The 51,692-nt window shown below is 50.7% G+C and carries 51 protein-coding genes, 2 tRNA genes and 1 pseudogene; 14 read left to right on the top strand and 40 right to left on the bottom strand.

What is annotated here, in order from left to right; all coding sequences use genetic code 11:
- Nucleotides 1–4: 4 nt before the first annotated feature.
- The 9 genes and pseudogenes from DWX59_RS26705 to DWX59_RS26745 form a co-directional block, all read right to left on the bottom strand.
- A complete protein-coding gene (locus tag DWX59_RS26705; RefSeq protein WP_117563195.1) occupies nt 5–505 on the bottom strand; it encodes a DUF4860 domain-containing protein in 501 nt (166 codons plus the stop codon).
- The gene (locus DWX59_RS26710) at nt 502–846 is read right to left on the bottom strand and encodes a hypothetical protein (RefSeq protein WP_117563196.1); all 345 of its coding nucleotides are present in this window, start codon (nt 844–846) and stop codon (nt 502–504) included. Before DWX59_RS26710 ends, DWX59_RS26705 begins: the two co-directional genes overlap by 4 nt.
- A 12-nt stretch (nt 847–858) precedes the next feature.
- Nucleotides 859–1,917 carry a type II secretion system F family protein gene (locus DWX59_RS26715; protein ID WP_117563197.1) on the bottom strand — a complete coding sequence of 353 codons (1,059 nt, stop codon included), beginning with the start codon at nt 1,915–1,917 and terminating at the stop codon, nt 859–861.
- 15 nt (nt 1,918–1,932) lie between these two features.
- Nucleotides 1,933–2,901 carry a transglutaminase-like domain-containing protein gene (locus DWX59_RS26720; protein ID WP_117563239.1) on the bottom strand — a complete coding sequence of 323 codons (969 nt, stop codon included), beginning with the start codon at nt 2,899–2,901 and terminating at the stop codon, nt 1,933–1,935.
- Between the two features lie 34 nt (nt 2,902–2,935).
- The gene (gene rlmB, locus DWX59_RS26725; protein WP_117563198.1) at nt 2,936–3,679 is read right to left on the bottom strand and encodes a 23S rRNA (guanosine(2251)-2'-O)-methyltransferase RlmB; all 744 of its coding nucleotides are present in this window, start codon (nt 3,677–3,679) and stop codon (nt 2,936–2,938) included.
- Nucleotides 3,680–3,819: 140 nt separating this feature from the next.
- Nucleotides 3,820–4,275: pseudogene (locus tag DWX59_RS26730) on the bottom strand (Mini-ribonuclease 3); the annotation flags it as partial.
- A complete protein-coding gene (gene cysS, locus DWX59_RS26735) occupies nt 4,260–5,669 on the bottom strand; it encodes a cysteine--tRNA ligase (protein ID WP_117563200.1) in 1,410 nt (469 codons plus the stop codon). The gene cysS and the pseudogene DWX59_RS26730, both read right to left, overlap by 16 nt.
- Nucleotides 5,670–5,741: 72 nt before the next feature.
- On the bottom strand, nt 5,742–6,284 hold the full coding sequence (gene ispF / locus DWX59_RS26740) for a 2-C-methyl-D-erythritol 2,4-cyclodiphosphate synthase (protein WP_117563201.1): 543 nt from the start codon (nt 6,282–6,284) through the stop codon (nt 5,742–5,744).
- A gap of 165 nt (nt 6,285–6,449) precedes the next feature.
- Complete coding sequence (locus DWX59_RS26745; protein WP_117563202.1) at nt 6,450–7,376, bottom strand: diacylglycerol/lipid kinase family protein; 927 nt, start codon at nt 7,374–7,376, stop codon at nt 6,450–6,452.
- A gap of 191 nt (nt 7,377–7,567) precedes the next feature.
- Here DWX59_RS26745 and DWX59_RS26750 point away from each other — a divergent pair.
- From DWX59_RS26750 to DWX59_RS26760, 3 genes are all read left to right on the top strand, one after another.
- Nucleotides 7,568–7,640 (top strand) — tRNA-Val (locus DWX59_RS26750).
- A gap of 21 nt (nt 7,641–7,661) precedes the next feature.
- Nucleotides 7,662–7,735: transfer RNA gene (locus DWX59_RS26755), tRNA-Met, on the top strand.
- Between the two features lie 144 nt (nt 7,736–7,879).
- Nucleotides 7,880–8,293, top strand: a complete 414-nt coding sequence (locus DWX59_RS26760) for an EamA family transporter (protein WP_166460312.1) — start codon at nt 7,880–7,882, stop codon at nt 8,291–8,293.
- Between the two features lie 62 nt (nt 8,294–8,355).
- Here DWX59_RS26760 and DWX59_RS26765 read toward each other — a convergent pair whose 3' ends face one another.
- From DWX59_RS26765 to DWX59_RS26795, 7 genes are all read right to left on the bottom strand, one after another.
- Nucleotides 8,356–8,898: a hypothetical protein gene (locus DWX59_RS26765; protein ID WP_117563203.1), complete on the bottom strand. Its 543-nt coding sequence runs from the start codon at nt 8,896–8,898 to the stop codon at nt 8,356–8,358.
- Between the two features lie 99 nt (nt 8,899–8,997).
- Complete coding sequence (locus DWX59_RS26770) at nt 8,998–9,348, bottom strand: hypothetical protein (protein ID WP_117563204.1); 351 nt, start codon at nt 9,346–9,348, stop codon at nt 8,998–9,000.
- A 178-nt stretch (nt 9,349–9,526) separates the two neighbouring features.
- Complete coding sequence (locus tag DWX59_RS26775; RefSeq protein ID WP_117563205.1) at nt 9,527–9,709, bottom strand: hypothetical protein; 183 nt, start codon at nt 9,707–9,709, stop codon at nt 9,527–9,529.
- Between the two features lie 206 nt (nt 9,710–9,915).
- Entirely contained in the window at nt 9,916–10,389 is a 474-nt protein-coding gene (gene bcp, locus DWX59_RS26780; protein WP_117563206.1) for a thioredoxin-dependent thiol peroxidase, read from the bottom strand.
- Between the two features lie 159 nt (nt 10,390–10,548).
- Nucleotides 10,549–12,558, bottom strand: coding sequence for a PTS fructose transporter subunit IIABC (locus tag DWX59_RS26785; RefSeq protein WP_117563207.1), 2,010 nt, complete (start codon nt 12,556–12,558; stop codon nt 10,549–10,551).
- A gap of 22 nt (nt 12,559–12,580) precedes the next feature.
- Nucleotides 12,581–13,483: a 1-phosphofructokinase gene (gene pfkB / locus DWX59_RS26790; protein WP_117563208.1), complete on the bottom strand. Its 903-nt coding sequence runs from the start codon at nt 13,481–13,483 to the stop codon at nt 12,581–12,583.
- Between the two features lie 215 nt (nt 13,484–13,698).
- On the bottom strand, nt 13,699–14,553 hold the full coding sequence (locus tag DWX59_RS26795) for a MurR/RpiR family transcriptional regulator (RefSeq protein ID WP_117563209.1): 855 nt from the start codon (nt 14,551–14,553) through the stop codon (nt 13,699–13,701).
- Between the two features lie 243 nt (nt 14,554–14,796).
- Between DWX59_RS26795 and DWX59_RS26800 the strand changes: the two genes are divergently transcribed.
- Nucleotides 14,797–15,462, top strand: coding sequence for a phosphatase PAP2 family protein (locus DWX59_RS26800; RefSeq protein ID WP_117563210.1), 666 nt, complete (start codon nt 14,797–14,799; stop codon nt 15,460–15,462).
- Nucleotides 15,463–15,564: 102 nt separating this feature from the next.
- Here DWX59_RS26800 and DWX59_RS26805 read toward each other — a convergent pair whose 3' ends face one another.
- Both DWX59_RS26805 and DWX59_RS26810 read right to left on the bottom strand, forming a co-directional pair.
- Nucleotides 15,565–16,584 (bottom strand): glycosyltransferase family 2 protein, encoded by a 1,020-nt coding sequence (locus DWX59_RS26805; RefSeq protein ID WP_117563211.1) that lies wholly within the window; start codon nt 16,582–16,584, stop codon nt 15,565–15,567.
- A 52-nt stretch (nt 16,585–16,636) separates the two neighbouring features.
- On the bottom strand, nt 16,637–17,089 hold the full coding sequence (locus DWX59_RS26810; protein WP_117563212.1) for a CPBP family intramembrane glutamic endopeptidase: 453 nt from the start codon (nt 17,087–17,089) through the stop codon (nt 16,637–16,639).
- Nucleotides 17,090–17,247: 158 nt separating this feature from the next.
- Between DWX59_RS26810 and arcC the strand changes: the two genes are divergently transcribed.
- Nucleotides 17,248–18,177, top strand: coding sequence for a carbamate kinase (arcC, locus tag DWX59_RS26815; protein ID WP_117563213.1), 930 nt, complete (start codon nt 17,248–17,250; stop codon nt 18,175–18,177).
- Nucleotides 18,178–18,218: 41 nt separating this feature from the next.
- Here the strand turns inward: arcC and DWX59_RS26820 are convergent, their stop codons facing one another.
- On the bottom strand, nt 18,219–18,749 hold the full coding sequence (locus tag DWX59_RS26820; RefSeq protein ID WP_117563214.1) for a CarD family transcriptional regulator: 531 nt from the start codon (nt 18,747–18,749) through the stop codon (nt 18,219–18,221).
- A 265-nt stretch (nt 18,750–19,014) separates the two neighbouring features.
- Between DWX59_RS26820 and DWX59_RS26825 the strand changes: the two genes are divergently transcribed.
- Nucleotides 19,015–19,347, top strand: a complete 333-nt coding sequence (locus DWX59_RS26825) for a PadR family transcriptional regulator (RefSeq protein ID WP_117563215.1) — start codon at nt 19,015–19,017, stop codon at nt 19,345–19,347.
- A complete protein-coding gene (locus tag DWX59_RS26830) occupies nt 19,340–20,839 on the top strand; it encodes a permease prefix domain 1-containing protein (RefSeq protein ID WP_264469799.1) in 1,500 nt (499 codons plus the stop codon). Before DWX59_RS26825 ends, DWX59_RS26830 begins: the two co-directional genes overlap by 8 nt.
- Nucleotides 20,840–20,974: 135 nt before the next feature.
- Here DWX59_RS26830 and DWX59_RS26835 read toward each other — a convergent pair whose 3' ends face one another.
- From DWX59_RS26835 to DWX59_RS26850, 3 genes are all read right to left on the bottom strand, one after another.
- A complete protein-coding gene (locus DWX59_RS26835; protein ID WP_166460313.1) occupies nt 20,975–21,718 on the bottom strand; it encodes a hypothetical protein in 744 nt (247 codons plus the stop codon).
- Between the two features lie 39 nt (nt 21,719–21,757).
- Nucleotides 21,758–22,984: a tyrosine--tRNA ligase gene (gene tyrS / locus DWX59_RS26840; RefSeq protein ID WP_117563217.1), complete on the bottom strand. Its 1,227-nt coding sequence runs from the start codon at nt 22,982–22,984 to the stop codon at nt 21,758–21,760.
- A 525-nt stretch (nt 22,985–23,509) separates the two neighbouring features.
- Complete coding sequence (locus tag DWX59_RS26850) at nt 23,510–24,427, bottom strand: EamA family transporter (RefSeq protein WP_173906110.1); 918 nt, start codon at nt 24,425–24,427, stop codon at nt 23,510–23,512.
- A gap of 203 nt (nt 24,428–24,630) precedes the next feature.
- On the opposite strand from DWX59_RS26850, the gene DWX59_RS26855 reads away from it, so the two are divergent.
- The gene (locus tag DWX59_RS26855; RefSeq protein WP_117563218.1) at nt 24,631–25,662 is read left to right on the top strand and encodes a 3-deoxy-7-phosphoheptulonate synthase; all 1,032 of its coding nucleotides are present in this window, start codon (nt 24,631–24,633) and stop codon (nt 25,660–25,662) included.
- A 104-nt stretch (nt 25,663–25,766) separates the two neighbouring features.
- Here the strand turns inward: DWX59_RS26855 and DWX59_RS26860 are convergent, their stop codons facing one another.
- The 15 genes from DWX59_RS26860 to DWX59_RS26930 all read right to left on the bottom strand — a co-directional run bounded on the left by DWX59_RS26860 (nt 25,767) and on the right by DWX59_RS26930 (nt 44,046).
- On the bottom strand, nt 25,767–26,972 hold the full coding sequence (locus DWX59_RS26860) for an ROK family transcriptional regulator (RefSeq protein WP_117563219.1): 1,206 nt from the start codon (nt 26,970–26,972) through the stop codon (nt 25,767–25,769).
- Between the two features lie 206 nt (nt 26,973–27,178).
- Entirely contained in the window at nt 27,179–28,516 is a 1,338-nt protein-coding gene (locus DWX59_RS26865) for a fucose isomerase (protein WP_117563220.1), read from the bottom strand.
- Nucleotides 28,517–28,531: 15 nt separating this feature from the next.
- Nucleotides 28,532–29,398 (bottom strand): TSUP family transporter, encoded by an 867-nt coding sequence (locus tag DWX59_RS26870; protein ID WP_434800813.1) that lies wholly within the window; start codon nt 29,396–29,398, stop codon nt 28,532–28,534.
- A gap of 101 nt (nt 29,399–29,499) precedes the next feature.
- Nucleotides 29,500–31,521: an alpha-glucosidase gene (locus DWX59_RS26875; protein WP_117563222.1), complete on the bottom strand. Its 2,022-nt coding sequence runs from the start codon at nt 31,519–31,521 to the stop codon at nt 29,500–29,502.
- A 33-nt stretch (nt 31,522–31,554) separates the two neighbouring features.
- Nucleotides 31,555–33,333, bottom strand: coding sequence for a solute:sodium symporter family transporter (locus DWX59_RS26880; RefSeq protein ID WP_117563223.1), 1,779 nt, complete (start codon nt 33,331–33,333; stop codon nt 31,555–31,557).
- Nucleotides 33,334–33,516: 183 nt separating this feature from the next.
- Nucleotides 33,517–34,182 carry a DUF4867 family protein gene (locus DWX59_RS26885; protein ID WP_117563243.1) on the bottom strand — a complete coding sequence of 222 codons (666 nt, stop codon included), beginning with the start codon at nt 34,180–34,182 and terminating at the stop codon, nt 33,517–33,519.
- Between the two features lie 38 nt (nt 34,183–34,220).
- Nucleotides 34,221–35,075 carry an NAD(P)-dependent oxidoreductase gene (locus DWX59_RS26890; protein WP_117563224.1) on the bottom strand — a complete coding sequence of 285 codons (855 nt, stop codon included), beginning with the start codon at nt 35,073–35,075 and terminating at the stop codon, nt 34,221–34,223.
- A 16-nt stretch (nt 35,076–35,091) separates the two neighbouring features.
- Nucleotides 35,092–35,778 (bottom strand): transaldolase family protein, encoded by a 687-nt coding sequence (locus DWX59_RS26895; RefSeq protein ID WP_117563225.1) that lies wholly within the window; start codon nt 35,776–35,778, stop codon nt 35,092–35,094.
- A gap of 327 nt (nt 35,779–36,105) precedes the next feature.
- A complete protein-coding gene (locus tag DWX59_RS26900) occupies nt 36,106–37,002 on the bottom strand; it encodes an HNH endonuclease family protein (protein WP_147325873.1) in 897 nt (298 codons plus the stop codon).
- A gap of 67 nt (nt 37,003–37,069) precedes the next feature.
- The gene (locus DWX59_RS26905) at nt 37,070–39,595 is read right to left on the bottom strand and encodes an AAA family ATPase (protein WP_207660469.1); all 2,526 of its coding nucleotides are present in this window, start codon (nt 39,593–39,595) and stop codon (nt 37,070–37,072) included.
- A gap of 445 nt (nt 39,596–40,040) precedes the next feature.
- Nucleotides 40,041–40,883, bottom strand: coding sequence for an undecaprenyl-diphosphate phosphatase (locus DWX59_RS26910; RefSeq protein WP_117563228.1), 843 nt, complete (start codon nt 40,881–40,883; stop codon nt 40,041–40,043).
- 111 nt (nt 40,884–40,994) lie between these two features.
- A complete protein-coding gene (locus tag DWX59_RS26915; protein ID WP_117563244.1) occupies nt 40,995–41,669 on the bottom strand; it encodes a uracil-DNA glycosylase in 675 nt (224 codons plus the stop codon).
- 252 nt (nt 41,670–41,921) lie between these two features.
- Nucleotides 41,922–42,683 (bottom strand): imidazole glycerol phosphate synthase subunit HisF, encoded by a 762-nt coding sequence (gene hisF / locus DWX59_RS26920; RefSeq protein WP_117563229.1) that lies wholly within the window; start codon nt 42,681–42,683, stop codon nt 41,922–41,924.
- A 9-nt stretch (nt 42,684–42,692) separates the two neighbouring features.
- Nucleotides 42,693–43,298, bottom strand: a complete 606-nt coding sequence (gene hisH / locus DWX59_RS26925; protein ID WP_117563230.1) for an imidazole glycerol phosphate synthase subunit HisH — start codon at nt 43,296–43,298, stop codon at nt 42,693–42,695.
- A 76-nt stretch (nt 43,299–43,374) separates the two neighbouring features.
- On the bottom strand, nt 43,375–44,046 hold the full coding sequence (locus DWX59_RS26930; protein ID WP_117563245.1) for a hypothetical protein: 672 nt from the start codon (nt 44,044–44,046) through the stop codon (nt 43,375–43,377).
- A 274-nt stretch (nt 44,047–44,320) separates the two neighbouring features.
- On the opposite strand from DWX59_RS26930, the gene DWX59_RS26935 reads away from it, so the two are divergent.
- A complete protein-coding gene (locus tag DWX59_RS26935) occupies nt 44,321–46,177 on the top strand; it encodes an ABC-ATPase domain-containing protein (protein WP_117563231.1) in 1,857 nt (618 codons plus the stop codon).
- Nucleotides 46,178–46,266: 89 nt separating this feature from the next.
- On the opposite strand, the gene DWX59_RS26940 is transcribed toward DWX59_RS26935, so the two are convergent.
- The 3 genes from DWX59_RS26940 to DWX59_RS30195 all read right to left on the bottom strand — a co-directional run bounded on the left by DWX59_RS26940 (nt 46,267) and on the right by DWX59_RS30195 (nt 47,811).
- Nucleotides 46,267–47,289: an aldo/keto reductase gene (locus DWX59_RS26940; protein ID WP_117563232.1), complete on the bottom strand. Its 1,023-nt coding sequence runs from the start codon at nt 47,287–47,289 to the stop codon at nt 46,267–46,269.
- A gap of 65 nt (nt 47,290–47,354) precedes the next feature.
- Nucleotides 47,355–47,600 carry a hypothetical protein gene (locus DWX59_RS26945; RefSeq protein WP_117563233.1) on the bottom strand — a complete coding sequence of 82 codons (246 nt, stop codon included), beginning with the start codon at nt 47,598–47,600 and terminating at the stop codon, nt 47,355–47,357.
- Nucleotides 47,601–47,727: 127 nt separating this feature from the next.
- Complete coding sequence (locus DWX59_RS30195; RefSeq protein ID WP_353626642.1) at nt 47,728–47,811, bottom strand: DUF6783 domain-containing protein; 84 nt, start codon at nt 47,809–47,811, stop codon at nt 47,728–47,730.
- A gap of 111 nt (nt 47,812–47,922) precedes the next feature.
- On the opposite strand from DWX59_RS30195, the gene DWX59_RS26950 reads away from it, so the two are divergent.
- The 5 genes from DWX59_RS26950 (at nt 47,923) to DWX59_RS26970 (ending at nt 51,585) form a co-directional block, all read left to right on the top strand.
- On the top strand, nt 47,923–48,345 hold the full coding sequence (locus DWX59_RS26950; protein ID WP_117563234.1) for an acyl-CoA thioesterase: 423 nt from the start codon (nt 47,923–47,925) through the stop codon (nt 48,343–48,345).
- Nucleotides 48,346–48,371: 26 nt separating this feature from the next.
- Complete coding sequence (locus DWX59_RS26955) at nt 48,372–49,448, top strand: ComEC/Rec2 family competence protein (protein WP_117563235.1); 1,077 nt, start codon at nt 48,372–48,374, stop codon at nt 49,446–49,448.
- 125 nt (nt 49,449–49,573) lie between these two features.
- The gene (locus DWX59_RS26960; protein ID WP_117563236.1) at nt 49,574–49,786 is read left to right on the top strand and encodes a DUF3006 domain-containing protein; all 213 of its coding nucleotides are present in this window, start codon (nt 49,574–49,576) and stop codon (nt 49,784–49,786) included.
- Nucleotides 49,787–49,871: 85 nt separating this feature from the next.
- Nucleotides 49,872–50,879 (top strand): aspartate--ammonia ligase, encoded by a 1,008-nt coding sequence (asnA, locus tag DWX59_RS26965; protein ID WP_117563237.1) that lies wholly within the window; start codon nt 49,872–49,874, stop codon nt 50,877–50,879.
- Nucleotides 50,880–50,928: 49 nt separating this feature from the next.
- Complete coding sequence (locus DWX59_RS26970; protein ID WP_117563238.1) at nt 50,929–51,585, top strand: trimeric intracellular cation channel family protein; 657 nt, start codon at nt 50,929–50,931, stop codon at nt 51,583–51,585.
- Nucleotides 51,586–51,692: the final 107 nt, after the last annotated feature.

Here is a 51,692-nt window from a genome sequence, read left to right on the forward strand (position 1 = left end):
GATTTTAACAAATCCCACCCCAACTATTGACAAAGAGCCTTAAGGATAAGCTCACAGCGCCTCCGCCTTCCCCAAGTGTTTCTATGCAAAGCAGCTGCCCGTCCTTTGACAGGTCAAGCCCTCCGCACTCCAGTATGGTCAGGCCGTCCTCCAGTCCCAACCCGCTGGATGTATCTGTAAATAACTCCCGGATGGTCCCATCCTTCCAGTAAATCCAGGTGACATACTCTGAATCCCCGATTTCCTGCTTCATCTCAAGGACAGGGATACCGTCTATGTCCACCACGTCCACAAGGCCTGCCCGGTCTCCCTGGCGCACCTTGTTGGCAATATAGCTGAGGGCCGTATTGCCTGTATAGCTTACATCGCTGCGCACCGTAATGTTCTCATATACCCGGCTTCCAATCAGCACGGTAAAGAGGGCACTCAAAACAAATACCAGAAACAGCAGCATGGTAAAAAGCACACTTGTCATATGGCCTTTTTTCTCTGTCTTCTGAATCATTCTGATGCCCCCTGCTCTTCTATGGGTATGATGTTAATCTCCGGCATTACATTGGATGCAAAGCCATCATAAAACACATTGTATTTTTTGCGGTTAATCTGTACCCCGTAATTCTCTTCCAGATATTCCACGCTGGGCGGATAACGCCCCTCAATGGCATAACACTGGACCGAAGCCCGGGTAACCGCTTTTTTCAGGGTTTCCTCCTCCCTGCTTCCGGTCCTGCCTGCAAAACTGATCATGGCTCCTGCAGATATTGCAATAACAGCAGCCATGGCTGCCGCTGACAGCAGGTAGCCATAGATGCTGCTCTTTTCCTTTTTCCTGTTCTGAACCTTCATAATCCGGCCTCCCTATCCGATTGCGGATAATACTCCCACCAGAGGAAGCATGACAGACAGAAGCACCAGGCCCACGGACACTGCCAGTACCGCCACAATGGTGGGCTCGAACCTGGCTATCATATTGTCAATGGATGCATCGGCGGCTTCCTCATAATCACCCGATATTTCCTCCATGACACGATCCAGATGGCCGCTCCTGCTTCCCACCTTAATCATCTGTATATAAAAGCCGGAGAACAGCCCGGTATCCTTCATGGACTGGTAATACCCCTCCCCGGCCTGAAGCTGCTCCGAACATCTGCTGATGCGCTCAGCCACCTTTTCATTATCCACCAGTTCCCTGGCCAGCTCCATGCCCTTTTCCAGCTCCATCCCGCTTTTAAGGGTCAGGGAAAGGACCGCGGTAAAACGCCGGTTGGCCACTGCCAGCGCAATCCTGCTGCGGCATTTGACGTAATTATTGAACCGCTCCACAAACCTGAACTTCCTGCCGAACCTGGATGCAGCCCAGATACCGCCTGCCAGCAGTCCCAAAAGGGCCGCCGCAATCAGGGCCGCGCCGCTGAACAGGCCGCCCAGACGGATGGCGGACAGGGCCGCCGGCGACATCTGCGCCCCCAGCTGTTCATATACCTTGTTGAACACCGGCATGACCCGTGTGAACAGGACAAACAGCACCACCAGAAGCATGACCACCATCATGACAGGGTAGGTCACTGCATTCTTAACAGCCTGTATCAGCCGGTATTCCTTTTCATAATACACGGACAGGGATTTCATCATCTGGTCCATGGTTCCCGTGCTCTGGCCCAGCTTGGCCATCTTAACCACATAATCCGGAAATACCTTTGTGTCCTCCAGGACCTTGAAAAACGGGTCCCCCAGTTCCACGCCCTCTGCCATGTACAGCAGCATGTCCTTTTCCTTTTTATCAGCCGCATCCTCTGCCATGATGGCAAGCCCCTCGTCCAGGGGTACCGCTGATTCCAGAAGAAGGGAAATCTGCAGGCAGAAAGCCGACAGCTCCCGGTAGGAATAGCGGTAATAGGCCCCGCCTTGCTTTTCCATCTCTTTGCCTCCCCATTAATAACTGTATTTTGCCTTATAGTTGGATCCATTGCCGATATACTGCATGATTTCCTGGCTCTGGCCGCCGGAGGATGCAAACGTGGGATCCATCAGCTTCCAGCTGTTGCCGTCAAAATAAATCACATTATCCACCCAGCCCTGGCCTTCCAGATAAACATTAATCCAGGCATGATACAGGTTGCCGGTATAACCAACCACCAGCTTGGTGGGGATGTCCTGGGAACGCAGCATGGCTGTCATCAGGGCAGCATAATCAAAACAGATGCCCTTTTTCTGTGCCAGCACCACGTCCACGTTGGGAAGGTAACCCGACTGCACGGATGAGGCCTTGGCCGTATCATAGGTAACATTGCTGATGACATAATTGTAAATATCCGTTACCACGCCAATCTGGTCCGCCGCGCCTGCTGCCACGGCAGCGCCAGTCTGCACGGCAGCGCTGGCTGAGTTAAAATTCACATACTGGTTCGGATATAAGAAGGGACCGAACTGGTTGGTTATATTGGCGTCAATGGACTGGCTGAAGGCCTGGGAATACTGGTTGCCCTGGATATTCTCAAATACCTTTACCTGATAGGAGCCGCTGCCCTCGGACAGCGGGAATACCTCGTACACGCCGCTATTATTCAAATCATATGTATAGGTCTCAGAGCCGCTTTTTGTAATCTGGATTTTAATCTTTCCCACGCTGCCAGTGTACTTGACCATGATGTAGCCCTCTGATACATTGGAAGCATCCAGGGTGGCTTTTTCGTTCTTATACGTGGTCACTCCGGAGGCAATGGGCGTGCGCACATAACTGCCCGCAGGCTTATTATATAAAGGCACCCGGGCGTCCTCTATCTCCACCGTGTCCCTGCCGGTCAGGGCCCATGCCGCGGTGGCCGGGAAACCGCCTGCTGCAATCATCCCGGCTGTGACGGCGGCCATTAACTTCATAACTGGTTTACGTATCAATCTCATCATAAATTCACCTCTTGCCTGCCTATGGGGAATCTTATGGCGTCATGCGCTGTCTCACAATCTCATACGCCAGCACCCCGGCTGCCACAGATGCATTCAGGGAGTCAATATCACCCTTCATGGGAATGGAGGCCGTCATATCACAGTGCTCCCTGACCAGCTTGCCCACGCCTTCCCCCTCATTGCCAACCACAAGCCCGATAGGGCCTTTCAGGTTCACCTTATACATTATATCGCCGCCCATGTCCGCACAGACAAACCACATTCCCTTTTTCTTCAGGTCCTCCATGGTGGCTGTCAGGTTGGTAACCTTTGCCACCGGGGTATAGTTAAGGGCTCCTGCGGATGTCTTGGCAACCGTGGCCGTAAGCCCTGCCGCCCTCCGCTTGGGGATGATGACCCCGTGTGCGCCTGCCAGATTGGCTGTCCTAATAATGGCGCCCAGGTTATGGGGATCTTCTATGCCGTCCAGCAGGATGAGGAATGGCGGTTCCCCTTTCTCCTCTGCCGCTTTCAGCATATCCTCCACCTCTGCGTACTCATAGGCCGCCGCATATGCAATCACGCCCTGGTGCTTACCGGTCTCTGAAATCTGGTCCAGACGCTCCCTGGACACATAATTCAGAATGGTATCGTGTTTCTTGGCTTCCCTCACAATGGTGCGCACCGGTCCGTCCTGACAGCCGTCCAGCACGAACAGCTTATCAATGGTCTTGCCGGAACGGAATGCCTCCAGCACCGCATTGCGCCCCTCTATGGTCAGTTCTTCATATCTCATGTCATGTCTCCTGTCTCTTTTCCGGCCATGGTGTCTGCGGCGGTTTCATCCTCTGCGGCCGGTTTATCTTCCCCGCCCGGTTTATCCTCTGCGGCTGGTTTATCTTCCCCACCCGGTTTATCTTCCCCGTCGCGCCCATCTTCTCCGCCCGGCAGTTCCCCCAGCCTTATCAGGCCCTGGCTCACCAGATATACCAGCCTGTCATAGCGTTCCTTAAGGAACAGCCAGCCGGCCAGGGCTTCCAGACCAGTGGCGGTCCGGTAATCAATCACCGATGCGTTCTTGGCCGTTGTCACGGATTTGGCATTGCGCCCCCGTTTGTACACGGCGTGTTCTTCCGCTGTCAGCAGGTCTTCAATGGCCCTTATAAGGGCTGCCTGGGTGCCTGCCTTGACCAGTCCGGCGCTTCGCTTATGCATCTTATTCACCTGCATGCTGCCCTGGTTCACAACCCTGAATCGGATAATGAGTTCATATACCGCATCCCCAATATAGGCCAGAACCAGTGGCGAGTACATATTCACGTCCACTGGTTCAAGCTTCATACACTGTTTATAATATGTCAGGAAATCAACTGAAGTCACACTCTCTTCCACTTTACGCCCTCTCTGGTATCTTCCAGTACAATGCCCATATCAAGAAGCTTTCCGCGGATTTCATCTGCCAGTGCAAAATTCTTATCTTTTCTGGCCTGCTGTCTGGCCGCAATCATTTCCTCAATGTCGCTGTCCAGTACTTCTTCCTTTTTCTCAGTTATGATGCCCAGCACATCGCACAGCTTTTCGATGTTTTTCTTAAGGAAAGACACATACGCCTTGGTACTTGAAGCATCAGCCGTGGTATTAGCCAGCTTCACCAGTTCAAAGACAACCGATATGGCGTCCGCGGTATTGAAGTCATCGTCCATGGCTTCCTCAAACCTGCCCAGAAGCCTGCCCGCCTCTTCCATGCTGTCCTGTTCCCCACAGGTTTCAACCGCTCCCTCTGCCTTTGCTTCCAGGTCCCTCAGCTTATCCACACAGGTCAGGATACGCTCCAGGCCGTTCTTAGACGCCTCCATCAGGTCGGCGCTGAAGTTAAGGGGGCTGCGGTAATGGGCGCTGAGCATGAAGAAACGCAGCACCTGCAAATCATACTTTTCACTGATTTCACGGACCGTAAAGAAATTGCCCAGGGATTTAGACATTTTCCTGTTGTCAATGTTAAGGAACGCATTGTGCATCCAGTAGGTTGCAAAGGGCTTGTCGTTGGCGCACTCGCTCTGTGCGATTTCATTCTCATGGTGGGGAAAGATTAAGTCCTCGCCTCCTGCATGGATGTCAATCTGCTCGCCCAGATAGCGTTTGGACATGACGGAGCACTCAATATGCCAGCCCGGACGTCCGTTGCACCATGGTGACTCCCAGAAAGGCTCCCCTTCCTTTTTCGGCTTCCACAGCACGAAATCACTTGGGTCTTCCTTCCCTTCCTCGCCGGTCACCTTAATCTCGCGGAAACCAGACTGCAGTTCATCCAGATTCTTATGGGACAGCTTGCCGTACTCCTTAAAGGAATTGGTCCTGAAATAAACCGTGCCGTCCTTTGCCACATATGCGTGCCCCTTATCAATCAGGGTCTGGATCATCTCCAGCATCCCGCAGATTTCCTGGGTTGCCTGGGGATGTACCGTGGCGGGCTTGACATTCATGGCCGCCATGTCCTTTTTGCACTCCTCAATATAGCGCTTTGAGACAGTATCCGCGTCCACGCCCTCTTCAATGGCTTTCTTTATGATCTTATCATCCACATCCGTAAAATTGGATACATACTTCACATCATAGCCCTTATACTCAAAATACCTGCGCACCGTATCAAATACGATCATGGGTCTCGCGTTGCCGATGTGAATCAGATTATACACCGTGGGTCCGCATACATACATCTTGACCTCGCCTGGCGTCAATGGCACAAACTCCTCTTTTCTTCTGCTCAGTGTGTTAAATATCTTCATACTCTTATTCTCCTCGTGGATAAATTCTCTCTTATCTACCTGATTTCCCTAAACCTTTATATGTCTTTTTCCTTATCCCCGGCCACAGCCAGGACAGCTTTTACAGCCCTCAGACATCATTTTATTATCATAACAGTAGTCTGCCGGTTCCGTCAATAAGGTAATTGCCTGAGAAGAAATCCCTTCCCCTGTTCCTGTAAAACCAAGCCCCTCCTCCGTGGTGGCCTTGACGCTGACCCTGCCCGCATCCAGGTGGAGGGCCTCTGCCATATTGGCCGCCATCTGCGGCCTGTACGGTGCAAGCTTTGGCTTCTGGGCAATAATGGTGGCATCGATATTCTCTATCACATACCCCTTCTCATCCAGAAGTTCCCCTACCCTTCTTAACAGTTCTATGCTGGAAATCCCTTTATATGCAGGGTCCGTATCCGGGAAATGCTGTCCGATGTCCCCCAGCGCGGCCGCCCCCAAAAGAGCATCCATCACCGCGTGGACCAGCACATCCGCATCTGAATGGCCCAGCAATCCCTTTTCATAGGGAATGGTCACGCCTCCCAGAATCAGGCTGCGGTCCTCCGCCAGCCTATGAACATCATATCCTTGTCCGATTCTCATAGATTCTCCTTAATTATATGCTTGTTAATATCATACGCTTCTTAAACTATATGCCTGTTTCCATACTTGCTGTCCCCTGATCCGTTACCGATAAAGCTTTTATTTTCTTCGTTCAGGGGCCTGTCTTGATATGCCATACCTGATACAAAGCCTTACCGCAACCCACTATACCATCATCCTTACCTTCCTGGCAATACATCCCGCCTGGATATCCGTCTGAAGGCCGCAGCACTCGCCGTCCGCGTGGACCGGAAGGGCTGCCTCTGTGTGGATGGCAATCTCCCTGCACTCAAAACTGCGCACCCCCTTCTGTTTTCCCTTACGCCTTGTGAGCGCTGAAAGCAGGACCGGAATCATCCTTGCCTTGGCAGCATGGCTGACCACGCATATATTCATCTTTCCATCACTGCCGTCCGCTCCCGGCGCAAACAGGAAGCCTCCGCCTTCTGAAGGCTGTATGTGGCATGAGATGAAAAGGATATTGTTAAACTCCACCTTCTTCACTCCGTCCAGTATGATGTAGCCCTTGGAGGACTTACATCGGAAAAACTGGCGTATCCCGAAGATGATATAGGAAAGTCTTCCCAATCCCATACAGCTTAAACGCCGGCTGCACCCGCTCGTCAATACATCCTGGCACACGGACGCATCGTAACCGATGCCCGCGCTTACAAGGAAACGCCGGTGTGACACTTCCCTATCCCCGTAAGAAAGCACGCCATAATCTATCATGGTAAAATGCCTGGGCGTCAGCTGCTTCTTCAGGCACTTAAACACCCTCCTTGGCATATGAAGGCTTCGGGCCAGGTCATTGCCCGTCCCGGCAGGTATATATCCAAGGCTTAAAGGCGCATGGAAAGAAACGCCGTCCAGGACTTCATTCATGGTCCCATCGCCGCCAACCGCAATGATGTAGCGCGGTTCGCGGACGCCATCGGTCAGCCTCCTGGCAATGAGCCTGGCATCGCCAATCCCCTCTGTCAGGAAAGCTTCATATTCTATATTATGATTATCCATATAGCGGGCCATGGCCTTCCAAAGCTTCATGCCTCTGCCGCTTCCCGCGTTGGGGTTTACGATAAAGTTATACATGAGAGGTATACGGAGTCCTTTCCAGTGTATTAATTAATTTCTAATATCTGTCGATTATTATACCATAATCCCATATAAAACACTAAGAAAATTTCTATAAAAAAAATAGTTAAAAAAGTCTTGACAATTACCACAATTTATCATATACTGTACAGGCAGTCGCGATTGAGCTGCTGCGAAGCCCGGATTGTGGGGTCTTAGCTCAGCTGGGAGAGCATCTGCCTTACAAGCAGAGGGTCACAGGTTCGAGCCCTGTAGGCCCCACTACCTATCAAAATTTAATATGGCGGAATAGCTCAGTTGGCTAGAGCACACGGTTCATACCCGTGGTGTCGAGAGTTCGAATCTCCCTTCCGCTACTAACTGAAACCCCTGAACGCTTGATGATTCAAGTGAGTCAGGGATTTTGCTTTTAAAAATCCATGGATTCCCACATACGAATTGGTGTTATTATTAGAGTAAACCAGCAAACCGATCTTATACCTCACACGGAGGAAAAAATCATGTGGCTTCTTTTTGCATTTGCTTCATCCCTATTCGCAGCATTGACTTCGATTCTGGCAAAGATAGGAATAGAGGGCGTGAATTCCAATCTTGCAACCGCCCTGAGAACCATGGTTGCGGTAATCATGGCCTGGGGAATGGTATTTCTTACAAACTCACAGGGAGGAATTGCAAGCATATCGAAAAAGAGCTGGATTTTCCTTATCCTGTCAGGCATAGCCACCGGCATCTCCTGGCTCTGTTATTACAGGGCATTACAGATTGGGGAGGCATCAAAGGTGGTCCCTATTGACAAATTAAGCGTTGTCATAACCATCATACTGGCTTTTGTTTTCTTACATGAAAGCATAACCGTCAAATCAATCATCGGTATGATATTGATTACAGCAGGCACCCTGTTCATGGTTTTATAAAGAAACCTGCCATGCAATGATACGGGTCAGCCCCATCCATGACCCTATCTGACTTTTATGTATCACTTCTTTCCCTGTACATCCAAATCCACTTCCAGCGAATCCAGTATCTGGTCCATATCCTTCTTCACAACCTCATCAAAGCGCGTGGACCAGACCAGGGCCGCATATTCCCTGCCATACGCTTCGAACTCAATTGAGATTCCATAATCCGGTCTTGATGAACCTGGATAAATGGTTTTTGTAATATATTTTGCATACTCTATACCATCCCTGGTGTATACCTGTTCATCCAGAGTGATTACCTGGCCTTTTTCCTCAGGGTCTTCCGGGGTGTCATCTGTCTTTTCAAAAAGGAAAACCATAATCCTGTCACCGATGGCATAAACCCCCTTTTTTACGCCGGGATATTCCCCATCCGGTCCAAGCGCCCTCTTTCCAGGCGGCATCAGCATCGATACACCGGTATTGGAAATGGCATGTCTGCTCCAGCTGGATATGTTTTCAGGCTTATAATAACGTTCCGCCCCATGATACGTGATTCCTGCGCCTAATATCATTATAAAAACAGCTGCAATCCTGGAACATATCCTTTTCTTTGTCATCCTTACTTCCGGACAGGTCTCAGGCACTTCGGTCCCATCGGATGCAATCAAAAAAGAAAATACAGAAATAAACAGGTAGGGTATGATATATATTATTGTCTAAACAATAAAAAACATCCTCATGGGCCCATGCAGGACATCATCCGTGGTTCCTAAAAGCATTCCCAGCGGTATGCAGCCCACTATGCCCAGCGCGCCTATGATAATGTATGAAAAGCATAATTTCCTGCTTTCAATCAGCAGCCTGTCCGGGACTCCTGCTAACATGATGAAAATAACGCCGCATGCCGAACCGCACCATACCGGCTGTCCTCCAATCATTTCAAATGGATTAAAAGAACCGATTATTCCGATTGACCATTCCCAAAACAGCGAATACAGCACGGTTATGGATCCATATATGTATAATGCCCTCTTTAAATACCTGATACGTTTTTCCAGCCTGCTCATACCCTTTCCCCTTTTTGATTCCACATCCCCCGTCTTCCATCGTTACCCATGCATGATTCCGGTCAGCAGGTTTTATGGTTCACACATTTCCTGTCTGATGCTGATTCCCTGTATGGCCGGTTCATATTGTGGATAAGTCTGTGGATGGTTTGTTAATTACATGTGGATAAGTTTACAATCATTGATACGGCCCCTTTTCTATGGCTATCAGGATCAGGGCCACGTCCAGATTCACCTTTGCCTTCTCATTACTGATAAATTTACCCCAGTCCGTCTCAGCGCTGTCCGGAAACAGTTCCATGGCTGTAAACATATCCTCAGCTGCCTTTGTTGACTGATATATGACATATGATTCCCGCATCTTACCATCCCCATATAGAATTTTTATACACCCGCATACATTTCCATATCATTCTAAAATCCCAACCATTGGAAATCAATCGGATATTTGCGCACATATGCACATAGCATGGACTTTCAGGGTATAAAAACAGCAGCCCCTGGAGGTAATGCCCCCCGAAAGGCTGCTTCAGACACAGCTGACGGAAAGCAATTTTCAAACTAATCCTAAGCTTCCCGCGCTGTCCCGTCCAGATAATCCAGGATTTCCTGGGCATTTGTATCTGGCTTTGCCTTTTCAAACACCTTTTCAATCACGCCATCCTCATCAATCACATATGTGCTTCTGACCACACCCATGGATACCTTTCCATAAAGTTTCTTTTCCTTCCACACATCATAAGCCTGGATGGCTGTCAGTTCCGGGTCCGACAGGAGGATGAAGGGCAGGCCATATTTGGCTGCAAAGCCTGCATGGGATTTCCCGCTGTCCCTGCTCACCCCTATAACCTCCACATTCCTCTCCTTAAACCCGGCATAAGCACCTGCAAACGCACAGGCCTGCCTGGTGCACCCCGGCGTATTATCCTTCGGATAAAAATACAGCACCACCTTCTTACCTCTAAATGAGGACAGGGCAACTTCCTTCCCATCTTTATCCTTAAGTGTAAAATCCGGCGCCTTTACTCCAACTTCAAGCATGTCTTTCCTCCTACTGCACTTTGTGTCCTATATGCAATCCACATATAAATCCATATTATTCCCTTGCCCTCCAGTTGTCAAGGCAGAATATAGGTCCGGATAAAAACAGGCAGCCCGGTCCAGGACACCGGAACTGCCTATTAACTCTAATACTCCCCTTTATTCATTTACATTCTTCTTAAGAAATCCAAGGATAACGCAGCCCACGGCCGCCCCCGCCACAATGGCCGCCAGGTACATGAACGGATTGCCGATGGTCGGCAGTACGAAAATGCCGCCATGAGGGGCGCGCAGTGTGCATCCAAATGCCATGGAAAGTCCGCCCGCCAGGGCAGAGCCGATGATACAGGACGGAATGACGCGCAGCGGGTCCTGTGCGGCAAAGGGAATGGCTCCCTCCGTTATGAAGGACAGTCCCATGACATAGTTTACAATGCCGGACTGACGGTCCTTTGCAGTGAATTTCTTTTTAAAGAAAGTGGTGCACAGTGCGATTGCAATGGGCGGAACCATTCCGCCTGCCATGACGGCCGCCATGACTTCGAAGTTGCCCTCTGCCAGCTGGGCGGTTCCGAACACGTAGGCCGCCTTGTTAAATGGTCCCCCCATATCAATGGACATCATGCCGCCCAGTACCATGCCAAGCACAACCCTGCTGGCGCCGCCCATGCCGCCCAGGAAATGGGTCAGCCCGTCATTTATCATTCCCATATAAGGGTTTATGAAGGTGGTGACAACGGCTGCCAGGAATATCCCGATTACCGGGTACAGAAGCACCGGTTTGATTCCTTCCAGGGATTTTGGCAGTTTTGAAAACAGCTTTCTCAGGCCAACCACGATATATCCGCTTACAAAGCCCGCGAACAGCGCTCCCAGGAATCCTGCGTTCACATCCCCGCCGGCCGGGTTTGCAAAGGTGGCGCCCATCTTTGCAATCATGCCGGCCACGAGGCCCACTGCCAGTCCCGGCCGGTCGGCAATACTCATGGCAATGAACCCGGCCAGGATGGGAAGCATCATGCCAAAGGCCTGCTCTCCAATGGTCTTAAGGTATGCTGCCAAAGGCGTGTTCTTACCAAAGTTGGAAGGATTAATGGAGTAGTCATCAAAAAGGAATGCCAGTGCAATGAGGATGCCGCCTCCGATTACAAATGGAAGCATATGGGATACGCCATTCATCAGATGCTTGTAAATGGTACGCCCCATGCTGTCATTGCCGCTGTCCGGCAATCCCCCTTCTGAACCGGTATGGCGGTAAACCGGAACCGTTCCGCTCACAGCCCTGTTAACCAGCTCCTCCGCCTTGTGGATACCGTCGGCAACCGGAACCATGATAACCGGCTTCCCGTCAAACCGGGCCATCTCCACGTTCTTGTCTGCCGCAATGATAATAGCATCAGCCGCAGCTATCTCTTCCCTTGTGAGCACATTCTGGGCGCCGCCGGAGCCGTCGGTCTCAGCCTTCAGCGCAATCCCCAGCTTCTTACCCGTGTTCTCCAGGTTCTCGGCAGCCATATAGGTGTGGGCAATGCCGGTAGGGCAGGCAGTGACCGCAAGCACGCGGTAGCCGCCAGACGCCCTGCCATTTCCGCCCTGTTTGCCGGACGCCACGACATCTCCGGCCGGACCGCCATCCGCCTCACCGTCCCTGTCCAGATCAGCAAAAGCCCGGTCATCCTCCCTGGTCTCCCCTCCCTCCGGAGCGCCAAAGCGTGCAACCTCTGCCTCGTCAATGATCTTCAGGAATTCATCCTTATCCTTTGCCTTTATCAGATTCTCCTTAAACCCCGGATTCATCAGAAGGGTGGACAGGCGGGACAATGCCTCCAGGTGTACGTCCGCTCCGCCGGCCGGGGCCGCAATCATGAACAGCAGATGGGCCAGGGAACCGTCAAATGCCTCATAGTCCACCCCCTCCTTCACCACCATGGCTGCCAGCCCGGGTTCCTTTACCGCTTCCACCTTTGCATGGGGGATGGCAATCCCTTCGCCGATTGCAGTACTGCCAAGGGCTTCCCTGGCCAGGATCCCTTCTTTATATCCGGCCTTGTCATTCAGGCGTCCGCCTGCATCCATAAGGGATACCAGCTTATCAATGGCCTCTTCCTTGGAATCAGCCGCAACATCCAGTTCAATACTTTCTCTTTTTAATAATTCCGTTATGCGCATACAACTCGCCCCTCCTGTTTCATTAAAGTGTTTCCATGAGTTCCATGATATCCTGCTTTGTTCCGATTCCATCTGAAAATGCCGTCGCTCCGCCGCATGCAGTGCCCAGCTTCAGGGCATATCTGCAATCGCCTGTTTCCAGGTACCCGGCAATGAACCCGGCCACCATGGAATCCCCGGCCCCCACTGAGTTCCTGACCGTCCCCCTGGCAACGCCTTGTCTGTAAATACTGCCATCCTCCGCCACAAGGATTGCCCCGTCCTTTGCCATGGATACCAGTACGTTGACCGCTCCCATTTCCCGGAGCTTTCCTGCATAGGCTGCAATGTCCTCATCCGTGGCAGCCGTGACACCGAACATCTGCCCCAGTTCATGGTTATTGGGCTTGATCAGGAATGGATGGTATTTCAGGACATTCAGCAAAAGGTCCTTTTCCGCATCCACAACAATCCGGATTCCCCGGCCGTCAAGCATCTCCATGATGCGCTCGTAGATATCCTCGTCAACGCAGGCCGGAATGCTTCCGGAAAGCACCAGGACATCCCCCTGTTCCAGATGGGACAGCTTTTCAAAAAGCGCCTTTACATCCCCGGCCGTTATCTCAGGGCCCATGCCGTTGATTTCGCTTTCTTCATCTGATTTCAGTTTCACGTTTATCCGGGACATCCCCTTTTCTGCCTTAATGAAGTCCGATTGAAAGCCAAGCTTCTTAACGCCCCGTTCAATCTCATCCCCGGTGAATCCCGCCACAAACCCCAGTGCCGTGCTCTGATACCCCAGATTGGCCAGAAGGGCTGATACATTGATTCCCTTGCCTCCATAAAAGATGTTTTCCCTGATTGTCCGGTTGACCCTTCCCGGTGTGAAATGATTTACGGTTACCACATAATCCAGTGCCGGATTGAACGTTACTGTGTAAATCATATATCACTTACCTCTCTTTTCATGAAAATTATTTTCTTTGTTACCTTTATCATAATACGATATCGTTTTTTCGTCAATAGTTATTCATAAGAAAATATGTTTCTTCTCGTTTTTCATCACAATATACAAACAGGCAGCCTATTCATGTAAAAAGCCGCCTGTTTTTTGTGCATTTTTTCTATTTTCTCTTCTGTGAATTTACGATTATTCCCAAATCACTTTTTATCCGGTGATATGGCATTTTCATGGCGGCGTATATGGTCCACCGCATCTGTCTTTCCTGCCATCAAAAGCAGGTACAGTATCTCCACCACCGCTGTGGCCGTTACCCTTGAGAACCAGAACTCCTCTGTCAGAAGCTTTTCCCTGGTGGCAGTGACAATCCGGTAATCTGATATGGCTGCCAGGGGTGAACTGCTGTTGTTGGTAATCAGTATGACCGTGCACCCGTTCTCCTTCGCCCCCTGTGCCAGGGTCATGAGACGCTTGGATGAGCCGGAATTGGATATGATGAGGATTACATCCTCTGGCCCCAGATTAAAGGTATAGGCGGTCTGGCTCTCCCATATATCCCCTGCCACCGCCGCAATCCCCAGCTGGTTCAGCTTAAATGCGCCGTCCAGGGCAACGGGAATGGTATTTCCCACTGCCGCAAGCTGTACCATACGTGCGTGTTCCAGCTTGTGAAGGATCTGCTCCAGGTTCTCCGGATCCATCATGTTCACTGTCTCGGTCAGTTCCGCCACCTTATTGGCAAGGATGTTCTGCAAAGACTGGGACAGGTCATGCCTGTCTATGTCATTGGAAACATTGACGTCACCACGTTCTTCCTCCAGCACCTCCCTGGCCAGGGCCAGCTTCAGGCTGTGGAACCCCTTAAACCCGCACCGCCTGCAAAAACGCGACACCGTGGCGTCGCTGGTACCGCTGGCCTTGGCCAGTTCCCCCACCGTCATATCCACCACTTCCGCCTTATGCTCCATCATATAATCCGCTATCTTTTTTTCTGCTTCAAAAAATCCGTCATAGGAGGAGCAGATGACTCCCAGCGCGCTTCGTGTCTCTCCCATATCACATTCCGTCCATTCTGTGTAAATTTATTTCATAGATTAAATATAGCACATAAAATTTAAAATTAAAAGCTGTTTATGGGCATATATTATAAAGCTTTCTAAAGGTTTATTAACTTTTTTGGAAGCCCCTTGTAATTCTAATTTCAGTGTGCTATAATCTCAGAACGTTGAGATATTTTTAACACTTTCTTTACATTTTTGTGATATTTATTTTTTCAAACAGAGAAAGAGGCTGATACTATGAACAGTATAAAAGCATTTCTTTACAAGTACAGGCACGCGTGGATATTGTCCTACTCATTCATCTATATCCCCTGGTTCTGTTACCTGGAAAAGGCAGTCACCCGCAACTATCATGTCATGCATGTGGCACTGGACGACTTCATTCCATTTAACGAATATTTTATTGTTCCCTATATGATGTGGTTTTTATACGTGGCAGGCGCCATTCTTTATTTCCTGCTGACCAGCAAGGAGGATTTTTACAGGATCTGCACCTTCCTGTTCTCAGGAATGACCATCAGCCTGATCATCTGCACCTTTTTCCGCAATGGCACGGACTTCAGGCCCGCGCTGGATCCTGGAAAGAATGTGTTTACCAGCATGGTGGCCGCCCTTTACAGGACCGATACGCCAACCAATGTGTTCCCAAGCATACATGTGTACAACTCCATCGGCACCCACATCGCCATCATGAAGAGCGCGGCGCTGAGGAAGCACCGGCTGGTGCGGGCCGGTTCCGGCATACTGATGGTGTCCATCTGCCTGTCCACCGTGTTCTTAAAACAGCACTCCGTCATTGATATGATAGGGGCAGCCATCATGGCTTATGTGATTTACGGGATTGTCTATGGATATAACTGGTCCGCAGAGGATAAGAAGGTCAGGGAGAAGGCACTGAGCTGACAATACAAAGGGATGCTGAAAAACCAAGGCACATCAGTTTTTCAGCATCCCTTTTTCCGTTCATGGACAGCCGGCCCCAATCAAGGCCGGCTGTCCGTTCAATCAGTTAAACCCATAAAATTTCTGTGTAATCTTATACCCAAGGATCAGAAGCTTCCGCCCGCCTTTACCCGGAAGGTTGCAGCCCTGCCCCAAAAACCCCAGGCGCATGCGCAGGTACAGCGGCAGGTTCATTTTCTTCAGGTACTGCCATAGTTCCTTTTTCTTCTCCAGATTCTCCTCTGTCCCTGACTTAATGGCCAGGACCGAGGACACGGTCATCATGATTTCCAGATACTGGGTCATATAATGGCGCAGCTTCCTGCTGCTGATTTTCATCACATCGTAGTATCCCAGCATCAGCTTGGTCACAAGAAGCTGCTGGTCAATCCTCCCGATCATCACCGTCTCATTCACGGACTGGTCCTGTCTTCCGATAAAATACCGGTAGAAATTCACATCCAGATAATAAATATGTTTCACATGAGGCAATGGCTGGTACACGAAAATGTTGTCCACATAAAATGTATGCTTTGGCAGTTCCAGTCCGCACTGCCTTAAAAGCCCTGTCCTGTATATGACGGAATGCATCAGTATGTACTGGCCTGTCATGAAGAATTTAACGTCATCCCATCCAAAGACCTTCTCCTTTGGAAACGCGGTGTTGTACTTCATGACCTTCTTGCGTTTTGCCCCCTGTTTCTCATACACAAAGTTGGTAACCAGCATGTCCAGGGTCTCTTCCCCGTACACAAAACGGCGCAGGGTTTCAAGTACTTCCTGAAAGGCCTCCTCATTCACCCAGTCATCGCTGTCCACCACCTTAAAAAAGATTCCGGTGGCATTCCTAAGACCGGTATTCACTGCCTCGCCATGCCCCCCGTTCTCCTGGTGGATTGCCCGGCAGATGGTCGGGTATCTCCCCGCATATTCATCCGCAATCTCTGCTGTCCTGTCCTTGGCAGAGCCATCATCCACAATGATGATCTCCACCTCCTCCCCGCCCGTAAGCAGGGTATTGATACAATGTTCCATATAACTCTCCGAGTTATAGCAGGGTATTGCCACGGATAATAACTTCACTTTTTCTCCTCCTCATCACAAGCAATCAGCGCCTTTCCTTCCGGCGCCTTCTTCAGGATCCGAATACTGCCAGGGCCGTCAGGTTGGCAGCCCAGTGCATCAGTACGGCCATGGGATACTTCCGGTATCCACTGGTCTCATATCCCCATGCCAATACCATGCCTAAAATAAACGCATACGTTCCCTGCACCCAGTTTCCGTGATATAATCCAAATGCCAGGGATGACAGGACAGCGGATAACCAGAATCCCGTACACTGTCTGAGCCAGCTGTACAGGAACGCCCGGAACAGAAGTTCCTCTGCCAACGGCGCGGTAAACAGCGTTACCATTAAAAATGCGGACGGCCGCTCTGCCGCCGGTTTCATGGCAGCCTCAAAGGCAGCCAGGCTCCCTGCCGGCCACGGAACAACCCTCACCAGCAGGTTGCCGGCAAGGGCTGCGGCCATTGTCACTCCAATACGCAGCCGCCACCCGTCCGGCAGCAGCTTCCTTCCATCCTTCATATGTCCCTTATCTTCCTGTTCCCATTCTGCTGACAGTATAGCATGACTGTATTGTTTTTGCCACCATATTTTACTCTCTTTTCATTGCATTTTTTCCCAGTTTCACCTATAATTAACTTAATTTATATGACAATTAAGAGACAAGCGAGGTATGGATTATGGCAAAAAAACGCATTGTATTGGCCATTGGCCACAAAGATTTGGGAACCAATCTTCCGGAGCAGAAGGCTGCCGTGGCCAGGACCGCAAAGGTCATTGCGGACTTTATCCAGGAAGGCTGGCAGGTAGCCATCGTACACAGCAACGCTCCCCAGGTAGGCATGATCCACACTGCCATGAATGAATTCGGCAAACAGCATGATGGATACAGCAAGGCGCCCATGTCCGTGTGCTCGGCCATGAGCCAGGGATATGTGGGATACGACCTTCAGAACGGCATCCGCGCCGAACTGATTAAGCGCGGCATTTATAAACCGGTCTGCACGGTACTGACCCAGGTTACCGTGGACCCCTATGACGAGGCCTTCTATACACCGGTCAAGGTAGTTGGACGCGTCATGACAAAGGAAGAAGCAGAGGAAGAAGAAGCCAAAGGCAACCATGTTAAGGAAGTGGGAGGCGGATACCGCAGGATTGTGGCCTCCCCGCACCCGGTTGCCATTGTGGAGATTGACGCCATCAAGGCGCTGATGGACGCTGACCAGATTGTCATTGCATGCGGCGGCGGCGGAATCCCTGTCATGGAGCAGGGCTACAACTTAAGGGGCGCCAGCGCCATCATCGAGAAGGACCTTGCAACCGGGCTTCTGGCCAAGGAGATTGACGCGGATGTGATGATGATACTCACCAGCGTTGACAATGTAACCCTTAATTACGGCACCAAGGATGAACAGCCCATAAAGCGCATGAGCATTGACCAGGCAAAGGATTATATCAGCCAGGGCCAGTTTGAATTCGCATCCATGCTGCCAAAGATATCCGCATCCATCAGTTTCCTGGAAAGCGGAAAAGGCCGCAAGGCCATCATCACCACCCTGGACAAGGCCAAGGAAAGCCTTAAGGGGAATGCCGGAACGGTTATTGAATAGGATATATTAAGAGGGATTGCATCACCTGCAATCCCCCTTTTTTATCCTGGATTCCCTTCCCATGCCTGTTCCCCGTCCGACACCCGGGACTTAATATAATCCGCCACCTTTTCCCTGGGTATTTCAAGGGACAATGCAAGCTCTGAATACAGGTTTTCCTCAGCCGTCTTAAAATACCGCTCGTCCAGGTCCGTCATCTTCTTGCCCTGCCTGGTCCTGTCCTGCCGCCGCAGGTACAGCGCCTTGATCATGCTGACCCACACATGGCAGTCGCAGGTCTTAAGGGCTTCCTTGTACCGCTCTTCCCTCTGCTTGTCTTGCGTCACTTCCATTTCCTTCACGCCCTGGATCCTGTCAATCAGGCAAAGGGCCTCATCCCTGGTAAGGAGCGGCCTTATGACAGTCTTGTCCGAATCCACAGGCGTGACGATCTTACAGTCCTGATGATAATAAGGCCTCAGCTCATAATAAAGCTTGCCCTTTGGCCCGCCAGGCCTGTCTATCACTTTAATATCCATGACTTCACAGACTCCCCTGATTCCATAAATGATATATTGGCCTTTCTCAAACATACTTTAACGCCCGCTTCCCCGGGTCGTGTTAACACGCCCTGATTTTATAATACTATTTTAACATTAAAATTTTGTCGATGTCAGGTGTTTTTTGCAGAAGCCATTATTTTCGTGGATTATGTCATATATGGTCCGCTGAAGGTTTGTGCATAATTACAACATTATCCTGTTCTTGACATACCTATGTAATCTATGTATAATACCTTATATACATAGATTATCTATGCTATTTAAATCATTTATCATCATCAAAGGAGGTCATACCATGGACAAACGCTACATGGCCCTTGCCACTTCCATGCTGGTCCTTAAGCTTCTTGACCGGCAGAGCATGTACGGGTACCAGATCATCCGGGAACTGGAGCAGCAGAGCCAGAACGTATTCAGGCTACATGAAGGCACCCTCTATCCTGTCCTTCACGCGCTGGAGCAGCAGGGCGCGGTCTCCACGTCCCGGCAGCTGGCGGACAACGGCAGAATCCGCAAATACTATGCCGTCACAGCCCACGGCCGGAAACTGTTAGTTGAAAAAGAAAAGGAATGGCGGGTCTATGAAACCGCTGTCAACCAGGTGATGGGAGGTGTTCTTTTTGGATAAGGAACGATTCCTGGATGAAATAACCGACCAGATTTCCTACAAGCCCCTGCGCCCTTCCATCCGCCAGGAACTGAGTTCCCATATAGAGGACCGGGTTGAGGAATATGAATCCCTTGGATTGTCCGCCTCCGATGCAGCCGCCAAAGCACTGGCCTGCATGGGGGATGCTGTTGCCATTGGCACAGAGCTGAATGAAATCCACCGAATCCAGGGATCCCCGCTGCTTTCCATCGTCACCGCCCTGCTCTTCCTGACCGGCTTTGCAGCCGCCTGTTCCGGTTTCATGGGGTGGACGCATCAGCAGGCAGCCAATGGAGCCCTATGTTATATTCCGGGGGGAATCCTCCTTGTCATAACAGCCTTAAAAGGATATCCCCTGCTCATCCGCTGCCGCAGGGTCCTGGCCTTTGCCATCCCCTTCCTGTATCTGGTGGTCCAGGCCCATGAAATCATTTACACACACATAAACGGCAGGTACTTCAATATAGGAAATATCACTTATTTTGCCACCATGCTGTTTGCCCCTGTGGCCCTCGTACTATTATATGGCTGCCGGCAGTACAGGAAACATGTCCTGGCCGCGTTATTTACATGTGCCGGCCTGTGGGCAATGTCAATGTATTTTTCCCTGTTGTATGAAGGTGGGACCGCTGCGCTTATTTTCATCCTGACCATGACCTGCACGGTCTGCTTCATGATTCACCGTAAGATCCTGCAGGGCAGCAAAAGAAAGCTTTATGCCGGCGTACTGGCCGGTCTGGCACTGCTCTCAAGCCCTCTTTTCCTGACAGCCCAGGGCCGCGGCAGCATACAGGCCTTCCTTTCACCCCAGTCAGCAATCAGCAGCACCTGGGATGATACATACAATGGAATCCTCATCCGCCGGCTCATTGCCAAAACCCCGCTCACCCATGGAATCGTGCTTTCCCCGGAGGAAATGATGGATTATGGGACCGGCGCATGGTACTTTGCCTCCCGCAATCCACGAAGGATCGGTATTGACGCTACGGGAAATACCTCCAACCGGCAGTTGTTTGAGTCTTATGGGGAGTGGGAACCAGGAAGCACGCCCCGGTACATCCACTACAATGCGGAAAACGTAACCCTGCAGGATATCCTTCCACAGCACTATTACAACAATTATGTCATCGCTGTGTGTATCCTTTTGTTCGGCTGGCTGCCCGGGCTGGTCCTGATTGGGGCAATGGCCCTGTTCTACCTTCTCCTGTTCTCCTGCATCGCCAGGATACGCGGAAAACTGGCTTCCTCCCTTGCATTCTGCTGCGGTCAGTGCCTGCTTTGGCAAGGAGTCCTGTACCTCCTTGGGAATCTTGGATACCAGTATGCCTCATTCTCCAACCTGCCCCTGATTTCAGAGGGACGGATGAGCATCCTGGCCAATATGCTGTTACTGGGAATGATTGTTTCGGCCTACCGGTTTGACCGGGTGGTGGATGATGGGATCTGGGATTTAAGGAACGCGGAAGGATAGGCGCGCCGTCAGAAACAATAAAAACAGGGGTGGATTCCTGCATCCAAGCAAAAATCCACCCCTGCCTTTTATGTTATCATGGCTGCATCACAAAAGCAGCCATTGCGCTCCATCCGCCAAATATCCTGTCTGGTCTTAAATCCGCTTCCCGCTCCTGTCCAGCCGGTATCCGTCAATGGTACAATCCACACGCATCACGCCGTCATCCGGGTTCAGGTAATACCAGTCACCCTTGTATTCCTGCCATCCCGTCTTCATATAGCCATCCGTGCCGAAATAGTACCAGTTGTCATTCACCAGGGCCCAGGAAGTAAGATTCTCTCCCTGATATTCGTACTTCCAGCCCTTGCTTTCTTTTATCCACTTGCCCAGCAGGATGTTGCGGTACGCGTTCATGTCGCTCTCCGGCAATATGGAAAAATACAGGTTTGTCCTGGCATCCCCATAACGGAACTCCACTACATAACATCGGTCCAGGGTATCATAAAGACCGCCTGCATTTTTCTCCCGTTCCACTGTCTCAGGACGCACAATGGGATAATGGGTCCCTTCCTTAAGTCCTGTAACCGTGCATTCCAGATATTTCTGGGTCTCACCGTCATAGGTGATTAAATAATAATTCATTGTCACATCATCCAGATTGATGTCGTTCTTGTCTTTTGTAACCGTGAATGTATCTTCTTCCGAAGCCCTGTAGCCAAGCACATAGGACGAGTAACCATCGTATATGGAAGTCTTCCTGCTGTTAAGATCCATATGCATGGTCACAGGCACATCAGGCATTACGGCTGCTGCTTCTGATACAAATACAGAACCTATACTAAGGACAGCTGCAGCTACAATGGCTCCCAGCTGCCGGACCGGTCTGATCATCCTCATCCGGTACCCTCCTCTCAATCTTCTGACTCCGCAGGATTATTATCTGACAACAACCTTCATGAAGTTCTTCTTGCCCCGCTTAAATACCATGCCGTCTCCGGCAAACCGGTCTTTTGCAAATGCTGCCTTGATATCCTTTACCGGGCTGCCATCCACGGACACACCGCCCTGTTCCACATTCCTTCTTGCCTCGGAACGTGAAGCGCAGAGTCCGGACTTCTGAAGCACGCCCAGAATATCAATGGAGCCGTCCGCAAAATCTTCATCTGAAAGCTCAAATGTAGGCATATTGGCAGTGCTGCCGCCTGCCACGAACAGGGCCCTGGCGCCTTCCTGCGCCTTTGCAGCCTCCTCCTCGCCGTGTACCAGCTTGGTCAGCTCGAATGCAAGGATTTCCTTGGCCTGGTTAAGCTGGCTGCCTTCCCACCGGTCCATCTCGTCTATCTGTTCAATCGGAAGGAATGTCAGCATACGCATGCACTTAAGCACGTCCGCATCCGCCACGTTCCTCCAGTACTGGTAAAACTCAAACGGAGTGGTCTTGTTGGGATCCAGCCATACCGCGCCTGACTGTGTCTTGCCCATCTTCTTGCCTTCGGAGTTCAGCAGCAGGGTAATGGTCATGGCATGTGCGTCCTTGCCCAGCTTGCGGCGGATTAACTCCGTACCGCCCAGCATATTGCTCCACTGGTCATCCCCGCCAAACTGCATGTTGCAGCCATAGCGCAGAAACAGCTCATAGAAATCGTAACTCTGCATGATCATGTAGTTGAATTCCAAAAAGCTTAAGCCCTTCTCCATCCTCTGCTTATAACATTCCGCCCTCAGCATATTGTTAACAGAGAAATGAGGTCCTACTTCCCTGAGGAAATCAATGTAATTCAACCCCATCAGCCACTCGGCATTGTTGACCATCATGGCCTTGCCTTCGGAAAAATCAATAAAGCGGCTCATCTGCTTCTTAAAACAATCGCAGTTGTGCTGGATGATCTCCGGTGTCATCATGGTACGCATGTCGGAACGGCCTGAAGGGTCGCCCACCATACCTGTGCCTCCGCCAATGAGGGCAATGGGCCTATTGCCTGCCATCTGAAGGCGTTTCATCAGGCACAGTGCCATGAAATGCCCTACATGAAGACTGTCAGCCGTAGGATCGAAGCCAATATAGAAAACAGCTTTTCCTTCATTGACCATCTTCTTAATCTCTTCTTCATTCGTCACCTGGGCAATCAATCCCCTGGCAACTAATTCTTCGTAAATCTGCATGGTTGTTCTCTCCTCTTCCTACTCTAAATATTTTAACATATTTCCAGTTTCATGCAAGGGCTTGATTCTTACGTTTTTCTATCAGGCGGCGTCCGCGGCGCTTCCGTGATCAAAAACAAAAAAGCCCCGTCCCTTTCAAAAGGACGAAGCCTGGACTCCGTGTTACCACCTGATGTTTACAGACAGCTCGCGCTGCCCGCCTCTTCGAGTACTGGAGCGCATGCTTCTCCTGAATACTCTAGCACGATAACGTGTGCAGGACCCGTCACAGCCTACTGGGCATCCGCCGTTGGGTGTGAAGCTCTAAGATGTATTCATGACCTGCTTTCCATGCGCCTCTCATCACCCGGCTGCTTTCTGTATGCTTTTGCAGATCATTACTTGTTCCCGTCATAGCCAATTCATGAAATTATCCCCATTATAGACAGGTCCGGCTGTTTTGTCAAGCCCCTGTCTGTTTTTATCCTAAGGTTTCTTTCTGTTCTTCGTTTCTTTCTGTTCTTTCTGTTTTCATCCAAAAATGGATTATGGCAGCGGCCCGGCAGCCGGTCTGTGGGCAAACGTCAGGACAAACACAGCGCCCAGGATCAATGCAAACCCGGCAAAATCAGCCGGGGTAAAGGAGGTCTTAAGCCAGAACACGGAAATAATGACTGCTGATATAGGCTCCACGCTTCCCATGATGCTTCCCTTTAAAGGTCCTATCATGCTGACCCCCTGAAGGTACAGGCCAAAAGCCAGCGCTGTCCCGACCACGATTACCCCGCCGAGCGCTCCTGCCGTACCTGGGTCCCAGACAGGATGATAGGTCCACGGACGCACGAATATCCCCATTGCAATGCCTCCTATCAGCATTCCGAATCCCAGCACCTGGTAGATGTCATACCTGAGGATCAGCCCGCCCGGTATCATGGTATAAATCATGGCGCTGACAGCTGCCAGAAGCCCCCAGAACAGTGCCTCCCCCGTAATGTGGAAGGAGTGGATGTCCCCATGGGTGCCGATGACAAAGGTCCCCAGCAGTGAAAGGCCGATTGCCCCAAGTTCCAGTCCTTTGGGAAGTCTTTTCCCCCTGATGCACACCACCATCAGGATCAGGACCGGCGACAGGTACTGAAGCACGGTTGCAGTGCCTGCATTGGATGCCTGGATGGCCATGAAATATGTAAACTGGCAGAATGTGATGCCGAAAACAGCAAACAGCAGCAGGTGGAGTGCATCCTGTTTCCGCTTAAATATGTTCAGGTTCTGTCTGCCGTTCAACCTGAATCCAATCATGATGAGGATCAATCCAGCAAAGAAGAGGCGCACCGTGACCAGCCACGGCGCCTGCACTTCCTTCTGTTCAAATAAAAACTGGCCGCAGCACCCGGAAAAGCCCCAGCAGGTGCCTCCCACCAATGCCATCATGGTTCCCAACGTCTGTCTGTTCTGTATCTTCATATTTCCCATACTCCTATCCTGTCATGCTCTATTTATACTTATAAATCCCCATATTGTCAACATTTTCATGGTATTAACCCTTTACGAATCCCGGTTTCTATACTATAATGAAGCATTGGAATACATCCGTGCACCCGGATCAGGCGGATATGCAGCGCCAGACTTTACCGGGCGCGGTATTTATACATGGGAGGACATAAGATATGGGATTCACATTCATCAACCAGCTGCCTTCACCGGCAGAAATACGGGAACAGTTTCCGCTGGCCCCTGAACTGGCAGAAATCAAACGCAGACGGGACCAGGAAATCAAAGAAGTATTTACCGGGGAAAGCCAAAAGTTTGTTGTGATTATCGGCCCCTGTTCTGCTGACAACGAAGAGGCTGTATGTGATTACACCAGCCGTCTTGTTAAGGTCCAGGAACAGACAAAGGACAGGCTCATCATCATACCAAGGGTATACACCAACAAGCCCAGGACCACGGGCGAGGGTTATATGGGCATGGTGCACCAGCCGGATCCGGAGAAAAAACCAGATATGTTCGAAGGCATACTGGCCATCCGCCACATGCACATGAGGGTCCTGCGGGAAACAGGTTTCCCCACCGCGGACGAGATGCTTTATCCTGAAAACCTGAACTATCTTTCCGACATGATGTCCTATGTTGCCGTGGGCGCCCGTTCCGTGGAGAACCAGTTCCACCGCCTGGTGGCCAGCGGCTGCGACGTGCCCGTGGGCATGAAGAACCCCACCAGCGGTGACCTGACCGTCATGCTTAATTCTGTGGTGGCTGCCCAGCTTCCCCATGACTTCATCTTCCGGGCCAGCGAGGTACAGTGCCCCGGCAATCCTCTGACCCACACCATCCTCAGAGGCGCGGTGAACAAACGGGGCCAGTGCATCCCCAACTACCACTACGAGGATTTAAAACTGCTCTTTGACCTGTATGCCAAGCGTGATCTGCAAAACCCGGCCTGCATCGTGGATACCAACCATGCCAACTCCAACAAGCAGTATAAGGAACAGATCAGGATTGCAAAGGAAGTCCTTCACAGCCGCCGTCATTCCGGAGATATCAAACGGCTGGTAAAGGGCCTTATGATTGAGAGCTATATCGAACCCGGCAGCCAGAAGATTGGCCAGCACTGCTACGGCCAGTCCATCACGGACCCCTGTCTGGGATGGGAAGATTCAGAACGTCTGCTGTATGAGATTGCAGATAACCTGGATTAAGGTTAATAGGAAAGATAAAACCGGAAAACATAGAAGGGAGCCCGGATCATGTGATACACCATTACATGATCCGGGCTCCCTTATCCATCTTAATCCCATGGGGCTTACATCCCCAGGAACATTTCATTCACAACAATTGCCAAAGGCCCGATGTATCCAATGCGGTCACTGAGCCCGGATTTCAGGATATAGTCCCCGTCATACAGGGAATCATAATACGTGCAGAAATCCAGGAACCGTTTCTGGATATGGTCCATCTCAAACATGAACCCATAGATGATAACCTTATCCGGCGCCAGCAGGGTGATGGTGTTCACCACGGTCCTGGCCAGCCGTTCCACAATATCATCAATGATTTTCTGGAGTCCCGGGTCTTCTATCCCTATCCACTGTTCCATGTTCCTGACTTCAATCTTATCCACATCCCCGTCCACGAATGCATGGAGTCCGGGCATGGAGTCCTTTGTGCAGGCCCGTCTCACACGCTCCGCAATGGCGTAGGTGGCCACATGGGTCTCCAGGCAGCCCCGCCTGCCGCAGCGGCATAAAAGCCCGCCCGGCTCCACGATATAGTGGCCGATTTCCGCTGTCTTGGAATTCTGGCTGTCATATATCTTGTTCTGTATGATGATGGCCGAGCCAACGCCCGGCCCCCATTTGATGAACAGGAGGTTTTCCTGATTTTTGCCTGTGCCGTATATCAGTTCCCCCTCTGCAAATGCCTTTACGTTATTCTCCACCACCACGGGAAGGTCCAGGAACATTTTCATATATTCCCCAACCGGCACCGCCTCGTTCCATATGCGGTAAGCATGAAGGCTGACCCCTGTATCCCGCTTCACAGGGCCAGGAAGGGATATGCCTGCGCCAAGGACAGACTCCTTTGATATTCCCTGTTCCCACATAAGGGACTTGCCCTCATCCGCCACCTGTTTTAAGAATACCTGCGGCTCCAGTGACCCGTCTGTCCTCAGCTTCCTGCAGGCGCGCAGCCTTCCCTTCAGGTCGCTGATGGATATGCAGGTTTCAGGCGCTTCTATGCTCACGGAAAGCACATATTTATACTGATAATTAATATCAATGGACACCTTTTTCCTGCCTGCCCGCTTCTCCTCTTCCATCTCCCCTTTTTCCACAAGGATTCCCGCAGATAGAAGCTGGGTGCAGATCATGGTAACCGTGGCCGGTGTCAGTCCCAGTTCCAGGGCTATGTCCTTCCTGGACATGGCGCCATGGTCGTTCAGAAGTTTCAATATGGCGCTTCGGTTACTCACTTTTACATTTTCAAGGTTAATACCCGTATAGCCCATATCTTCTCCCTCCTTATCATTTCCCGGTCCGCTGCACCAGGGACTTCCTGTTATGTCTTACTGTTATGTATTACTGTCATGTCTTCCTGTCATGCATAACTGTTTCACGGAACCGGCCACACTTTGTATTCTCAGATATTGTAAATCTTATCCCATATCAGTATAGGCGCAAACACTTTTAAAATCAAGGAAAATTTGGATGCATCCTAATATACACAGGCCTCCATCCCCATCATATGTGCCAGCATGGTAAGCTCCCGGGCCACACCCCCGTAAATCACCACAAAGTGCGGTTCCCAGCCGCCCTTCACACTTTTTACTATGATATCTTTGGCATCATGGTCTGTCTTCACTACCACGGACGTTCCGCAGAACTGTTTTGGGCGGTCCAATGCCTCGCCGGATGCGATAAAGAACCGGAAGCTTCCGTCCGCCTTACGGCCTACCCGGAAGATGGTCACCTGGTCACAGGCCTGGCATCCGAAATCCATGACCGGTCCGATCTTGCGGTTGGGGTGTACGCCCACCCGGGCCCCGATATCTTTTCTTGCCAGGGTGCAGGCCGCCATTCCGCAGTGCCAGAAGGTAATGGTTCCTTCCTTTTCATCCATGGATACAGGGTCCCCGAAAAAAACAGGGCTGCCGGTGAGCTGTGTCCCGATATACATGGACAATGCCCCGTACACGTCGGACTCACAGCTTGCGGCTATCCCCGACGCATTGAGCATGGCCAGCACGGAACATACAGGCGTCCCAAAGGAGGTAAAGAAGTCAGGCCAGCATCTGGAGGATAATGCGCCGATGTGGTTCTCAGCCACATAATCCTTGTATGCCTTATATAATCTGGCAAAATCCTTCACGTTCTTCTCCGGCGTGCCGTCCAGCCCCACCATCATGGCCCTGGCTTCCTCAAGGCAGGGCGCGCATTCCTCATCCGTAAAAGACTTTGCCTTGTCAATCAGCTCCCTGGCTTCAATGGAATCCAGCGTCACCCCAAAGGCGCGCATGAGCTCGGAATCCAGCGCCCTTCCGAACCCAAAGCCCTGGGGCGTATGGCCGATGGAAGCCATTTTCAGTTCCCGCATCTGGTGCTTAATCCTGGCAGCGCCAATGGCTGCCTTTACAGATCCTGCCACCTCGTCTTCTTCCGGGGAGCCGAAGATATATTCAAATTCACTGTCCCTGAACGCACGCAAGGCATTGCCCGCTGAGAATGCCCCGGTCAGGGAATTCAGCCTCAGGCGCCCTCCGTCAATCACCGGCTCCCTCAGGGTCCACAGCAGAACGGGGCAGGTAAAGCGCTTAAGCACCTCGCTGGCAAAGGCTGCATTGGCAAAGGTAATGTTCTGGAGGATGATAAGCCCGGGATTGATTGTATCCAGGTAGGCGCACAGGTCATCCATGGACAGCAGCATTTTATCCGGGTAAACGCCGTCCTCTGTGAGGGAGGAAATCAGGCCCACGGATTTGTCAAATTCCACCTGGGCGCTTTCCAGATGGAAGGTAGGTACTCCAATCGGTATATATGCAACTTGATATTTCATGATTTTATATCTCCTTTACTTTATTAACAGGGAAATTCCCGACACAAACAAAAGTACATATGTAATCAGCATGAACAGGCGCTGGCTCATCTTCGCATAAAGCCGGCTTCCAACCGCCATGCCCGCTAACAGGAAAGGTATGGAAGCCACCTGTATCTTTACCAGTTCCGGGTTCCATAACCCTGAACGGATATCATCCAGCAGGATGATGGTATTGAGCACCACCCACACCGTGGAAATGGTGGCCCTGAAGCTGACCTTATCCTGGATCCGTTTAGTCAGGTATCCGATTAAAAGGGGGCCGCCCGATACAAAAATGCCATGGACAATCCCGGCCAGGCCAAGAAGGAGGTAAAGGCCCGCCTTATCCGGCCCCGCCGCCTTGCCCTCTGCCGCCGCCTTAGCCTCTGCTGTCTTAGCACCTGCCGCCGCCTTAGCCTCTGCTGCCTTAGCACCTGCCGCCGCCTTAGCCTCTGCTGCTGCCTCAGCCCCTGCTGCCGCATCCTCTTGCGTCCCAAGCCAATCCCTCCAAAGCTTATGCAGCCCCTGAAGGGACAGACAGACAACAAACAGCCCCAGCAGCGCATAGAGCGCCCTTTCCCTTCCAGCAAAAAATCCTTTCAGGAAAATGCCTCCCACAATCCCTGCTGCCATCACGGCCACAATCTTCTTAAGCTCACCCCAGCACACATGTTTCCTGTGCCCGGCAAACACATATATCCCTGACAGCAGGCCCAGCACGTTAAGCACGGGCTTGGCCGTATCATACCCTACCAGCATCAGGCTGGGAGGCATTGCAAGGATGGTCCCTGCAAAGCCTGTGATTCCCTGTATGATGTTGGACAAAAGTATGACAAGGAAAAATACTGCGTATCCCATAATATATTATCTGCTTTCTTTTCTCTATTCCATAAGGCGCCTGGCAGCGCCCGGACACCCATTTGCGCCATCTGTCCTGGCGTATCCAAACATTCATTCCCGCCTTAATCCGTTACGGCCCCTGTACCATATTTCCTGCGTATTTCCTCAAACAAAGGCGCGTACTCCGAATCCCTCAGGTAAAATGCCGGGGTATAACCTAAGGGTGCATCCACGTTCACATCCCCGCCCTGGTATGGGTCCCCGGTCCACAGGTGGACCCATTCGCCCTCAGGAAGATACACATCCCAGTTTTCCCTGGCTTCAAGGTAGACCGGGGCCACCAGAAGGTCGCGCCCCAGCAGGTATTCATACTGGATGGCATACGCCCTTTTATCCTCCTCATGGTGAAGGAACAGCGGCCGCTGCACCGGTATGCCCTTTTCGGCATTTTCCTTTACCAGGGTCTTCATGTACGGGGCCAGCATGGTATAGATATCCACCAGCCTTGCCAGCTGTCCCATGCAGTCCTCATCCTCATAATACTGGAAATTCGTGTCCGGGCGGTTCCCCTCATGGGTACGCATCACCGGCGTGAACACGGCCATCTCGGACCATCTTAAGAACAGTTCCTTTGTCCTGGTATTGCCGAACAGGGAGGTGTAACCGCCGATGTCACTGTGGCTCAGGCCGCATCCGGTCATGCCCGCGCTTAGGGCCGCGCAGATAACCGTTGCCAGCCCGTCATGGACGGTAAAGTCCACGGACTGGTCCCCTGCCCATAAAAGGGTGCAGTACTTCTGGCTGCCGGTTCCCCCGGCCCGCATGAAGTATACAACCTCCCCCAGCCTGTTCCTCTCCTTCACCGCTTCATAGTTGCATTTTGCCCAGAGGGCCGGCCAGCGGTTGTGTTCAATCATGGGGGATTTACCGCTGTAAAGCCTTAAGTCATCTGTCGGGAGATACTCCCCAAAATCAGCCATCCAGCCGTCAATGCCGATGTCCAGGCTGTGCTTTTTAATCACTTCATCCTTAAACCATTCATAGGCGTCCGGATTGGTCAGGTCTACCACACCGCAGTAAAATTCGCCGAAATCCACCAGGTAATCGCTGCCGTCCCCTTTGGTGGCAAAGTAGCCCTTTTCCTTCCCTTCCTTGTAAAGGCTGCCGTCATTTACCAGATAGGGGTTGATATAGCCCAGGAACCGGATGCCCCTGGCGTGAAGCTCCTCAATGCGCTTTGGCAGGTCCGGGTACATTTCCTTATGGTACTGCCAGTCCCACTGAAGACGTTTTCCAAAGGATGTGACCCGTTTGCCGCACCAGTCCTGGCACCACAGGCCGGACACCTTGATTCCTTTTTCCAGGGTCTTGTCAAGGAGTCCGAAGGAGCGTTCATTGCCTCCCTGTACGCCGATGATCAGGCCGTTGTATACCCATTCAGGAAGTTCAGGCTGGCGCCCAAGGAATGCAGTCAGCTTTTCCAGCAGTTCCAGGAAGGTGGGGGCTGCCTCAATGCGGATGGATGCAGGCACCTCCCAAATCTGCAGCTCATGGAAATCCTTGTTCCTGAAATCAAAATCCGCATATGCCGTGGAATCCACATGGAGGTAATAGTGATGGCTGGATACAAAGGTGGGTTCAGGATAGTTGGTATTGTAATAGTCGCCTCCCGCCTTGTTTTCCACATCCGAACGCCATGTCACATAGGTGGTCTTATCCCTTCCGACCCCAGGTTCGGAGGTCCACAGAGGGAAATGCCTTCCTCTCAGATTAAAGTAAGACATCTGCTCACCGCATCCGTAGCAGCACTCCTCTTCGTCCGCATCCACCCGGAACCAGAACCGGTTGATACGCGGATCCACCTGGTGAAAGGAGAGGACCGCGCACTCGCCCTCAACCCTGACCGTAAGGGTAAGCTGCCCTTCCATGTCCATGGAAATGCCCTCCGGCCCTTCTGTGATCCCGGTCACACCTAAGGGGCGCCGTTCCACCACATAGTCCTCAATCTTATAATTTCCCCTGTACATATCCACGGATTCTTCCCCGTATCCAACGTAAATCATGGGCTTGCCGCCTTTGCAATCCAGTATGCTGCGGCCGTTTGCCTTTAACTCCCAGTCCATTTCCCTGCGAATAAACTCCATATGAAACCTCCTTGCCTGTTTTGGATTATTTTCCTATGCTTCAGCCTTCACTGCCTGACATGGTTCTGCGCTTACCCGTTTCTTTTTTTCCATCAAATAGAGGATTACGGTTTCAGCCACAAGCGCCAGGGTCACTCCGCCAATGAGCCCCATGTTCCTGTCCGGCGTGGCAAGACCGGCCGGTGAGAAGATGAAGTACTCATACACCAGGAAGGATACCAGCCACACGGCCACTGCATTTTTATGTACCCAGGGCGTCATATCATAGGCCGCGTTCTTCTGGGTGCTGTTGTCAAATACCTTGTCATTTGGTCTGATTTTCGCACATACAAAGATGATGACCAGCATGACTATAAAGGAAATTGCATAAATGTGCATGTAGTTGATTCCCAGGATCGTATTGGTAACAGGCATGTCAATGTATTTGAACCAGAACTTGTAGCCTGAGTAGAAGAACACGTGCCATGCAGAGGCAGCCACTGCTCCCAGGGAGGATCCCTTCTTGCTGAACATGCCGATGAGTACCAGGGTAATGATAGGGATATTGTAAAATCCGGTAAAGCTGCGCCCAAAGTCGTACAGGCCCGTGCTCAGCACCTGAAGGAACGGTGTAAAGCAGATGGCAAATGCCGCAAATCCCCATCCGATGTTCTTGGCATAGGCAACTGTCTTCTCATCCGACAATCCGGGATTGAAAATGGGCTTATAAATATCTACCATGAATACAGTGGAAGCCGCATTCAGGAAGGAGTTGTAGGTGGAAATGACAGAGCCGAACAGGGCCGCGCAGAACAGGCCAACCACCGGCCACGGAAGCGCCTTAGCCACCAGTGTGGGATATGCGAAATCCTTGCTCTCCAGCCCGGTCCCCACCAGCGCCGCGGCAATGACACCGGGAAGTACCAGCAGCATGGGCACCATCATTTTCAGGAAACCGGAAATAAGCACGCCCTTCTGCCCTTCTTTTAAGTTCTTTGCGCCCAGCGCCCTCTGGATCAGGACCTGGTTGGTGCCCCAGTAAAACAGGTTGGCCAGCACCATGCCGGTGAAGATACATGCAAAGGGCACCGGGTCATTTTTGCCTCCGATTGCGTTTAACTGGGCATAGTTGTTATCCAGGACATAACTGACGCCTGCAAAAAAACCTCCGTCCGCCTTGGCATTCCCCACTGCGATAAAACCGAATACCACAACCAGAAGGGAACCGGCCACCAGCAGGACGCCGTTGATGGTATCGGATACAGCCACTGCCTTCAGTCCGCCCAACACTGCATACAATGCCCCGATGATGCCAACCAGCACAATCAGGATGGTAAGCGCTGTCTGGGAGCTGATACCGAAAATATGGGACAGGTCAAATATCTGGTTAAAGCCGATGGCGCCCGCGTACAGACACACAGGAATACCGATCAACAGATATCCCACCAGGAAAAACAGGGATACCATACGGCGCACGAAAATGCCGTAGCGCTCTTCCATAAACTCCGGAAGGGTGGTGTATCCCTTCCTCAGATACAGCGGAAGAAATACAAAGGCCATGACAATGGTTGCTATGACAGCGGTTGCCTCCCATGCCATTCCTGACATATTGGCTGCGTAGGACTGGCCGGAAAGGCCTACCAGGTTCTCGGCTGAAAGGTTGGTCAGCAGCATGGAGCCGGCTATGAAGGTTCCTCCCAGTCCGCTTCCTGCCAGGAAATATCCCTTTGCCGTTTTCTGGTCATCCCCGCCCTTTACGATTTTCGCAGATATCACACCCACGGCGGCTGTAAAAAGGATGAATGTAACTAAGGTAAACATCAGATGTTCCATAAATTATTCCCCCATTTTTTAATTTTGTACAATTTACCTGTATACTCAGATGAGCCGTTGTGATACCATGGATATGCATTGGAGGTACACATGCCTCAACTGTACGCCGCCCGGGTCCAGCCCCATCTGCCAGGATACAAGCTGTGCCTGGGCAGCGTTTTTTATTTTGAATTACGGTGTTATTCAATACTTAAGTTCCCTGTTTTCCCCCAGAAGCCCCGGGAATGCCCCCTGCCGGATCAAGGGTTCCCGTCCCGGGTGGGCGATGACCCATTTATTGCGCTGCAGAAGCAGCTTTCCCTCTTCCTCCACCGGCTGCCTCCGGTTTTCAAGGGGTGTGTTGGTTCCCCTGGGAAGGATTACGATATCCTTAAACCCCTTGTCTGTCACGCGGCAGGGCGACAGGTGAAGGGTGGTCTGGTACATCTCAATGGCTGTTCCCTTTTCCACAAAAAACACCTTTGCGTCCTCTACCCTGTATGTATTGTCCCTTATCTCCCAGGTATGTCCCAATACCAGCATGAAATCCGTTACTGCAATGTTAATCTCGCTTCCTTTGTGGTATTCAAATCCGTTGTAGGTCGTGTTCCTGCCATTGCAGTATCCTACCTGGATGTCCATCCCGCCGTAGAAGCTGTCCCTCAGGAGCCCGGCCACCTGCGCCTGCTCCATTTCAGGAACAGAAGGCAGATAGACATTGCCGTTTTCCGGAATATCAGACCTTGTTTCCATATATGATATCAGTTCAGAGAAATCATACCCCTTTACAATCCGCCCGTATGTCTCAAACTCCCTGCCGTCCACAGGGCAGACCGGGACTGTATTGACCCGGTTCAGACGTTCCATCATCGTACTGTCCATTTTCCCTTCTTCCATCCTTCCCTGAATCAGCCTCTTACCACCTTTATGGTAGCACAAAAATCCTCTTTCCCATATCCCTGTTCCAACGCCTTTTCATAAACCTGTGCAGCCGCCTGCTCCCCCGGCATGGAGAGTCCGCATTCCTCTGCCAGATTCATACAGATATTCACATCCTTGGCCATATTTTCCACGGAAAAGGCAGTGGTATAATCCTCTTTCCCGATAGCCGTTTTCTTGGAATCCAGATAGAAATTCTGGCCGCCTCCGTAAGAAATGGCTTCCGCGTAATCCATGACGGAAATCCCATTCTTTCCAGCCAGGCTGATGGTCTCGTTAACCCCGTTCTGGATCTGGGAAACCAGGGCGTTATGACAAATCTTCATCACAAGGCCCTTGCCGTTTTCCCCCATGTGTTTTACATTTTCTCCCATATAGAGAAGGATGGGGCGCATGGCCTCGTACGTTTCCTTGTCGCCGCCCACATAGATTCCCAGCTTACCTGCCTCGGCAGCGGGTTTTGATTTCACAACCGGCGCGTCGATGAATCCGGCGCCAGTCTTCTTCACCATTTCGGCAATCTCCACGGATACGCTTGGGTCGATGGTGCTCATGTCGATGCAGGTCTTGGTGGAGTCCAGCTCGCCCAGGATTCCCATATACACAGACCTTGAATGCTCTGACTTTGGCACCATGGAAATGATTACGTCCGAATTCCTTGCCAGTTCCACGGAATCACTGCAGGCCACGGCTCCCCTGGATGCCAGCAGCTCTGTTTTTTCCTTTACAAAATCAAACACATACACCGTGTCATCATGTTTCTTTACAATATTCCAGCTCATGGACTCACCCATGATTCCCAGTCCGATAAATCCTATCTTCATATCTGCAGTACTCCTTTTATTCCGTAACCGTATTGTCCCAGGCATCAATGAAGGTTCCGATTCCCTGGTTGGTATAGGCATGTTTCATGGTATCCTGATACACGGCCAGCCCGGTTGTAACGATATCCGCCCCGGCCACGGCACAATCCACAATCTGCTTCGGTGTCCGGATGGCCGCGCAGATGATTTGGGTCTTCCCATAGAAACCGTAGTTCTTGTAAATGTCCACAATATTCCGGATATACGCCTTACAGTCCTCTCCGTTGGCTTCCTTCCAGCCGATGAACGGGGATACGAACAGCGAGTGGTTTTTTGCCGGAAGGATGGCCTGGGCCGGTGAGAATACCAGGGTCACATTGGTCCTGATTCCCTCTGCCTCCAGCTTCCTGGCTGCTGTGACACCTGCCTCGGTTGCCGGAATCTTGATTACAAAGTTAGGGCTGATGGCTGCAATCTTCCTGGCCTCTGCCAGCATTGCCTCCGCCTCATCCAGGTGGGGATTGATTTCAACAGATACCGGAAAACGCTCATATCCGTCCAGTCCTTCTGACTTAATCCAGTCCGCAATGCCCTGGATTGCTGTGAGGAACGGCTTCCCGCTGAGCATGATATGCCTTGGGTTGGTGGTGACACCGTCAATTCCGAATGTGTTGTAGGCTGTCTGGATCTCATCCAGCTTTGCACTGTCTAAAAAATACTTCATAATCTTACATCCTCCTTGTTTTGACTCTAATTTAATTTGTTAATTTGATTAATCAATTATTGTAGCAAGGGATTGGGCCTATGAGAGTTTGTGAACTTATCCGCTTACTCCAACCTTTCAACTCAATAATATAGTTAAAATAGCTAAATGTCAATGGGATATATGGAAAAAACTTAGTTTCGTCATATTGTTTAATTCATTTAATTAATTTTGTACAAAATGACAAATGCGATCATAACTCCTGCACGCTCCTGCTTCCATGGACTTCAAGCCGCTGCAATACGAGGGGCAGTGTTTTACTGTGCACTTTTTTGCTTTTCTTCCGTCTCAGCTTCCTGGCCGGGCTGTAACCGGATATATCCCCAACTGATTATAAATGTCATGGTACATTTTAGCCAATGAACGGGTTTTCATATCCTCCTCGCGGATTGGCGGTCCAAAAACAGCCCTTTTCACGTCGTCTTCTGTTATATAGATTTTTCCCGAATCATTTAACTCCTTAAACATTTTTTGAAATTCTTCTATCTGGCTTATAGAATATTCCATTTGTTTCTCTAATATCATCTTAATATCGCGCTCATGAATTGCATAAGCCTCCCGGATTTTCATATGATTAAGGTTATTTTTCATGCGTTCATTTTTTGTCCCGATATTGACGATGTATCCGTCGTTTTGGGATTCGTATGAAAATGTCACTTCCTGGTTAAAATCGATTTCCTCGTCAAAGGGGGATGCAAATTCTTCACTTCCCTTGCTTTTGATGCGGTTGCAGTTACCGCAGGCCGGCACCAGATTGTAAAGGCTTACTGCAAAAACCGGATACTGGGCTCGGCCAAAGAAATGGTCCAGCTGGGCCCCGGCCGCATTTCTTGCCCTTGCATTAATATAATCCCTGTTACAATACGGACATACGGTCAATCCGGTATTCTCTACCAGCCTGACCCGCAGCGACTTCCCGTCCTTCTGAGAATCCGCCGCATCGCCAAAGGCTTCATATATCCTGAAATACAAATCTGTCAATTTCGGTTTATGGGGTGAATGTCTGTCACGGCATTCCGCCTCCATTTCTGCCTTTTTATTATTCCTGATATACTGCTCAGCCTCCTTCAGCTTTTTATAAGGAGCCAAAATCAATTCCTCAAACCGGCCCTCTGCATCCTTTGCAGTGAAAAAATCCAGAGGCAGGAACTTTTTGCTGCTGGCTACAACTGCTTTCCTGTCCATTATACTGACGTTCTTTTTTACTGCAGCCAAATATTCCTTCCGGAATCCATCTGAATATGCATTAATCCTAATCATGCTTTAGCCTTTGTATCCTTTCCTCCAACTGTTGGATTTCTTTCTGCATCTCACGTATCTGCCAGTTCTTATCCTCAGCCTTATGTATGCTTACGAGTTTTTCCAGATTATCCCTGTAAATAGGTTCTCCTACCTGATGGATCAATCTCTGTACGTCCTCATATTCCTCCCCGTCTTTTACCTCAGTATAATACTGATGCAGAAATTTGCGGATATCCTCCATCCTTGCAGCCTTACTCTTCTTCCCGCCTTGCAGCACGCCTATCATTTCCTGTATCATTGTCTTGGCATATTCCCCAATCGTAGCTTCCATAAAGAAATTCCTGCGAAGCAGCCGGTGTATATTCTGTCCAAATGTGATTTCCTTTTCCCGCATTTCCGTGATTTTCTCCTCCTCCCCTGACAGATAAACCACGTCTTCCCTTAACACATCTGACAGGATAAAAGGAGAGTTGGTCGTAATCACAACCTGCACCCGCTCCTGGTTTAAATTTTCATTGATCATTTTCAAAAGTATGTCAATATAACATCTCTGCCACTCCGGATGATAATAAACCTCCCCTTCATCAATAAAAATCACAGCGGTTTCCCCCAGCAGCAGCGATTCCTCGTTACCAAAGATATTTTTACCCCACTTATTCTCATACAGCCGTTTCTCACGCTGACAGCCTTCCAGCATCCAGTACAGCCTTGCCAGAAATGCAAACTTAGCATACTCCCCGGAGGAAAAGTATTCTATCTTTGCATCCGGATAATGTACGAATTTTTCCAGCAGCCAGTCAAGCTGTTCAGGGTCATTTCCAATCTGCCCCAAGGTAAACTGCTCTTCTGCGTCATTTATATGGTTTGGCATCCGGCTCCTGACATGGAATATCTTATCTGTCTTTAAATCCAGCAGACGGTTCATCCTGTCCTGTCCCATGTATTTTAAAAAGGTAAACTGGTAACACAACTCCTTATTAATATAATCCTTATCCTCTGCTATGCCTTCCTTCCAGCAAGTGATTTTTTCCAAGAAGCTTCCCATTTCAGAGTAATCATACTGCTTAAAGTCATCCAACATGATTGCCTGTTCCTGCTTACTTCCCTTCTCCACATCCATCCTCTGCTCCGTGTCAGCAAAAGGTTCTAAATCATTTTTCAGCAGACCGGAAAAATAAAACAGCTTGCTGATTTCATTGAAGCTTCTGATGGTTCCCCTGTTAAAAGGCTTTAAATGAACTGCCTGTTCTGCCGTAATCCCGTCTATGTTTGTCACATAATACGCATCGTCGTCCAGCCGGAACACCACCAGGAACTCCGTATCCTCACCCAAAATATGGTAATCCTGGTACGCCTCCTTCTTTATGTATCCATTTTCTATTATAATATCGGTTTCTTCTACGAGTTTTATAAGCCTTAGGAATGTCTCCCTCAGGAAATCCACCGTGCTTGATTTACCGGTCCCGTTCTTTCCTACAATACAGGAAAGGGAGGACACGGCCTTTCCGTAAAAATGAGGTATCTTCCCCTCCTTTCCCTGGCTTATCCGCAGCTCCTTTTTCTGGTTATCATAATGATACCGATGGTCAAAATCAACCTGCTGCTCTTCCATCCCATGATACCGGTTTAAAAAAAGCAGCGAAAACAACATTTGCCTGTAATTGATTTTTTCCCCGGAACTGCCAAAAACAACTCCGTACAGTCTCTGTTCTTCCTGTCTTTGGTAGTATCCCTCCAGCCGCCAGTCTTTCATATCAAAGAGGAACGATTCCATCACATGCGCACTCAGGTTTGATACAGCCACATTGCCTTTAGATAAAGAAATGGTAAATGCCAAATGATTGTCCAGATAGAATTCCCGTTCCCCAATCTGATTATTCTTCCAGTATCCCTCCGGACTCCCAAAGACTACCAGAGGATCCGTATCCATTGTTATATCCGCCAAAAACTCCCTATCCACATCTTCCGTATCCTCCTGCAGCTTCTTATATAAAATCTTATTCAGGATATCGGCAAGAATCAGGGAATCCAGGTACCAGAATTTGTATCTCCTCTGTCTTTCACCGGTTAATGAGGACGATGTTATGACAGCATGGATCTGATGCCGGCAAACCATATCATTGATAATTCCGTACAGATGATACTGTCTCAGGACTTTGCCCAGAACTGCCTCCGGAACATTATGGATGTATGTCTTAATCATCTCAATCCCATGATAGGCATATCCATGGTCCTTCATGGTACCCGCATGCCGGATATGTGTAAAAAGCGTTTCTGCCGTCCTGTCCACGGAAAGCCCGGATAATTCTTTTTGGGGGTAAAACTGGCATATTAATCGGATTGCCTCTTCATTATCAGCAAACTTCCCTATGAAATTCCCATAAAACTCTATTAAGGCCGGATAAGCAGTTTCATGCAGCCCTGAAACGCTCCGATTGTGCTTCTTTCCCCTGTCCTTTTCGATATCCAGATTGTGGAAAAAAGCATAGGCCATGTGTCTTCTGGCATAAAGCTCTTTATATGTTTTACCAGGCATCTTTATGTTCTGGTCCAAAAATGTTGTCTTCTCCAAAAATAATGCGTGGTCCAAATCTATAGCAAAGGACATAATGTCTTTTTCATAATCATCTGTTACAAATGATTTCTGATGTTCTTTTTCAATTTCCTTTTCTTCTTCGTCAAATATGCGGCATAATAATTGGCAGAGTTGTGTTTCATCCTCAACCAAAGTATTTTGGAATATGGCGTAACCTCTCCGCAAATCATATTTTCTTAACATTATGATTTCTCTTATATTATCAACAACAGACATTTCCAACCCCTCCCTCTTTCTTTCCCAGTATATCATTTCTTGTCTAACACCGTCAATTATTACCGCCTCGGTTATCTTCCCTCCACTTTCCAGCAAAAATACCGCCCTGTCTCCAGGGCGGTACAAAATGTTCCATTATAACCGTTTCAAACCAATGCCAGAACACAGCCTAGCTGGCCAATGCCGTTATCCCAAAATAAGCCAGCACAATCACTCCCAATATAATCCTGTAATAGCCAAAAAACTTGAAGTCATGCTTGCGCACATAACTCATCAGGAACTGGATGGAATAGATGGATACCACAAACGCTATGAGCATGCCCAGGATTGTGTAAAACACCTGCGGGCCTGTGAACACATTGCCGGCCACAAAATATTTTACCAGCTTTAAAAGGCTTGCGCCGAACATGACCGGGATTCCAAGGAAAAATGAAAACTCCGCGGCAGCTCCCCTGGAACACCCCAGCACCATGGCGCCCAGGATGGTTGAACCGGAACGGGAGGTTCCTGGAATCAGGGCCAGAAGCTGGACCATACCGATTAAAAACGCGGTCTTGGCGGAAATCTGTCCTACCTTGTTAAACCTTGGATTGGAGCAAACGCTGCTGTTCTCCAGGACAATGAAAAGCACGCCATATACTATCAGGGCAGCGGACACCACATACGCATTAAAGAGATGGGCTTCCATCCAGTCATCCAGCAGAAGTCCCAGGACAGCTGCCGGGATGCAGGCAATGACAATCTTAATCCACAGGGACCAGGTTGCATCCCTCTGCCTGCTGCTCTTACTTGGGCTGAAAGGATTCAGTTTGTGGAAATACATGACCACGACTGCCAGGATGGCCCCCAGCTGGATGACCACCAGGAACACGTCCTTAAATGCATCCGGCTGGTTCAGCTTGATGATCTCATCCACCAGTATCATATGCCCGGTACTGCTTATGGGCAGCCATTCCGTGAACCCCTCCACGATTCCCAATACAATTATCTTCAACACTTCAACTAAAGTCATAAATTCTCCTTACCGCATGTTTGCCCGTAATCTGCGCATCATGCCCCTTACATGGATGCCAAGGCTGTATGCTGTACATTTTATGTAATCTTATGCGTCACTATACCTGATTTATATATTCTCAATCTGCCAGTCCACGGGTGCCAGACCATGTTCCTCAAGAAATGCATTGGTCCTGCTAAAAGGCCTGCTCCCGAAAAAGCCCCTGAATGCGGACAAAGGACTTGGGTGGGGCGCTTCCAGTATCATATGCTTTGGGTTGGTCAGCATGGGTTTCTTGGACTGGGCCGGCCTTCCCCACAGGATGAATACCATGGGGCGGTCCTGGTCGTTCAGGATCCGGATTGCAGCGTCCGTAAACTGCTCCCACCCGATATCATGGTGTGAGTTGGCCTGATGGGCCCGCACGGTAAGCACGGTGTTGAGAAGCATGACGCCCTGGTCCGACCACTTCTTCAGATATCCGTTATTGGGGATGTAGCATCCAAGGTCATCGTGAAGCTCCTGGTATATATTCACCAGGGACGGCGGTATCTCCACATCCGGCTTCACGGAAAAACACAGGCCGTGGGCCTGTCCGTCATTGTGGTAAGGGTCCTGCCCCAGGATGACCACCTTCACATCCGCCAAAGGCGTAAATGCAAATGCATTGAAAATATCATCCGGCGCCGGGAATACCTTCCTGGTCTCATATTCGTGTTTTACGGTCTGATACAGCTTTTTATAATATTCTTTCTTAAACTCGCCACTTAAGGGCTGCAGCCAGTCATTGGATATTGCGGCCATCTCCTGCATCTCCTTTTCTTCTACATGATTATCCATATTTTCATATTTTAGCATAGGAATACAAAGGAAACAACGGATATATACAAAATATTTGTCAAAGAAAAAAGAAAGACCGGTTTCAGGAAAAAACACGGACAGGGCGGCGGCATCCTTTCCAGGCGCCGCCGCCCCGTGATTCCATTCCTGCTTCATTTGACCAGATGCCGCTGTATTAGGGCGTGTTTGAAAATTCATTACCGCCATCTGCACGCCCTAAAGCCGGACCGGTATCCCCCGGCCGGCCAGATATTCCTTAAGATCCCTTATCTCCAGCTCCTTATAATGGAACAGGGATGCCGCAAGGGCAGCGTCCGCCTTCCCCTTTGTAAGGGCATCATAAAAATGCTCCTTTGTACCTGCCCCGCCTGATGCAATGACAGGCACTGAGACATTTTCCGCGATTAGGGATGTGAGTACGTTATCATACCCGGCCTTGGTCCCATCACAGTCCATGCTGGTAAGGAGGATTTCCCCTGCTCCCATCCGGTCGGCCTTCATGGCCCATTCCACGGCGTCAATGCCCACATCCACACGGCCTCCGTGCTTGAAAATGTTCCATCCCGACCCGTCCGGCCTGCGCCTGGCATCAATGGCCACCACCACGCACTGCCGCCCGAACTTATCCGCCGCATCACTGATAAGACGCGGGTTATCAATGGCGGAAGAATTAATGGAAATCTTATCAGCGCCTTCCCGCAAAAGCATGCGGAAATCTTCCACCGTGCGGATTCCTCCGCCCACGGTAAATGGGATGAACACGGTTTCCGCCACCTTGCGCACCATATCCGCCACCGTGTTCCGGTTGTCCGATGAAGCAGTAATATCCAGGAATACCAGTTCGTCCGCGCCGGCCTTATCATAGGCGGCCCCTATCTCCACCGGGTCCCCTGCATCCCGCAGGTTCACAAAGTTCACACCCTTTACAACACGCCCCTTATTCACATCCAGGCATGGAATGATTCTTTTTGTAAACATAGCCCTCTCCTACAGTTCAATGAAATTTTTCAGTATGGCAAGCCCCACCTGGCTGCTTTTTTCCGGATGGAACTGGCAGGCAAATACATTGTCCCGCTCAACCGCGGCGTGTATATGGGTGCTGTATTCCGTGGAAGCCGCCACAATGTCTTCCTCCCCTGCCTTCAGATAATAGGAATGTACAAAGTATACATACGCCCCATTCCCAATCCCCTTAAACAGCCTGGACCGGGGCTTTATGTCCAGGGAATTCCATCCCATATGGGGAATCTTAAGCCCCGGGCAGTCCGGTATTTTAAGGATACGGCCAGGAAGGATATCAAGCCCTTCCACTCCCGGGCTTTCCTCACTGCTTCCAAACAAAAGCTGTTGTCCCAGGCAGATTCCTAAAAAGGGGGACCCTTTTTCCACTGTGTCATGAATCACATCCACCAGGCCGTACTGGCGCAGGCGTCCCATGGCATCGCCAAACGAACCCACCCCCGGCAGGATGACCTTGTCCGCATCCAGTATGGTCTCCCCATCCCTTGTGATGACCGGCGCCTCTCCCAGGGATATCAGTGCTTTCTCTACGCTGCGCAGGTTGCCTGCGTCATAATCAATTATAGCAATCATATCATTAACCTCGCTCCTATGGTTTAACATTTTAGCATGGTAACGTAATAAAGGCAATATTTTTTTAATATGTTTCTTAAATTCCTGCTAAATCACGGATAAAGTCCACGGAATTGCAGCGGACGCCATATGCACGTTCCCGGACTTCCCCCGGTATCTGGTAAAAGCTTTCATGAATCCTGAAAAACCTGGACTTCTGGTTGAAAAATGCAATCTTCTCAAAGGGCCATCTCATGACCGTGGGCGTCCCGAACCCTTCCCCCAGTTCCAGTATCACAAGGGCCCGGTTCAATGTGCCTGTCTGCCATTTCTTGTAAGCTTCCCAGCGGGGCAGGTATCCCTCTTCTATATAATTGCCCGAATCCAGGGTGTTGCCGGTAAGGGGCCGGCCGCAATGAGGGCAGATGTCATCCGGTATTTCCCCTTCCTCCCATATGTCCTTGGTACAGGCGTCCGGGCACTGCCGCCAGTGGATGTTGCCGCAGGGCGCCACCATCCGGCCCGGATCAAAGTCCGTTTCATGGACAGCTGCGTCCGTCAGGGTGGTAACCACATAGTAATCCTTATCCTTTACAAGGGCGTATAAGGCATCATACGCTTCTTTCAGCCCGGCCTGGGCCCTGTCCTTAAGGCTCCGTTCCCTTATGTCCCTGCCGTCATCCCCCAGTTTCCACTCACCGCCGATACCGATCAATACCTTTTCAGCGCCCGAAAGGGCATCTGTCAGCTCCTGTTTTATATCTTCCATCATACGTGCATCACTTTCTTTCCTGCTTTTTATGCAAACCATCATACCATAAACACGTACATTGTTCAACGCCGGTAAATGAAGGAAATCCGCAGCAGGGAAATCTGCACATCCGGTTGCATTTTCCTGTTCCGTGCATTAAAATATAATGGACTAAAAAACAGACTGATGCCCCATCCGGCACTGCCGCTATGGTTCCTGGCCGGATGGTGCATTCAATATGAAAGCAGCCGCAGGCACAGCCATGAATCTGCGGACCAAGAGGTGAACATAAATGACGAAATCAGCACCAGATTTAAGAAAGCTTTTAGAGTCCATTGACCGGAGAAGCTATCCGGCCTACAAGGATGCCAGGGGATCTTATGACTTCAGCGACTATGTCCTGACCATTGACCATGTGCAGGGGGACCCTTTTGCCTCCCCTTCCAAACTAAGCATCTTCATTCCGCACCAGAAGGCGGGATATCCATCGGATTCCTTTGATACGCCCTGGAAGCAGACAGCCCTTGAGGATTATCTGGTAAGGCAGTTCTACCAGGAGATTGCAAAATATAATTTTAAGGCAAAGGGCTCCGGCAAAAGCGGGCTTATCGCCACCAGCCATCCGGGCCCCGAGGTCTTAAGCCGCACTGCCTGCGAGTGCAGTGCCAAGGGAATAACCGTACGCTTTGAATGCGGTTTCCCGGCTAACGGGAGGACCATTAATTCAGGCGAACTCATTAAAATACTCTTTGACTTCCTTCCCAGGTGTGCCAAAAGCGTACTTTACTTTAAGAACCGCAGGCCCGGCGAGGTACAGGCAGTCATTGACCTGGCCGAGGACCAGCAGTTCATCCGCGGGGAGCTTGGGCGGCTGAACCTGGTGTCCTTTGTGGCCGACCAGGCCATCCTGCCCAGGGAAAGCGGGATTTCCAGCCGTCCCATGAAGGGAAGCGTGCCCTTTGTATCCCCCCAGTCCATGCGCGTCAAACTGAACCTTCCCCATCACGGCCCCATTACAGGCATGGGGCTCAAGCGCGGCATCACCCTGATTGTGGGCGGCGGTTATCACGGCAAGTCCACACTGCTCAAGGCCCTGGAGTCCGGGGTTTACAACCACATTGCAGGGGATGGACGGGAATATGTCATCACGGACAGCACTGCCATGAAACTGCGGGCCGAGGACGGACGCAGCATCCGCAACACGGATATTTCCCTGTTCATCAATGACCTGCCCAACAAAAAGGACACACGGTGCTTTACCACCGAGGACGCCAGCGGAAGCACGTCCCAGGCAGCTGCTGTCATTGAGGGCATGGAGGCTGGCAGCCGTGTCTTCCTGATTGACGAGGACACCTCCGCCACCAACTTCATGGTGCGGGATGACCTGATGCAGAAAATCATCAGCCGTTCCAAGGAACCCATTACCCCGTTCATTGAGCGGGCCAGGGATCTGTACGAAAAATCGGACATATCCACGGTCATGGTTGCAGGCAGTTCCGGCGCCTATTTCTATATTGCGGACACCATCCTTCAGATGGACTGCTACGAGCCATATGACATCACAGACAAGACAAAGGCATTCTGCGCGTCCTACGGCGCAGAACCCATCACCTGCGCACCCGGATTCTCCATTCCCCAGAAAGGGCGGAAGCTTTTCACAGGAAGCAATGGGAATGCGGCCGCGGTCCGCAGCGAATCCACTGGCCGGGACGGTTCCTCCTATAGCCGGGGGGATTCTTCCTATGGCCGGGAGGAGTCATCCAATGGCCGGGGAGCTTCTTCCTACGGCCGGGGGCGGGGCGGACAGCGCGGACACGGCCCGTCCGACTCCGGGGGACGCGACGGACGCATCAAGGTAAAGGTCTATGGAAAGGATTCCCTTCAGGTAGGCAGGTCACCGGTTGACCTGCGATTCGTGGAACAGCTCATCGACCCGGAGCAGACCAATGCCCTTGCCCAGATACTCCGGTACTGTGTGGAGCACCAACTTCTGGAACGCTATACGGTTGCCGACACGGTTGCGCTTGTGCAGAAGGAAATAACAAAGGGCGGCCTGAGTGCAATCAGCGATTCCTCCTATGCTGCCATGGGATTATGCATGCCCAGGGTACAGGAGATATTTGCCTGCATGAACCGTTACAGAGGATAAATAAAAAGTGAATAGCAGGGGCTGAGCAGCATGATTAAAATGCCGCGCAGCCCCTGTTCCTATTTCTCTATTAAACTTCCACTACGCCATTAATATTCTTTCCCATCCAATATCTCAAGGTAATCCTTCAGATTCTTCTCAAGCAAAGACGGCGTATCCAGCCCATACGGACATTTTCCCTTGCACTGTCCGCAGTGAAGGCACTGCTCAATCAGCTTCATCTGCGCCTGGGCCTCGGGGGTAAGCTGGGCCTGGGACGGGGCGCGGCGGATCATCAGGGACATCCTGGCGCTGTTGCAGATGTCAATCCCTACCGGACACGGCATACAGTATCCGCAGCCGCGGCAGAATTCGCCCTGGAGCTGTTCCCTGTCGCGGGCAATCAGTTCTTCCAGTTCCTTTGTCATCACCGGCGGCTCCTGGACATAGGATAGGAACTCGTCCAGTTCCTTCTCCCTCTGGACCCCCCAGATTGGAAGCACATTGTCAAACTTTGCCAGATATACATAGGCTGCCCGGGAATTATTAATCAGGCCGCCGGATAATGCCTTCATTGCAATGAAGCCCATGTTGGCTTCCCTGCATCTGCTTACCAGTTCCAGGTCCTTATCCGTTGCCAGATAACAGAACGGGAACTGCAGTGTCTCATAAAGCCCGGAATCAATGGCTTCATTGGCAACAGCCAGCCTGTGGTTCGTGATGCCGATATGCCTTACCTTGCCCTGAGCCTTGGCCTCCAGGATTGCTTCGTAAAGCCCGGTCCCATCGCCTGGCTTTGGGCAGAAGGATGGATTGTGGAACTGATAAAGATCTATGTAATCTGTCCTGAGATATTCCAGGGAGGTCCCTAAATCCTCCCAGAATTCCTCCACGGTCCCAGCCATGGTCTTGGTGGCTATCAAGACCTTGTCCCGGATTCCTTCCAGCGCCATCCCCACTTTCTTCTCACTGTCCGTATAACACCGGGCCGTGTCAAAAAATGTGATTCCTCCTTCATACGCTTTTCTTACCAGATATACGGCGTCCTCATCCGATATACGCTGGATTGGAAGGGCGCCGAAACCATTCTTATTCACAGTCATGCCAGTGCTTCCCAGAGTCACTTCCACCATCTTTTGTACCTCCACTTGAGATTTTTTATTTATTTTATCATAAAAATCCCGGGCTGTACACCATGTCAGGCACTCAGGCTGTCACCTGTTCCGGATGAAAGCATTTCCTTCAGGTCTCCCATGGTCATGTCACGTTCCCGCAGCATTTCGTTGACAACTTTAAACTCCTCCAATTGAATCTGTTCTTCCAGATATGTTTCCTTTTCCCTCATTGTCTCCAGACAGTTCTCATACTGTGCAATGGTTGCCTGCACCTCAGCCAGTTCTCCCTGCAGTTTTTCAATTGGTGTTTTTCTTACTCCCCGTGCCATAGCGATGCGCTCCTTTTCTCTGATTTTATTATTAAGGCCGTAATTCCAATCTTTAAGCCCATTTATTACCAGTATATGTAGGCTTATCCAAAAATATACGGCGTTTTTCAAATCCTTCCATGAGTCTTCACGTATGCATGATGCTAGGGCGTGTTTGAAAATTGCTTTCCGTCAGCTGTGTGTCCCACTTTCCGGGGACTTTACGAATCATCCTGCCTGCGATATACTAGAGCGTGTTATATTAATGTGCGCCGCACAGACAGACGGCAGGGCCCAGCCATGAACAGGCCCGCGCCAGATACCACAGAATCAGGAGGTAAGAATGTTAAAAGAGTATGAGCATCATGCCCAATATTATGAGACTGACCAGATGGGATGCGTCCATCACTCCAACTTCATCCGCTGGATGGAGGAAGCCAGGATAGATATGATGGAACAGATGGGATGCGGATACCGGGCCATGGAAGAGGCCGGGATCATGAGCCCGGTCCTGGAAGTCCGCTGCCAGTACAGGAACATGGTGCATTTTGACGACCATATCCGTATCCGGGTCAATCTGAAGGCTTACAATGCAATCCGCATGACCCTGGAATATGAAATGCGGGATGCCGCAAGCGGCCGGCTGATGGCTTCAGGTGAAAGCAGCCACTGCTTCTTAAACAGACAGGGACGGCCCATATCCTTAAAAAGAATCCATCCCCAGTGGGATGAGGCCTTTATACGGGCCATGGAACAACTGAAATAAAAACCCACAGAAAGGCTGACTTTAAAATGACCCGACACAATCATATCCGATTATTGATAATTAGCATATTCACGATGATTGCCGTACTGACCGGCGGCTGTTCCTCCTCCCCATCCCCAATCCCTCCGTCCGCACCCCAAAGCGGAACCGGGCAGGGGCTTACGGTGCATTACATTGACGTGGGCCAGGGCGACAGCATACTGGCAGGGTCAGACGGACATTATATGCTCATTGATGCAGGTGAAAATGACCAGGCGGACACTGTGGTTTCCTATCTGAAACAGGCCGGCGTCACCTCCCTTGACTATGTGATCGGCACCCATCCCCACTCTGACCACATAGGCGGCCTGGACAAGGTCATTGATGAGTTTACCGTGGGCAAGGTCATACTTCCCCCGGTGGAACATACCACGCGTACCTTTGAGGATGTACTGAACGCAGTCTCCAACAAGGGGCTTAAAATCACCAAACCGGTTCCGGGCAGCACCTATACCCTTGGCAGCGCATCCTTCACCATTGTGGCGCCGGTAAAGGACTATGGCAATGATTTAAATAACTGGTCCGTGGGAATCCGGCTTACCTATGGCAGCAACAGCTTCCTCATGTGCGGGGACGCTGAATCCCAGGCCGAATCCGATATGCTGGAAAGGGGCATGCCCCTGAAGGCAGATGTGCTGAAGGCAGGCCATCACGGAAGCAGCACCTCCACCAGCAGCGTTTTCCTGAAGGCAGTTTCCCCTTCTTATGTGGTAATCCAGTGCGGAAAGGACAATTCCTACGGACACCCCCATAAGGAGACCATGGAAAAACTGGAAAAGGCCGGATGCCAGGTATTGCGCACGGATGAATACGGCACCATCACGGCCTCCAGCGACGGGACCCAAATCACCTGGAATGTTTCCGGCACAAAGGATGCCGCCGGTGCCCAGCCTTTCCAGTCCCCGCAGTCCACTTACATACTCAACACCAGCTCCAGGAAATTCCACCTGCCTGACTGCCCTTCCCTGGAACAGATGAAGGACAGGAACCGGAAGGAGTTTTCCGGCACAAGGGATGAGCTTATCAGTGAGGGATACGCGCCCTGCGGGCAATGCAGGCCGTAAATGCAACCCATGGATGCAACCCATAAATACAGCCCGTGATTGCAACCCATAAATGCAGCTCGTAATTGCAACCCATAAATACAGCCCATAAATACAACCCATAATCATTGCAACAGGAGGTTTACATGAAATACATCATCGACCGGCTGGAAGAAGGTCTGGCCATATGTGAAAACGAACAGAAGGAAATGATATCCATCCCCCTGGCCCAATTGCCAAAAGCCATAAAAGAAGGGGATATGATCTATGAAGCGGAAGGTATCTATTCCATTGATAAGGAAGGCACTGAGGAACGGCGCAGGAACATGCACAATAAGCTCATGGGTTTATTTGAATAGTTTTTTATTTTTAGCCCTTGCACCTTTTTCCCATTAATGATACCATAAGAAACATATGTAAATGGATAATTGGAGGATTATTTAGATGGAACTGATTTTACCTGAAAACTATGACCCCCGGCTTACCATCCGGGAGACACAGGACGCAATCAAATACATACGTGACACGTTCCAGAAAGAGATGGGACGTGAAATGCACTTAGAGAGGATATCCGCCCCCCTGTTCGTGGAGCGCAGCAGCGGACTTAATGACAACCTGAACGGCACGGAGCGGCCCGTGGACTTTGATATGCTGGGGCTTCCCGGCGAGACCCTGGAGGTTGTCCACTCCCTTGCCAAATGGAAACGTATGGCCCTTAAGGAGTACGGCTTTCAGCCCGGCGAAGGCCTCTACACCAACATGAACGCAATCCGCAGGGATGAGGAGCTGGATAACCTGCACTCCTGTTATGTGGACCAGTGGGACTGGGAGCGTGTGATCACAAAGGAACAGCGCAGCCTGGATACCCTGATGGACACGGTCCGCGAGATATTCAAGATCATCAAGCACATGCAGCATGAGGTGTGGTACAAATATCCAGAAGCGGTCAAGCATCTTCCCAAGGACATTTTCTTCATCACCACCCAGGAACTGGAGGACCTGTATCCTGACAGCACTCCCAAGGAAAGGGAAAACCTGATTACAAAGGAGCACGGATGTGTGTTCCTGATGCAGATCGGCGACAAGCTCACCGGCGGCAAACCCCATGACGGGCGCGCGCCTGACTATGATGACTGGAGCCTGAACGGGGATATCCTGTTCTGGTTTGAACATCTAAACTGTGCCCTGGAGATTTCCAGCATGGGAATCCGTGTGGACGAAAAAGCCCTGGAGGAACAGCTTAAAAAGGCCGGATGTGAAGAGCGCAGAAGCCTTCCCTACCATAAGATGCTCCTGGACGGCGAACTGCCGTACACCATCGGCGGCGGTATCGGACAGTCACGTCTGTGCATGCTGCTGCTGGACCGCGCCCACATCGGCGAGGTACAGGCCAGCATCTGGCCAAAGGACATGAGGGAAGTGTGCAGGCAGCACAACATTTTCCTGTTATGATATTTTCCTGCTGTATTCAATAAACAGTACGAAGGATAGAATGGATCTTATGGAATTTCATATATCAATCTTTTTCATTATCGAGGTAATCGGAACCGTTGCCTTTGCCTCCTCCGGCGCCATGGTGGCCATCAAACAGCAGCTGGACCTGCTAGGCGTGGTGGTCCTGGGCGTCACCACTGCGGTAGGCGGCGGCATGCTCAGGGATATCATACTGGGCAATGTCCCGCCCGGACTTTTCATGAACCCGGTTTATGTGATGGCTGCTTTCATTACTGTCCTTGCACTGTTCATCGTGGTAAGGCTGAACCAAAGGATACTGGAGAGCCGTTACATTGCCTCCTACGAGAAAATGATGAACATTTTTGACGCCATCGGGCTGGCTGCCTTTACGGTTACAGGAATTGATACAGCCGTGCTGGCAGGATATGGGGATTATCATTTCCTGTCCGTCTTCCTGGGTGTGCTTACCGGTGTGGGGGGCGGCGTGCTCAGGGATATCATGGCCGGCCAGACACCCTATATCCTGCGCAAGCATGTATATGCCAGCGCGTCCATTGCAGGGGCTTTGTGTTATGTGTTCCTGGCTGACTGGATGACAGGGGATGCATCCATGATCATAAGCGCCCTGCTGGTCATCCTGATACGCATGCTGGCCACCAGATACTGCTGGAACCTTCCTACCGCAACCAAGAAACAGCCGTGAGATTCCGGTATAACCATAAAAAGTACGGCTCCCTGGAATTTGATTTCCTGGAAGCCGTACTTTTATAGGCTCTTTGTCAATAGTTGGGGTGGGATTTGTTAAAATCC

The sequence above is a fragment of the Enterocloster aldenensis genome, assembly GCF_003434055.1.
Lineage (GTDB): Bacteria > Bacillota > Clostridia > Lachnospirales > Lachnospiraceae > Enterocloster > Enterocloster aldenensis.

Bases quoted from the DNA above. Each gene is read 5' to 3' on its own strand.
- DWX59_RS26705 (WP_117563195.1), bottom strand. From the start codon at position 505: ATGATTCAGAAGACAGAGAAAAAAGGCCATATGACAAGTGTGCTTTTT.
- DWX59_RS26710 (WP_117563196.1), bottom strand. From the start codon at position 846: ATGAAGGTTCAGAACAGGAAAAAGGAAAAGAGCAGCATCTATGGCTAC.
- DWX59_RS26715 (WP_117563197.1), bottom strand. From the start codon at position 1,917: ATGGAAAAGCAAGGCGGGGCCTATTACCGCTATTCCTACCGGGAGCTG.
- DWX59_RS26720 (WP_117563239.1), bottom strand. From the start codon at position 2,901: ATGAGATTGATACGTAAACCAGTTATGAAGTTAATGGCCGCCGTCACA.
- rlmB (WP_117563198.1), bottom strand. From the start codon at position 3,679: ATGAGATATGAAGAACTGACCATAGAGGGGCGCAATGCGGTGCTGGAG.
- cysS (WP_117563200.1), bottom strand. From the start codon at position 5,669: ATGAAGATATTTAACACACTGAGCAGAAGAAAAGAGGAGTTTGTGCCA.
- ispF (WP_117563201.1), bottom strand. From the start codon at position 6,284: ATGAGAATCGGACAAGGATATGATGTTCATAGGCTGGCGGAGGACCGC.
- DWX59_RS26745 (WP_117563202.1), bottom strand. From the start codon at position 7,376: ATGTATAACTTTATCGTAAACCCCAACGCGGGAAGCGGCAGAGGCATG.
- DWX59_RS26760 (WP_166460312.1), top strand. From the start codon at position 7,880: ATGTGGCTTCTTTTTGCATTTGCTTCATCCCTATTCGCAGCATTGACT.
- DWX59_RS26765 (WP_117563203.1), bottom strand. From the start codon at position 8,898: ATGACAAAGAAAAGGATATGTTCCAGGATTGCAGCTGTTTTTATAATG.
- DWX59_RS26770 (WP_117563204.1), bottom strand. From the start codon at position 9,348: ATGAGCAGGCTGGAAAAACGTATCAGGTATTTAAAGAGGGCATTATAC.
- DWX59_RS26775 (WP_117563205.1), bottom strand. From the start codon at position 9,709: ATGCGGGAATCATATGTCATATATCAGTCAACAAAGGCAGCTGAGGAT.
- bcp (WP_117563206.1), bottom strand. From the start codon at position 10,389: ATGCTTGAAGTTGGAGTAAAGGCGCCGGATTTTACACTTAAGGATAAA.
- DWX59_RS26785 (WP_117563207.1), bottom strand. From the start codon at position 12,558: ATGCGCATAACGGAATTATTAAAAAGAGAAAGTATTGAACTGGATGTT.
- pfkB (WP_117563208.1), bottom strand. From the start codon at position 13,483: ATGATTTACACAGTAACGTTCAATCCGGCACTGGATTATGTGGTAACC.
- DWX59_RS26795 (WP_117563209.1), bottom strand. From the start codon at position 14,553: ATGGGAGAGACACGAAGCGCGCTGGGAGTCATCTGCTCCTCCTATGAC.
- DWX59_RS26800 (WP_117563210.1), top strand. From the start codon at position 14,797: ATGAACAGTATAAAAGCATTTCTTTACAAGTACAGGCACGCGTGGATA.
- DWX59_RS26810 (WP_117563212.1), bottom strand. From the start codon at position 17,089: ATGAAGGATGGAAGGAAGCTGCTGCCGGACGGGTGGCGGCTGCGTATT.
- arcC (WP_117563213.1), top strand. From the start codon at position 17,248: ATGGCAAAAAAACGCATTGTATTGGCCATTGGCCACAAAGATTTGGGA.
- DWX59_RS26820 (WP_117563214.1), bottom strand. From the start codon at position 18,749: ATGTTTGAGAAAGGCCAATATATCATTTATGGAATCAGGGGAGTCTGT.
- DWX59_RS26825 (WP_117563215.1), top strand. From the start codon at position 19,015: ATGGACAAACGCTACATGGCCCTTGCCACTTCCATGCTGGTCCTTAAG.
- DWX59_RS26835 (WP_166460313.1), bottom strand. From the start codon at position 21,718: ATGAGGATGATCAGACCGGTCCGGCAGCTGGGAGCCATTGTAGCTGCA.
- tyrS (WP_117563217.1), bottom strand. From the start codon at position 22,984: ATGCAGATTTACGAAGAATTAGTTGCCAGGGGATTGATTGCCCAGGTG.
- DWX59_RS26850 (WP_173906110.1), bottom strand. From the start codon at position 24,427: ATGAAGATACAGAACAGACAGACGTTGGGAACCATGATGGCATTGGTG.
- DWX59_RS26855 (WP_117563218.1), top strand. From the start codon at position 24,631: ATGGGATTCACATTCATCAACCAGCTGCCTTCACCGGCAGAAATACGG.
- DWX59_RS26860 (WP_117563219.1), bottom strand. From the start codon at position 26,972: ATGGGCTATACGGGTATTAACCTTGAAAATGTAAAAGTGAGTAACCGA.
- DWX59_RS26865 (WP_117563220.1), bottom strand. From the start codon at position 28,516: ATGAAATATCAAGTTGCATATATACCGATTGGAGTACCTACCTTCCAT.
- DWX59_RS26875 (WP_117563222.1), bottom strand. From the start codon at position 31,521: ATGGAGTTTATTCGCAGGGAAATGGACTGGGAGTTAAAGGCAAACGGC.
- DWX59_RS26880 (WP_117563223.1), bottom strand. From the start codon at position 33,333: ATGGAACATCTGATGTTTACCTTAGTTACATTCATCCTTTTTACAGCC.
- DWX59_RS26885 (WP_117563243.1), bottom strand. From the start codon at position 34,182: ATGATGGAACGTCTGAACCGGGTCAATACAGTCCCGGTCTGCCCTGTG.
- DWX59_RS26890 (WP_117563224.1), bottom strand. From the start codon at position 35,075: ATGAAGATAGGATTTATCGGACTGGGAATCATGGGTGAGTCCATGAGC.
- DWX59_RS26895 (WP_117563225.1), bottom strand. From the start codon at position 35,778: ATGAAGTATTTTTTAGACAGTGCAAAGCTGGATGAGATCCAGACAGCC.
- DWX59_RS26900 (WP_147325873.1), bottom strand. From the start codon at position 37,002: ATGGACAGGAAAGCAGTTGTAGCCAGCAGCAAAAAGTTCCTGCCTCTG.
- DWX59_RS26905 (WP_207660469.1), bottom strand. From the start codon at position 39,595: ATGCCTGGTAAAACATATAAAGAGCTTTATGCCAGAAGACACATGGCC.
- DWX59_RS26910 (WP_117563228.1), bottom strand. From the start codon at position 40,883: ATGACTTTAGTTGAAGTGTTGAAGATAATTGTATTGGGAATCGTGGAG.
- DWX59_RS26915 (WP_117563244.1), bottom strand. From the start codon at position 41,669: ATGGCCGCAATATCCAATGACTGGCTGCAGCCCTTAAGTGGCGAGTTT.
- hisF (WP_117563229.1), bottom strand. From the start codon at position 42,683: ATGTTTACAAAAAGAATCATTCCATGCCTGGATGTGAATAAGGGGCGT.
- hisH (WP_117563230.1), bottom strand. From the start codon at position 43,298: ATGATTGCTATAATTGATTATGACGCAGGCAACCTGCGCAGCGTAGAG.
- DWX59_RS26930 (WP_117563245.1), bottom strand. From the start codon at position 44,046: ATGGAAGATATAAAACAGGAGCTGACAGATGCCCTTTCGGGCGCTGAA.
- DWX59_RS26935 (WP_117563231.1), top strand. From the start codon at position 44,321: ATGACGAAATCAGCACCAGATTTAAGAAAGCTTTTAGAGTCCATTGAC.
- DWX59_RS26940 (WP_117563232.1), bottom strand. From the start codon at position 47,289: ATGGTGGAAGTGACTCTGGGAAGCACTGGCATGACTGTGAATAAGAAT.
- DWX59_RS26945 (WP_117563233.1), bottom strand. From the start codon at position 47,600: ATGGCACGGGGAGTAAGAAAAACACCAATTGAAAAACTGCAGGGAGAA.
- DWX59_RS30195 (WP_353626642.1), bottom strand. From the start codon at position 47,811: ATGATTCGTAAAGTCCCCGGAAAGTGGGACACACAGCTGACGGAAAGC.
- DWX59_RS26950 (WP_117563234.1), top strand. From the start codon at position 47,923: ATGTTAAAAGAGTATGAGCATCATGCCCAATATTATGAGACTGACCAG.
- DWX59_RS26955 (WP_117563235.1), top strand. From the start codon at position 48,372: ATGACCCGACACAATCATATCCGATTATTGATAATTAGCATATTCACG.
- DWX59_RS26960 (WP_117563236.1), top strand. From the start codon at position 49,574: ATGAAATACATCATCGACCGGCTGGAAGAAGGTCTGGCCATATGTGAA.
- asnA (WP_117563237.1), top strand. From the start codon at position 49,872: ATGGAACTGATTTTACCTGAAAACTATGACCCCCGGCTTACCATCCGG.
- DWX59_RS26970 (WP_117563238.1), top strand. From the start codon at position 50,929: ATGGAATTTCATATATCAATCTTTTTCATTATCGAGGTAATCGGAACC.